The sequence below is a fragment of the Micromonospora sp. DT228 genome (assembly GCF_049841595.1).
In the GTDB taxonomy this organism is placed as follows: Bacteria; Actinomycetota; Actinomycetes; order Mycobacteriales; family Micromonosporaceae; genus Micromonospora.
In genome coordinates, this window is record NZ_JBNCKO010000005.1 from 111,432 (window position 1) to 156,366 (window position 44,935).

General features: G+C 72.4%; 41 protein-coding genes (1 of these 41 running past the window's edge). 24 read left to right on the forward strand and 17 right to left on the reverse strand.

Annotated features, from left to right (window positions below):
* The 4 genes from nth to ACLQ29_RS12315 all read left to right on the forward strand — a co-directional run.
* Nucleotides 1-781, forward strand: the 3' portion of a protein-coding gene (nth, locus tag ACLQ29_RS12300; protein WP_425771740.1) for an endonuclease III. Its footprint begins 8 nt before the window's first position; the window shows 781 of its 789 coding nt (coding positions 9-789); its start codon lies off the left edge, out of view; it ends in the stop codon at nucleotides 779-781.
* Nucleotides 778-1,491 carry a TlpA family protein disulfide reductase gene (locus tag ACLQ29_RS12305; protein ID WP_425771741.1) on the forward strand — a complete coding sequence of 238 codons (714 nt, stop codon included), beginning with the start codon at nucleotides 778-780 and terminating at the stop codon, nucleotides 1,489-1,491. Before nth ends, ACLQ29_RS12305 begins: the two co-directional genes overlap by 4 nt.
* On the forward strand, nucleotides 1,488-2,180 hold the full coding sequence (locus ACLQ29_RS12310) for an NUDIX hydrolase (RefSeq protein ID WP_393369376.1): 693 nt from the start codon (nucleotides 1,488-1,490) through the stop codon (nucleotides 2,178-2,180). Before ACLQ29_RS12305 ends, ACLQ29_RS12310 begins: the two co-directional genes overlap by 4 nt.
* A 63-nt stretch (nucleotides 2,181-2,243) precedes the next feature.
* A complete protein-coding gene (locus ACLQ29_RS12315) occupies nucleotides 2,244-3,422 on the forward strand; it encodes a MarP family serine protease (protein ID WP_425771742.1) in 1,179 nt (392 codons plus the stop codon).
* A 9-nt stretch (nucleotides 3,423-3,431) separates the two neighbouring features.
* Here ACLQ29_RS12315 and ACLQ29_RS12320 read toward each other — a convergent pair whose 3' ends face one another.
* From ACLQ29_RS12320 to eccCa, 4 genes are all read right to left on the reverse strand, one after another.
* On the reverse strand, nucleotides 3,432-4,136 hold the full coding sequence (locus ACLQ29_RS12320; RefSeq protein ID WP_425771743.1) for a phosphatase PAP2 family protein: 705 nt from the start codon (nucleotides 4,134-4,136) through the stop codon (nucleotides 3,432-3,434).
* Between the two features lie 37 nt (nucleotides 4,137-4,173).
* Nucleotides 4,174-4,965, reverse strand: a complete 792-nt coding sequence (locus ACLQ29_RS12325) for a phosphatase PAP2 family protein (RefSeq protein ID WP_425771744.1) — start codon at nucleotides 4,963-4,965, stop codon at nucleotides 4,174-4,176.
* Nucleotides 4,966-5,018: 53 nt separating this feature from the next.
* A complete protein-coding gene (mycP, locus tag ACLQ29_RS12330; protein WP_425771745.1) occupies nucleotides 5,019-6,356 on the reverse strand; it encodes a type VII secretion-associated serine protease mycosin in 1,338 nt (445 codons plus the stop codon).
* A 74-nt stretch (nucleotides 6,357-6,430) separates the two neighbouring features.
* Complete coding sequence (eccCa, locus tag ACLQ29_RS12335) at nucleotides 6,431-10,405, reverse strand: type VII secretion protein EccCa (protein ID WP_425771746.1); 3,975 nt, start codon at nucleotides 10,403-10,405, stop codon at nucleotides 6,431-6,433.
* Between the two features lie 101 nt (nucleotides 10,406-10,506).
* Between eccCa and eccD the strand changes: the two genes are divergently transcribed.
* A complete protein-coding gene (eccD, locus tag ACLQ29_RS12340; protein WP_425771747.1) occupies nucleotides 10,507-11,910 on the forward strand; it encodes a type VII secretion integral membrane protein EccD in 1,404 nt (467 codons plus the stop codon).
* Between the two features lie 31 nt (nucleotides 11,911-11,941).
* Here the strand turns inward: eccD and ACLQ29_RS12345 are convergent, their stop codons facing one another.
* Complete coding sequence (locus tag ACLQ29_RS12345) at nucleotides 11,942-12,448, reverse strand: inorganic diphosphatase (RefSeq protein WP_099849144.1); 507 nt, start codon at nucleotides 12,446-12,448, stop codon at nucleotides 11,942-11,944.
* Between the two features lie 630 nt (nucleotides 12,449-13,078).
* On the opposite strand from ACLQ29_RS12345, the gene dacB reads away from it, so the two are divergent.
* The 3 genes from dacB (at nucleotide 13,079) to tilS (ending at nucleotide 16,724) form a co-directional block, all read left to right on the forward strand.
* The gene (gene dacB / locus ACLQ29_RS12350; RefSeq protein WP_425772034.1) at nucleotides 13,079-14,548 is read left to right on the forward strand and encodes a D-alanyl-D-alanine carboxypeptidase/D-alanyl-D-alanine endopeptidase; all 1,470 of its coding nucleotides are present in this window, start codon (nucleotides 13,079-13,081) and stop codon (nucleotides 14,546-14,548) included.
* A gap of 102 nt (nucleotides 14,549-14,650) precedes the next feature.
* A complete protein-coding gene (locus ACLQ29_RS12355) occupies nucleotides 14,651-15,721 on the forward strand; it encodes a zinc-dependent metalloprotease (protein ID WP_393369392.1) in 1,071 nt (356 codons plus the stop codon).
* A gap of 10 nt (nucleotides 15,722-15,731) precedes the next feature.
* Nucleotides 15,732-16,724 carry a tRNA lysidine(34) synthetase TilS gene (gene tilS / locus ACLQ29_RS12360; protein WP_425771748.1) on the forward strand — a complete coding sequence of 331 codons (993 nt, stop codon included), beginning with the start codon at nucleotides 15,732-15,734 and terminating at the stop codon, nucleotides 16,722-16,724.
* A gap of 29 nt (nucleotides 16,725-16,753) precedes the next feature.
* Here the strand turns inward: tilS and ACLQ29_RS12365 are convergent, their stop codons facing one another.
* Nucleotides 16,754-17,716, reverse strand: coding sequence for a GlxA family transcriptional regulator (locus tag ACLQ29_RS12365; protein WP_425771749.1), 963 nt, complete (start codon nucleotides 17,714-17,716; stop codon nucleotides 16,754-16,756).
* Nucleotides 17,717-17,854: 138 nt separating this feature from the next.
* Between ACLQ29_RS12365 and ACLQ29_RS12370 the strand changes: the two genes are divergently transcribed.
* Together ACLQ29_RS12370 and hpt are read left to right on the forward strand one after the other, a co-directional pair.
* Nucleotides 17,855-18,004 (forward strand): hypothetical protein, encoded by a 150-nt coding sequence (locus tag ACLQ29_RS12370; protein ID WP_355032650.1) that lies wholly within the window; start codon nucleotides 17,855-17,857, stop codon nucleotides 18,002-18,004.
* A gap of 100 nt (nucleotides 18,005-18,104) precedes the next feature.
* Nucleotides 18,105-18,680, forward strand: coding sequence for a hypoxanthine phosphoribosyltransferase (gene hpt / locus ACLQ29_RS12375; protein WP_357252898.1), 576 nt, complete (start codon nucleotides 18,105-18,107; stop codon nucleotides 18,678-18,680).
* 419 nt (nucleotides 18,681-19,099) lie between these two features.
* Here the strand turns inward: hpt and ACLQ29_RS12380 are convergent, their stop codons facing one another.
* Nucleotides 19,100-19,297 carry a hypothetical protein gene (locus ACLQ29_RS12380; protein ID WP_393370471.1) on the reverse strand — a complete coding sequence of 66 codons (198 nt, stop codon included), beginning with the start codon at nucleotides 19,295-19,297 and terminating at the stop codon, nucleotides 19,100-19,102.
* On the opposite strand from ACLQ29_RS12380, the gene ftsH reads away from it, so the two are divergent.
* Nucleotides 19,208-21,175: an ATP-dependent zinc metalloprotease FtsH gene (gene ftsH, locus ACLQ29_RS12385; RefSeq protein WP_425772035.1), complete on the forward strand. Its 1,968-nt coding sequence runs from the start codon at nucleotides 19,208-19,210 to the stop codon at nucleotides 21,173-21,175. The genes ACLQ29_RS12380 and ftsH overlap by 90 nt on opposite strands.
* 35 nt (nucleotides 21,176-21,210) lie before the next feature.
* Nucleotides 21,211-21,876, forward strand: a complete 666-nt coding sequence (gene folE, locus ACLQ29_RS12390; RefSeq protein ID WP_030328001.1) for a GTP cyclohydrolase I FolE — start codon at nucleotides 21,211-21,213, stop codon at nucleotides 21,874-21,876.
* 99 nt (nucleotides 21,877-21,975) lie between these two features.
* On the opposite strand, the gene ACLQ29_RS12395 is transcribed toward folE, so the two are convergent.
* Together ACLQ29_RS12395 and ACLQ29_RS12400 are read right to left on the reverse strand one after the other, a co-directional pair.
* A complete protein-coding gene (locus ACLQ29_RS12395; protein ID WP_425771750.1) occupies nucleotides 21,976-22,695 on the reverse strand; it encodes a hypothetical protein in 720 nt (239 codons plus the stop codon).
* Nucleotides 22,696-22,723: 28 nt separating this feature from the next.
* On the reverse strand, nucleotides 22,724-25,285 hold the full coding sequence (locus ACLQ29_RS12400) for an FtsK/SpoIIIE domain-containing protein (RefSeq protein ID WP_425771751.1): 2,562 nt from the start codon (nucleotides 25,283-25,285) through the stop codon (nucleotides 22,724-22,726).
* A gap of 194 nt (nucleotides 25,286-25,479) precedes the next feature.
* On the opposite strand from ACLQ29_RS12400, the gene ACLQ29_RS12405 reads away from it, so the two are divergent.
* Entirely contained in the window at nucleotides 25,480-26,034 is a 555-nt protein-coding gene (locus ACLQ29_RS12405; RefSeq protein ID WP_425772036.1) for a hypothetical protein, read from the forward strand.
* A 5-nt stretch (nucleotides 26,035-26,039) separates the two neighbouring features.
* On the opposite strand, the gene ACLQ29_RS12410 is transcribed toward ACLQ29_RS12405, so the two are convergent.
* From ACLQ29_RS12410 to ACLQ29_RS12440, 7 genes are all read right to left on the reverse strand, one after another.
* Nucleotides 26,040-26,639, reverse strand: coding sequence for a hypothetical protein (locus ACLQ29_RS12410; RefSeq protein ID WP_425771752.1), 600 nt, complete (start codon nucleotides 26,637-26,639; stop codon nucleotides 26,040-26,042).
* Nucleotides 26,640-26,652: 13 nt separating this feature from the next.
* Nucleotides 26,653-27,828, reverse strand: coding sequence for a M23 family metallopeptidase (locus ACLQ29_RS12415; RefSeq protein ID WP_425771753.1), 1,176 nt, complete (start codon nucleotides 27,826-27,828; stop codon nucleotides 26,653-26,655).
* Nucleotides 27,825-28,382: a hypothetical protein gene (locus tag ACLQ29_RS12420; RefSeq protein ID WP_425771754.1), complete on the reverse strand. Its 558-nt coding sequence runs from the start codon at nucleotides 28,380-28,382 to the stop codon at nucleotides 27,825-27,827. The genes ACLQ29_RS12415 and ACLQ29_RS12420 overlap by 4 nt, the downstream gene beginning before the upstream one ends.
* Nucleotides 28,379-30,331, reverse strand: a complete 1,953-nt coding sequence (locus ACLQ29_RS12425; RefSeq protein WP_425771755.1) for an MFS transporter — start codon at nucleotides 30,329-30,331, stop codon at nucleotides 28,379-28,381. The genes ACLQ29_RS12420 and ACLQ29_RS12425 overlap by 4 nt, the downstream gene beginning before the upstream one ends.
* A gap of 1 nt (nucleotide 30,332) precedes the next feature.
* Nucleotides 30,333-33,764, reverse strand: a complete 3,432-nt coding sequence (locus tag ACLQ29_RS12430; protein WP_425771756.1) for an ATP-binding protein — start codon at nucleotides 33,762-33,764, stop codon at nucleotides 30,333-30,335.
* 115 nt (nucleotides 33,765-33,879) lie between these two features.
* On the reverse strand, nucleotides 33,880-34,242 hold the full coding sequence (locus ACLQ29_RS12435) for a hypothetical protein (RefSeq protein ID WP_357252872.1): 363 nt from the start codon (nucleotides 34,240-34,242) through the stop codon (nucleotides 33,880-33,882).
* A gap of 13 nt (nucleotides 34,243-34,255) precedes the next feature.
* On the reverse strand, nucleotides 34,256-34,570 hold the full coding sequence (locus ACLQ29_RS12440) for a hypothetical protein (RefSeq protein ID WP_238682298.1): 315 nt from the start codon (nucleotides 34,568-34,570) through the stop codon (nucleotides 34,256-34,258).
* A 355-nt stretch (nucleotides 34,571-34,925) separates the two neighbouring features.
* Here ACLQ29_RS12440 and folP point away from each other — a divergent pair, with 355 nt between their 5' ends.
* The 7 genes from folP to ACLQ29_RS12475 all read left to right on the forward strand — a co-directional run bounded on the left by folP (nucleotide 34,926) and on the right by ACLQ29_RS12475 (nucleotide 39,539).
* Nucleotides 34,926-35,822 carry a dihydropteroate synthase gene (folP, locus tag ACLQ29_RS12445; RefSeq protein ID WP_425771757.1) on the forward strand — a complete coding sequence of 299 codons (897 nt, stop codon included), beginning with the start codon at nucleotides 34,926-34,928 and terminating at the stop codon, nucleotides 35,820-35,822.
* A complete protein-coding gene (gene folB / locus ACLQ29_RS12450) occupies nucleotides 35,819-36,187 on the forward strand; it encodes a dihydroneopterin aldolase (protein WP_425771758.1) in 369 nt (122 codons plus the stop codon). The genes folP and folB overlap by 4 nt, the downstream gene beginning before the upstream one ends.
* Complete coding sequence (gene folK / locus ACLQ29_RS12455) at nucleotides 36,184-36,711, forward strand: 2-amino-4-hydroxy-6-hydroxymethyldihydropteridine diphosphokinase (RefSeq protein ID WP_425771759.1); 528 nt, start codon at nucleotides 36,184-36,186, stop codon at nucleotides 36,709-36,711. The genes folB and folK overlap by 4 nt, the downstream gene beginning before the upstream one ends.
* Nucleotides 36,712-36,730: 19 nt before the next feature.
* On the forward strand, nucleotides 36,731-37,270 hold the full coding sequence (locus ACLQ29_RS12460) for a DUF3180 domain-containing protein (RefSeq protein ID WP_393369430.1): 540 nt from the start codon (nucleotides 36,731-36,733) through the stop codon (nucleotides 37,268-37,270).
* 118 nt (nucleotides 37,271-37,388) lie between these two features.
* Nucleotides 37,389-38,621, forward strand: coding sequence for an ABC transporter permease (locus ACLQ29_RS12465; protein ID WP_425771760.1), 1,233 nt, complete (start codon nucleotides 37,389-37,391; stop codon nucleotides 38,619-38,621).
* Nucleotides 38,622-38,673: 52 nt separating this feature from the next.
* On the forward strand, nucleotides 38,674-38,982 hold the full coding sequence (locus ACLQ29_RS12470) for a hypothetical protein (protein WP_387191700.1): 309 nt from the start codon (nucleotides 38,674-38,676) through the stop codon (nucleotides 38,980-38,982).
* A 53-nt stretch (nucleotides 38,983-39,035) separates the two neighbouring features.
* Nucleotides 39,036-39,539: a hypothetical protein gene (locus ACLQ29_RS12475; protein ID WP_425771761.1), complete on the forward strand. Its 504-nt coding sequence runs from the start codon at nucleotides 39,036-39,038 to the stop codon at nucleotides 39,537-39,539.
* A 126-nt stretch (nucleotides 39,540-39,665) separates the two neighbouring features.
* Here ACLQ29_RS12475 and ACLQ29_RS12480 read toward each other — a convergent pair whose 3' ends face one another.
* Nucleotides 39,666-40,670: an ABC transporter ATP-binding protein gene (locus ACLQ29_RS12480; protein WP_425771762.1), complete on the reverse strand. Its 1,005-nt coding sequence runs from the start codon at nucleotides 40,668-40,670 to the stop codon at nucleotides 39,666-39,668.
* A gap of 2 nt (nucleotides 40,671-40,672) precedes the next feature.
* On the opposite strand from ACLQ29_RS12480, the gene ACLQ29_RS12485 reads away from it, so the two are divergent.
* The 4 genes from ACLQ29_RS12485 to ACLQ29_RS12500 all read left to right on the forward strand — a co-directional run.
* Nucleotides 40,673-41,359 (forward strand): ABC transporter permease, encoded by a 687-nt coding sequence (locus tag ACLQ29_RS12485; RefSeq protein WP_393369442.1) that lies wholly within the window; start codon nucleotides 40,673-40,675, stop codon nucleotides 41,357-41,359.
* Nucleotides 41,356-42,096, forward strand: a complete 741-nt coding sequence (locus ACLQ29_RS12490) for an ABC transporter permease (protein WP_393369445.1) — start codon at nucleotides 41,356-41,358, stop codon at nucleotides 42,094-42,096. Before ACLQ29_RS12485 ends, ACLQ29_RS12490 begins: the two co-directional genes overlap by 4 nt.
* Nucleotides 42,097-42,297: 201 nt before the next feature.
* Nucleotides 42,298-43,302: a glycine betaine ABC transporter substrate-binding protein gene (locus ACLQ29_RS12495; protein WP_425771763.1), complete on the forward strand. Its 1,005-nt coding sequence runs from the start codon at nucleotides 42,298-42,300 to the stop codon at nucleotides 43,300-43,302.
* 108 nt (nucleotides 43,303-43,410) lie between these two features.
* On the forward strand, nucleotides 43,411-44,935 hold a 1,525-nt coding region (locus tag ACLQ29_RS12500; protein WP_425771764.1), incomplete at its 3' end, for a hypothetical protein.

Genomic DNA, 44,935 nt, shown 5'->3' on the forward strand with positions numbered 1-44,935 from the left:
TAGTCCCCCCAGCGCCGCCGAGACCGACCTCGGGCGCACACGCCGTGCCCGCAAGATCGGCCGGGTGCTGGCCGAGACGCATCCCGACGCGCACTGCGAACTGGACCACTCCAGCGCCCTGGAGTTGTCCGTCGCCACGATCCTCTCCGCGCAGTGCACGGACAAGAAGGTCAACGAGGTCACCCCGAAGCTCTTCGCCCGCTACCCGAGTGCCGCCGCGTACGCAGGGGCCGACCGTGGCGAGATGGAGGAGCTGATCCGGCCCACCGGCTTCTACCGGAACAAGACCGACTCGCTGATCAAGCTCGGCCAGGCTCTCCTCGACCGGTACGACGGCACCGTCCCCGGCCGGCTCGCCGACCTGGTGACGCTGCCCGGGATCGGCCGCAAGACCGCCAACGTGATCCTCGGCAACGCCTTCGACGTCCCCGGCATCACCGTCGACACGCACTTCCAGCGGCTGGTCCATCGGTGGGGGCTGACCGGCGAGACCGACCCGGTCAAGATCGAGCATGCCGTCGGCGCGTTGTACCCGAAGCGCGACTGGACCATGCTGTCGCACCGGATCATCTTCCACGGGCGGCGGGTCTGCCACGCCCGCAAACCGGCCTGTGGCGCGTGCACGCTCGCGAAGCTCTGCCCCTCGTACGGCACCGGCCCGACCGAGCCAGCCGCCGCCGCGAAGCTGCTCAAGGGCCCTCGGGCGCGCGATCTCGCGGTGGCCGCCGGGGTCGACCCGGAGCTGGTGCCCGCCCAGGCGGTCGCCGCGGAGGTGCCGTGAACCGCGGTCACGCTGCGGGTGCGACGAGTCGGCGCCTCGCGCTGGTCATCCTGCCGCTGCTGCTGACCGTCACCGGGTGCACAAGCGGCGCGGCCGACGATCCGGCCCCCCGCCGGGCCGGGGCTGAGCGCCCATCGCCGTTCCGGGACTGCTCCACCCTGAGCACCCCGGCCGCGGCTGCGTCGCCCGGCTCCGCCACGACTACCACCGGGTCGCCGCGCGCCACGGCTCCCGCCACACCCGGCGCGACGGCTCCCGCCGGCACGACGGCCCCCGCCGCCGACGGTAAGGCGCTGCCGGAGCTGACGCTTGCCTGCTTCACCGGCGGCGCGCCCGTCGCCCTGCGGGACGTGGCCGGGCCGGTGGTGATCAACGTGTGGGCCTCCTGGTGCCCGCCGTGCCAGAAGGAGCTGCCCGCCTTCCAACGCCTCAGCGAGCGGGCCGCCGGTCAGCTCCAGGTGCTCGGCGTCAACAGCCGGGACACCCGCAGCGCCGCCCAGTCCACCGGTGAGGACATCGGCATCCGGTTCCCGATCCTGGTCGACCAGGGTGAGGCGCTGCAACGCGAGCTGAAGCGCAATTTCTTCCCCATGACCATCTTCGTCGGCGCCGACGGTCGGATCCGGCACATCGACGCCAGCGGTGCGCTCGACGACGCCCAGCTCGCCACGCTGGTCCGCCAGCACCTCGGCCTGACGGTGCCGGCGTGACCCGTCGACCGCCCGAATGGATCGAGCCGTTGCTGACCCGGCTCGGCACCGCCCGCGCCGAGGACTTCACCCGGCTGACCACCCCGGCGGAGGGCGGTCGAGAGAGCGCCGTGCTGGTGCTGCTCGGCGAACAGCCCGGCGTCGGCCCCGACGTGCTGGTCCTGCAACGCGCCGCCACCCTGCGTACCCACGCCGGCCAGCCGGCCTTTCCCGGGGGTGCGGCCGACCCGGAGGACGCCGACGTCCGGGCCACCGCCCTGCGCGAGGCGAACGAGGAGGTCGGCCTCGACCCGAGCAGCGTGACAGTGCTGGCCGAGCTGCCGAAACTGTGGATCCCGGTCAGCGACTTCGTGGTCACGCCGGTGCTGGCCTGGTGGCACGACCCGCACCCGGTGCACCCCCGGGAGCCGGCCGAGGTGGCGCACGTGGCCCGCCTGCCGGTGAGCGAGCTGGTCGACCCCGCCAATCGCCTGCGGGTCCGTCACCCGAGTGGTTGGATCGGTCCGGCGTTCTCGGCACGCGGGATGCTCGTCTGGGGCTTCACCGCCGGGGTGCTGGCCACCCTGTTGGAGATGGGCGGCTGGGCCCGTCCCTGGCCACGTGGTCGGGTGGTGGAGCTTCCGCCGAGCGGAGCGACCCCAGCGCCGTCGGCGGGCACCGACGAAGCCGACGAGACAGCCCTGCGCTGACCGCACCCTCACTTTCCGCAGGCGATGGTCATCTGGTGGGCGCACTGCCCGTACGCTTGACCCGTGTCCGTCGTGGATCTGCTGCTGCTGCTGCTCATGCTCCTGTTCGCGATCAGCGGATACCGCCAGGGCTTCGCCATCGGCATCCTGTCGCTCGCCGGCTTCTTCCTGGGCCTCCTGCTCGGCCTTCAGCTCGGGCCGCTGCTCGCCCGGCAGTTCGTGGATCCCATCGCCCGGGTGCTGATCTCGCTGGTGGCGATCTTCGGGCTGGCCGTGGTCGGGCAGGCGCTCGCCGGCTGGCTCGGTTCCCGGCTGCGCAAGACGATCACCAGTGAGGTGGGTAAGCGGGCCGACGACATCGGTGGGGCCGTCGTCTCACTGCTCGCGGTGCTCCTGTTCGCCTGGTTGATCGCCGTGCCGTTCGGTTCGTCCGCGGTGCCCTGGATCGCCGCCGCGGTACGCAACAGCGCGCTGATCACGGTGGTGAACCGGGCCCTGCCGAACCAGGCCCACGAACTCACCACGGCGTTGCAGGACACGCTCGACACCGACGGGTTTCCGGACGTCTTCGGTGACCTCGCGCCCACGCGGGCCCGGCAGGTCGAGCCGCCCGATCCGGCGCTGGCCGGCTCGCAGGTGGTGGTCAACGGTCAGCGGTCGGTCGTCAAGGTGCTCGGCTCCGCGCCCAGCTGCTCACGCCGCATCGAGGGGTCCGGCTTCGTGTACGCCGACGATCGGGTGATGACGAACGCGCACGTCGTCGCCGGGACCCGGTCGGTCGCGGTGGAGTTGGGCGGCGAGCGGTACGACGGCAAGGTGGTCGTCTACGACCCGGACCGGGACCTGGCCGTGCTGCTCGTGCCGGGGTTGCCCGGTCCGTCCCTGCGGTTTGCCGCCGGCAACGCGGGCAGCGGCTCGGACGCCATCGTGCTCGGGTTCCCCCTCGACGGCCCCTACAACGCGCAGTCGGCGCGGGTCCGCGACGTCGATCGGATCAACGGGCCGGACATCTACTCCGCCAAGAAGGTGAACCGGGAGGTCTACACGATCCGGGCGCTGGTGCGCAGCGGCAACTCCGGCGGTCCGTTGCTCTCCGCCAACGGCCTGGTGCTCGGGGTGATCTTCGCGGCGGCGTCCGACAACCCGAACATCGGCTTCGCGGTGACCGCGGCCGAGGCCCGCCCGGTGGCGTTGGCCGGCGCCGAACGCAACCGGCAGGTCGGCACCGGCGAGTGCACCTGACCGCCGCGGTCAGCGGGTGGCCGGCGCGGCTCGCCGCGCCGTCGGCAGCTTCGCCCGCCCCCACCGCAGCTCGCGGTCCAGCACGGCACGGGCCATGATCGCGACGCAGGTGCCGCCGTTGAGGAAGGACGCCACCACGTCGCTCGGGTGATGCATCCCCCGGTACATCCGGGTCAACGCCACCCCGAGCGGCACCATCAGCAGCAGCGTCCACCAGGCGACCTTCGCGCCCGTGCTGCGTACCCGCAGTGCCATCAGCACGGCAATGCCGACGTAGAGCGCCACCGCGGCGGAGGTGTGCCCGGAGGGGAAGCTCGACGTGGGCGGCGAGACGTCCATGTGCTCCACCGCCGGCCGCTGCCTGTCGATCACCAGCGTGGTCAGCAGGAACACCAGCGCCTGGGCGGTCACGGCTGCGCACAGGAACAGCGGCTCCCGCCAGCGGTTCAGCCAGAGCCGCAGCGCCAACGCCACCAGGACGGTGACCACGACGATCATCTGGGTGCTGGCCAGGGTGCTGAACACCAGCGAGACGCTGTTCCAGCCGCCGGTACGGTCGCCGGCCAGTTCCCGGTTCACCGCGTCCTCGACGGTGAACGGCCAGGTCCGCTCGAAGACCCGGGTGACCAGCACCCCGAGCAGCACCATGACGCCGAACAGGAGGGACACCGGCAGCAGCACCCGCCGGATGATCTGGACCACGGTGTCGGACATGGCTGGGCCAGTACCCGGTGGGGCTCGTCGGCACGCCTCAGGCCGCTCCGGGGTGCCGCTCGACCTCGGGAGCGACACCGTCGCGGGCCGGCTGGACGGGCCGGAGACCGGCGTGCGCACGCCAACTGGTGAACGCGGCGGTGGTCGCGGCGACCACCGCCACGCCGAGCAGCCAGCCGCCCAGCACGTCGCTCGTGAAGTGCACGCCGAGGGCCACCCGGCTCAACCCGGTCACCACGGTGAGCAGCAGCGCGGCGACCCAGAGCGCGACCCGTGCCACTCCCCGGCCGACGTACGGCAGAAACACCAGCAGCAGCACCCCGGCGGTCAGGGTGGCGTTCAGCGCGTGACCGGAGGGGAACGAATAGCCGGCGGCCCGCGCCACCGGGTCGAGCAGCTCCGGCCGGTCCCGGCCGACGAGCAGCTTCAGCAACGGGCCGAACAGCCCACCCACCACCATTGTGGTGGTCGCCCAGAGGGCCAGCCGGCGGGCTTCCCGGCGCAGCAACCAGATCACCACGAGCAGGGCGGCGGCCCGCAACGGCATCGGCGCGAACACCTCGCTCCAGGCCCGCATCAGCACGACCCAGGCCGGGTGGTGGACGGCGTAACCGTGCAGGGACTCGGTGACCGACGAGTCCAGTCGGTGCAGCGGCGCCCAGGCGCCGAGCACCAGCAGCGCGAGCAGCGTGAACGGCACCAGCACCAGGAACGCCGCCGTCGCGGCGAGTGTCAGCCGGAGGCCCAGCGAGTGGTCCGGGTCGAGTCGGCGGTGCCGCCAGGACGGGTGCCGGGCGGTGCCGAGGGTACGTGGGCCGGGCGCGCTCATGCGAACGGTTCTACCCCACCGGCCTACCCGTCAGGCCTGCCGATGGACCTCGATCATCGGGATCGTTGGCGGAACCGGCGCACCAGCAGAGTGGCGCCGCCGGTCAGGGCGACGAGAAACATGAACCCGGTCCACAGTTGCTCCGGTGCCGACGTGTCCTGGCCACCTGCCGCCCGGGCCGTCCACCGGCTCTGCTGACGGGGAGCGGCGAGACCGAGCGGATTACTTCCGGCGCCGGCCACCGAGTCGTCAGCCGAGCCGGGCGCCGGGCCGAAACCAGTCACCCCCGGGGACGTCTGATCGTCGAGCGGGTTGGCGGTCACCGGTGGCACCTCGGCTGTCAACGCGGCCACCGGGTCGACCATCCCGTACCCGAAGCGGTCGTCCCGCCCGGTCGGCCCGATGTCCCGGGCGGTCACCAGCAAGCGGTTGACCACCTCACCCGCCGACATCTGTGGATAGCGGGACCGGACCAGCGCGGCGGTGGCCGCCACCAGTGGCGCGGCGAAGCTCGTGCCCTGCACCCGCCAGTACCCGTTCGGGGGTTTGGCGCCGACCAGCCCGGTGGCGGGAGCGCTGAGCACCGTCGCCCGGCCGGTGATCGACCCGGACCACAGGTCCTCGCTGTTGCGCTCCAGGCCGGCGACCGCGATCACCCCCGGCTCACGGGCCGGGTACCACACCTTTGTGCTGCTGGAAGTGGCCAGGTTGCCGGTGCAGGCGACCACGACCACGTCCCGGACGAACGCGTAGTCCAGGGCCGCCGCCAGGGCGGGGCTGTCGCCGCTGCCGCCCAACGACAGATTGATCACACGGGCGCCGTGGTCGACAGCCCAGCGGACCCCCTGGGCCACGATCAGCGCGTCGTCGTAGCGGTTGTCCTCGTCGAGCACCCGGACCGGCAGGATCCGCGCATCCGGCGCGAGGCCGACAACGCCCCGCTTGTCATCCTTGCGTCCGGCGATCAGGCCGGCGACGGTCGTGCCGTGCCCCACCGGATCCGGGCCCGCACCCCCGCTGACGCCGACCAGATCCTGACCGGGCAGCACCTGGCCGACCAGGTCCGGATGGCTGCCGTCCACTCCGGAGTCGACCACCGCGACGGTCACGCCCCGGCCGGTCGAGCTGCGCCAGGCCGTCTCGGCCCGCAACTCGTCGAGCTGCCACTGCTCGTCGCGCACCTGATCGGTGCGAGCGACCGTGTCGCCGGGAGCGAACACCGTCGGCCCGCCGGCCAACTGCCCGCCCCGGCTGGGCGTGGCGACGGGCACGGCCGCCGCGGTCGGCGCGACGACGGCGAGCGCCGCGGCCACACCGAGCAGCGCCCGGACGGTCGCCCGTCGGGCCGCCGACGGACCGCTGTGCCGCACCCCTGTCACATCCCCAGCCATTCATCCCGACGGAACCATGACGATCGGAGATTACCGGTTTCCCCACCCGTCACGGGAAGAACCGGCGAGTCACGTCATTGCGGCGGCAGTTGTGCGAGCTGAACGAGCCGTACGCCCTCCCTCCGGGTGACCAACCGGCCACGCCCCGGCGGCAACGGTCCCGGCCGCACCGGCCCGACGAGCGCACCCTCCTCCGGACTGCCCGCCATCACCAGACCGGCGGTGGACAGCTCCCGCAGCCGCTGCACGATCGGCTCGTACTGGGCCCGGCCCGCACCACCGGACCGGCGGGCCAGCACCAGGTGGAACCCGACGTCGCGGGCGTGCGGCAGGTGCTCCTCCAGCGCCCGCAGCGGGTTGGCCGGCCCGGCCGCCACCAGGTCGTAGTCGTCCACCAGCACGAACAGCTCGGGCCCGGACCACCACGAGCGGTCCCGCAGTTGTTGCGGGGTGACCTCCGGCCCGGGGGCCCGCCGCTCCAGGTAACCGGCCGCGGACTCGACCAGGTCGGCGGTGTGCGCCGCGGCGGTGCCGTACCCGATCAGGTGCGGCGTCTCGATGGCGCCGAGCAGGCTGCGCCGGTAGTCGACGAGGATCACCCGGGCCTGCTCGGGGGTGAACCGGGTGATGATCGACGTGGCCAGCGCGCGCAGGAACGACGACTTGCCGCACTCCGAGTCCCCGAAGACCACGAAGTGTGGCTCGGTGGCGAAGTCGAGCAGCACCGGGCGCAGGTCCGCCTCCGCGATCCCGATCGGCAGCCGCAGCCCGGTCGTCGCGGCCAGGTCCAGATCGGCGTACGGCAGCACCGGCGGGAGCAATCGCACCCGAGGCGCCGACGGGCCACCCCAACTGCCGGCGACCCGTTTGACCAGATCGGCGGTGTCCATGTTGTCGGCGAGTTGGGGCAGCGCGGTGAGGAAGTGCAGGCCCTCCGCGGTCACGCCCCGACCGGAGCGCTCCGGCACGTTGGCGGCGGCACGCCGAGCCACAAGCGAGTCGGACGGATCACCGAGGCGCAGCTCCAGCCGGGAGCCGAACAGGTCCCGGATCGCCGGCCGGAAGTCCAGCCAGCGCAGCGCGGTGGCGACCACGTGCAGCCCGTACGACAGGCCCCGGGTGGCCAGGTCGGTGACCAGCGGTTCCAGATCGTCGTACTCGCCCCGGACCGTGCTCCACCCGTCGATCACCAGGAACACGTCACCGAACGGATCGGTGCCCGGCTGACTGCTCGTTCCCGCAGCGGCCCGGCGCTGCCGGTACGCGGCCATCGACTCCACGCCCAGCTCCGCGAAGCGGCGTTCCCGGTCGGCCAGCAGGGTGCTCATCTCGCCCACGGTGCGTCGGACGGCGGTCGGATCGGCCCGGCCGGTCACCCCGCCCACGTGCGGAAGGTCGCGCAGCGCGGCCAGCCCGCCGCCACCGAAGTCCAGGCAGTAGACCTGCACCTCGACCGGGGTGTGGGTGAGCGCCAGCGCGCAGATCAGCGTGCGTAGCGCGGTGGACTTGCCGCTCTGGGGCGCGCCGACCACCGCGACGTGCCCGGCGGCCCCGTCCAGCGCCAGCCAGAGCAGGTCCCGGCGCTGCTCCAACGGCTTGTCCACGACGGCCAGTGGCACTCCGAGCGCGCCGTGCAGCTCCGGGTTGCCCACGGTGAGCCCGCGCCTCGGGTCCACCTCGACCGGACCGAGCAGCTCGTCCAGGGCCGGTGGCGGACCGAGCGGCGGGAGCCAGACCTGGTGTGCCGGCGGGCCCTGCCCGACGAGCCGGTCCACAAGCAGGTCGAGCAGTGTCTCCCGGCCCTCCTCCTCCGCCACGACGGGCACGACCGGGGTCGCCGGCTCGGGCACCGGCACGACGTGCGTGGTGAAGGTGAGCAGCCGGGCGCCGCCCTCGGCGGGCGCGCCGGCCGGCACGGTCCGACGCCGGCCGGCACCGGAGACGTACGCGGCCTTGAACCGGGCCAGGGGGTCGGTGCCGGAGCGCAGGTAGCCGTGACCCGGCGAGCGGGGCAGCTCGTGGGCGTCGGCCACCCCGAGCACGGTGCGGGATTCCAGCGCGGAGAAGGTACGCAACCCGATCCGGTAGGACAGATGGGTGTCCAGCCCGCGGAGCCGGCCCTCCTCCAGTCGCTGGCTGGCGAGCAGCAGGTGGACGCCGAGCGACCGACCCAACCGGCCGATCTGCACGAACAGGTCGATGAAGTCGGGTTTGGCGGAGAGCAGTTCGGAGAACTCGTCGCAGATCAGCAGCAGCGACGGCAGCGGGGCCAGTGGGCTGCCGGCCGCCCGCGCCCGCTCGTAGTCGCGCACGCTCGCGAAGTTGCCGGCGCGACGCAGCAGCTCCTGGCGGCGGACGAGTTCCCCGTTGATCGCGTCGACCATCCGGTCGACCAGGGGCAACGCGTCGGCCAGGTTCGTGATCACCGCCGCGGTGTGGGGCAGCCGGTCGAACGACGCGAAGGTGGCACCACCCTTGAAGTCGACGAGCACGAAGTTGAGCTGCTCCGAGCTGTGCGTGGCGGCGAGCCCCAGCACCAGCGTGCGGAGCAGCTCGGACTTGCCGGAACCGGTCGCTCCGATGAGTAGGCCGTGCGGGCCCATCCCGTCCTGGGCGGACTCCTTGAGGTCCAGCTCGATGGCACCGCCGTCCACGCCGACCCCGATCGGCACCCGCAGCCGGTCGCGTGCCGAGCGCGGCAACCAGCCCTGCTCGGCCGTGAAGCTCTCCGGGTCGCCGAGCCCGAGCAACTCGGGAAGGCCCAGGTCGGCCTGGAGCGGGGCGTCCGGCCCGCGGGCCGTGCCGGCGAGCCGCAGCGGCGCCAACCGTCGGGCGATCGCCTCGGCGTCGGCGAGGTCGAGCTGGTCGGCGGTGCCCACCTCGGCGTGCCCGTCGGACGACCACGAGTGCAGCCGTCGGCCGTGCAGCTCCAGCAGCAGCGCGTACCTGTCGAGCAGCCGGGGCGGCGGAGTGTCCAGGTCCAACACGGTGACCGCGTCGATGCCGCCGTCACCGGTCAGGTCACTGGCGCCGGTCAGGTCGCCGCCGTCGAGGACCACCACCACGTGTGGCCCGTCGGTGGCCGGGCCGGCCGGGCTGAACCGCGACCGGCTGGCCAGCACGTCGGCGAGCAGCCGTTCCAGGTCGGCGGCGGAGCTGGTGACCAGCCGTACCGGGCCGAGCGCGTCGGTGCGGCTGGGGTGGTGGGCGTGCGGGAGCCATTTCACCCACTCCCAGCAGGTCCGGCGTTCCGGACCCGCGCAGACCGCGACGAGCAGCTCGTCGGGGGCGTGGAAGACCGCGAGTTGGGTCAGCACCGCCCGGACCAGCGCCTGCGCCCCCGGGTCACCGGTGGGCGACCCACCTGTGGTCGGGGTGCCGCCGCGGCCGGCGGGCCGGACGTGCACCCGGGCGAAGCTGCGCAACGACAACGCCACCGGCAGGTCCGGCACCACGGAGTACGCGTCCAGAAAGCGCCGCAGCGCTCCAGCGGTCATCGGCTCCAGCTCCTCCAGCGGCCGGGTGACAGGTGGGACGAGCGGGGTGGCCAGGGTCTGCGGCCCGACGGCGACCCGCACCACCGCGAAGTCCGGGTCGGCGGGGCGTCGTTCCCAGACCCGGTGGCTGTCCACCGTCGACCAGAGCCCGCCCGGGTCCGGGTGCCGGTAGTAGAGCCCGGCCCGCTGCTGTCCCGCGGTCCGTCGGACCCGCCGCCGCAGCGTGGCCAGGTGCCGCAGGTACTCGCGTCGGGCGGCCATCATCTCGGACTTCTTCGGCGTGCCGGAGGCGCTGCCCCAGGAGGTCACCAGCATCGCCAACGAGGAGAGCCCGAACATCCCACCCACCACGTACGAGTAGGTGCCACCGCCCCGGCCGAACATCATCGCCATCGCCACGGTGCCGCCGAGCATGGGCAGCAGCATGAGCATCTGCTGCCACCGCCCGCCGGCCACCACGGGGATCTCCGGCGGCGCCTCGACCGGCAGTTCGCCGGCGGGGATCTCCGGCGCCGGTCTACGTGGCGGGCGCTTGATGACGACTGTCGACACTCGGCCTCCTGTTAGCGGTAAGTAACCCGAGCCGGACTCATGGTAGGTAAAGTCCTGTCGTCCGCGCAGCCTCCGATCCCCCTCGATATGGAGTCCAGTCGATGACTACCGGTCTGGCCCGCGTCACGATCAGCGCGCCGCAACGACGGGTGGACGTCGCCCTGCCGGAGCAGGTGCCCCTGGCCGAGCTGCTGCCCGACGTACTCCGGCACGCCGGCGTCGGGCTGGCCGATGACGGCGAGCAACACGGCGGCTGGGTTCTGCGCCGCACCGACGGCGCGCTGTTGGCGACCGCCCAGGCGCTGCTGCCACAGGGGGTTCGCGACGGTGAGGTGCTGCACCTCGTGCCGGCCCGCGCGCACTGGCCCGAGCTGGAGTACGACGACGTGGTCGAGGCGATCGCCGACGGTGCCCGCCGCCGCGGCGGCGCCTGGTCGCCCACCGCCACCCGGGCCGCCGGTCTGGCCGGCGCGGCCGTGCCACTCAGCGTCGGGCTGCTCGCCCTGCTCGTCGGCGGCCCGACGTACCAGGCCGGCTGGCTGGCCGCCGCCGTGGTGGCGCTGCTGCTCACCGTGGCCGGCGCGGTCGCCTCCCGCGCCAACGGCGACGGCACCGCCGGGGCGACACTCGGTGGCTACGCGCTGCCGTACGCCTTCACGGCCGGCGCCCTCGCGGTCGGCTCCGGCGACCCGGTCGGGCTGTTCGGGCCGGTCCGCTGGGTGGGCGCGCCCGAGCTGCTGGCCGGTTCCGTGGCGCTGTTGTTTGTGGCGCTGCTCGGCCTGCTGGGCGTGGCCAGCCGGCTACGGGTCTTCGTGGCCGGTGTCACGGTCGGCCTGATCGGCGCCGCTGCGGCGCTCGGTGGACTGCTGCTGACCCCGGCCGGCACGGCGGCGGTGCTGCTCAGCGCACTGGTGTTCGCCGTCGGCGTGATCCCGCTGTTGGCCATCCGGCTGGGCAAACTGCCCCTGCCACCGATCACCCTGCCGACGTCGACCCCCACCGAAGGGCCGGAGCGGGCCCGGGACCTGCCGGACCGGAGCCGGGTACACGCCGCGGTGACCCGCACCGAGGAGGTGCTCACCGGGATGTTGATCGGGCACGCCCTGCTGGCGGTGGCCGCCGCGGTCGTACTCGGGGTTGCCGGGGCGACGGCCGGTCGGGTGCTGCTGGCGGTCACCTCGGCGGTGCTGCTGCTGCGGTCGCGGCTGTTCGTGGCGTTGCGACACCGGGTCCCGACGGTGCTGGCCGGGCTGGCCGGCTACACCGTGCTGGGCGCGGTGCTCGTCGGCCGGGCCGACGACGTCGGGCGGCTGGCGCTGGTCCTGGGCGGTGCGGCGCTGGCTCTGGTGGCCGCCGCCAGTGGCACCGGATACGCCCGGCGGCCGGTCTCGCCGTACCTCGGTAGGGTCGCGGACCTCACCGACACGGCCTTGGCGGTCGCGGTGGTGCCGATCGCCTGCGCGGTGCTCGACCTGTACGACCGGGCCCGGGGGCTGCTCGGTTGAGCGGCCACCGGGCCCGTTGCGTCAGCAGTCGTCAGTGCATGGATTCGCCGCGCGCCTCGGCGTCCCTGGCCCGCTTGTAGGAGGCGTGGATCTCGGCCTCGGCCTCGGTGCGGCCGACCCAGGTCGCGCCCTCCACCGACTTGCCGGGCTCCAGGTCCTTGTACACCTCGAAGAAGTGCTGGATCTCCAGCCGGTCGAACTCGCCGAGGTGGTGGATGTCGCGCAGGTGCTCCTGGCGAGGATCCTCGTAGGGCACGCAGAGGACCTTGTCGTCCCCGCCCTTCTCGTCGGTCATCCGGAACATGCCGATGGTGCGGCAGCGGATCAGGCAGCCCGGGAAGGTCGGCTCGGGGACCAGCACCAGCGCGTCCAGCGGGTCGCCGTCCTCGCCCAGAGTGCCCTCGATGAACCCGTAGTCGGCCGGGTACTGGGTGGAGGTGAAGAGGGTGCGGTCCAGCCTGATGCGGCCGGTCTTGTGGTCCACCTCGTACTTGTTCCGGTGACCTTTGGGGATCTCAACCGTCACGTCGAAATCCATCTGCACGCTCCCTCGTCTGCCCACGCTGGCTAACGGAACCACTGGCGGCCCCTCCGGACAGGTGAATGCCCACCCGCCGACTCCGGCCGCCGCATAGTCTTCGGACCGAAGTAGTGTCACCCAAGCCGATTTTCGCTGGGGGAGGAGGGGGTCGTGGGGAGGGAAGATTCACACTACCGCCCGGACGAGGGCTCCGCGCACGGTACCGGACGATCCGGCCCCGGCGGCGCCACGGGTCGGGTCCCCGTGCCCGAGGCCCACCTGCCCCGGGCTCCCGAGCCCGGGACGCCGGCACCCGCGACACCGCCGCCACTGCCGTGGCGTCCACCGGCCGGCCCACCCCCGAACAACCGTCGCTTCCCGGCGGTCGGCACTGACCGACCGACGAGCGGCCCGTCGCGTGGTAGTGCGTCGGTTCCGGTGAGTCCGGCTCCCTCCCGCCCGACCTCGGGTGGCCCGTCGCGTGGTAGTGCGTCGGTTCCGGTGAGTCCGGCTCCCTCCCGCCCGACCTCGGGTGGCCCGTCGCGCGGTAGTGCGTCGGTCCCGGTGAGCCCGGCTCCGCCCGGCCCGTGGCCTGGCCCGAACGCCGCCCCCGGTCGAGTCCCGCCGCTGGGTCCGCCGATCTCCGCGCTGCCGTCGTCCGCCGGTGCCGCGCCGGCGCCCACGCCCGACGCGCCACCTCGTCGGCGGCGGTTGCCGCTGGTGCTGGCCGTCGTGCTGCTGCTGGTGCTCGCCGGCGTCGGAGTCGTCGTCGCCCGACCTGGCCCGGTCGCCGGATGGCTGGGCGACGATTCCGGGTCCGCCCCGAACGCCGCTGGCGTGAGCCCGGAGCCGGACCCGTCGGACGTGCTGCCCGGGCCGGACCCGAACGCTCCGACACCTACCCCGGACGGGGTTCGTGCCGCTCTCGCCCCGCTTGTCGGAGTCGCCGCCCTGGGCGATCGGGTGAACGTCTCGGTGGCCGATGTCATCTCCGGCCAGACGCTGTTCGGCAAGGGGGCGGACGACGGCACCGTGCCCGCCTCGGTGACCAAACTGGCGACCGCGGTGACGGCACTGGCAGCCCGAGGACCCGGCTACCGGATCCCCACCCGCGCGGTGGCCGGCACGAAGGCCGGCGAGGTGGTGATCATCGGCGGTGGCGATCCCACCCTCGCGATCGGCAAGAAGGGCTACTACCCGGGCGCGGCGCGGCTCGACGAGCTGGCCGCCCAGGTGCGTACGGCGCTCGGCGGCACCACCCCGACGAGTGTCACCGTCGACGGTTCGGTCTACTCCGGCCCGGTCTACGGCCCGGGCTGGGACGACGACATCCCCACCGGTGGGTCTGGTGGCGCGGTGACGGCGTTGATGACCGACGGCGCTCGCCGGGACCCGAGTGTCCCGCACGGGGCCGCGGAGCGGTTCGCCGAGCCGGATCTGGCCGCCGGCAGGTCGTTCGCCCGGCTGCTCGGCGTGCCGGGCGACGCCGTGAAGCGTGGCACGGCACCGGCGCCCGCCGCAGCCGGTGGCACGTCGGCGCCGGGCACCGAGCTGGGTGTGGTGCAGTCTCCGCCGATGATCCGCCTGGTCGACATCATGATCAGCGAGAGTGACAACCTGGTGGCCGAGGCGCTGGCTCGGCAGGTCGCGCTGGCCCGCAACCAGCCGGCCTCGTTCGACGGCGGCGCTGCCGCGATGGACGCGGAGGTGGCCGAGCTGGGTCTGCCCGCCGACGAGATCACCCTCTCCGACGGCAGCGGGCTGTCCCGCAACAATCGGATCAGCCCGTCGTTGCTGACCGACCTGCTCCGACTGGCGGCCAGCCCGGACCATCCGGAACTGGCCGGTGTCTTCGGAGGTCTGCCGGTGGGGGGCTGGTCCGGGACCCTAAACGAGCGCTACCGCACGGCTGCCGGCACCGTCGCCGGGGCGGGCAGCGTCCGGGCGAAGACCGGCACACTGACCGCCGTGCACTCCATTGCGGGCCTGGTCACCACCGCCGACGGTCGGCTACTCACCTTCGCGGTGCTCACGGATCGGGTGCCTGGCGGAAAGGAAACCGCCCAACCGGCGCTGGATCGGATCACCGCCGCGCTGGCCGGCTGCGGCTGCCGCTGACCGTCGCCGCCCGAGGTCTGCGGCCCCTGTCGGGGCGGCCATCGCCGTCGATCGCGGACGCGAGCCTGGGCCGGGGTGTCGCGGCGCGGGTACGGTGGGTCCATGGCGCAGTTCGTGGACTGGGATCTGGCCGCCGCCACCGCGGGGGCGTTGAGCAAGTCGGGCCCCCGGGTGTCGTACGCCGAGGCTACCGACGTGGTCGGCGACCTGCGCCGGCTGACCGAAGAGGCGGCCGGGCACGTGGCCGACTACACGGGGCTGCGGGCGCAGGTGGCGCATCCGCCGGTCCGGGTGGTCGACCGGCGCGACTGGGCCGCGACGAACATCGCCGGTCTCCGCGAGGTGATCACTCCGCTGGTGAGCCGGCTGTCCGGCGACAAGCAGCCGAGCGCGTTGACCGAGGCGGTCGGCTCCCGGCTGACCGGGGTGCAGGCCGGCACCGTGCTGGCGTACCTCTCCGGTCGGGTGCTCGGGCAGTACGAGGTCTTCTCGGCCGACCCCGGCCAACTGCTGCTCGTCGCACCGAACATCGTCGAGGTGGAGCGCAAGCTCGGTGCGGACCCGCGGGACTTCCGGCTCTGGGTGTGCCTGCACGAGGTCACCCACCGGACCCAGTTCACCGCCGTCCCGTGGATGCGGGCCTACTTCCTCGGCGAGGTGCAGGCGTTCGTCGACGCCTCGTCCAGCGGCAGCGAGCACCTCGTCGAGCGGTTGCGGCGCGGGGTGGCCACCCTGTCCGAGGCGGTCCGTGACCCGGAGAGCCGCACAAGCGTGCTGGACATCGTGCAGACCCCCGCGCAGCGGGCGGTGCTCGACCGGCTCACCGCGTTGATGACCCTGCTGGAGGGGCACGCCGAGTTCGTGATGGACGGCGTCGGTCCGCAGGTGATCCCGAGCGTGGAGCGGATCCGGGCATCGTTCAACAGGCGTCGGGAGGCCGGCAACCCGCTGGAGAAGGCGATCCGCCGGCTGCTCGGGGTGGACGTCAAGATGCGCCAGTACGCCGAGGGGCGCAAGTTCGTGCACGGCGTGGTGGAGCGGGTCGGCATGGAGGGGTTCAACTCGATCTTCAACTCGCCGCTCACGCTGCCCCGACTGTCCGAGTTGGGTGACCCGGATGCCTGGGTGGCCCGGGTGCACGGCCCGGCCGGCACCATCCCGGCCGCTGGCTGACCGCCCGCCGGTGGCCGCGCTCGCCCCACCACTGGCCGCGATCCGGGTCGCGGTGCGTCGCGCCCTGACCGCTCTGCCGTCCGGTGGGCCGGTGCTCGTGGCCTGCTCCGGCGGCGCCGACTCGCTCGCCCTCGCGGCGGCCACCGCGTTCGTGGCGCCTCGACTGGGCCGCGCCGCCGTGCTGGTCACGGTGGACCACGGATTGCAGGACGGCTCCGCGGAGCGTGCCGAGGCGGTGGCCACCTGGGCCGCCGGGTTCGGTTTCGCGTCGGCGACAGTCGTGCGGGTGGAGGTGGCGGGGCGTCCGGGCGGGCCGGAGGCGGCCGCCCGGGAGGCCCGTTACCAGGCGTTGACCGAGGTGGCCCGGCAGCAGGACGCGGTCGCGGTGTTGACCGGGCACACCCGCGACGACCAGGCGGAGACGGTGCTGCTCGCGCTCGCCCGGGGCGCCGGCCCGCGCGGGTTGGCCGGGATGCCCGCCCGGCGGGACTTGAACGGCGTGCCGCTGCTGCGTCCGCTGCTGGAGATCGGTCGGGAGCAGACGCGCGCCGCCTGTGCCGTGCTCGGGTTGAGCCCGTGGCAGGACCCGCACAACAGCGACCCGTCGTACGCCCGCTCCCGGGTTCGGGTCGACCTGCTGCCGGCGCTGGTGCGGGCGCTCGGACCCGGCGTGGTGGACAACCTCGCGCGTACCGCCGGGCTGGTGGCGGCGGACAACGCCGCGCTCGACGAGTTGGCGGCGGCGGCGCTGGCCGGGGCACGCTGCCCCGATGGAGGGCTGTCCGTGCCCGCGCTTGCCGGTCTGGTTCCCGCGGTGCGCGGCCGGGTGTTGCACTCCTGGGTGCGTGAGGTGGGCGCCCGGCCGGGAGCGCTGTCGCACCGGCACGTCAACGCCCTGGACGCGCTTGTCACCGCCTGGCATGGTCAGGGCCCCACCGATCTGCCCGGTGGCGTCCGGGTGTTCCGCCGCGCCGACCGGCTGGCGGCGGTCACCCCCACCTGACGCCGGTCCCACCGGCACCGGCCCGGATCTCAGCCGCTGTGCGCCCGGTCCCGGAAGGTGGTCCGGTAGCTGTGCGGGGTGGCGCCGACCCGGCGGGTGAAGTGGTGGCGGAGCGCCGCGGCGTCGCCGAAGCCGGACTGGTCGGCGACGGCCTCCACGCTCAACGGGGTCTCTTCGAGCAGTCGCCGGGCGAGCAGCACCCGTTGGTTGGTGAGCCAGTCGTGCGGGGTGGTGCCGGTCTCGGCGCGGAACCGGCGGGCGAACGTGCGGGGTGCCATGCCGGCGCGGGCGGCCAACTCCTCCACGGTGGTCGTCCGGTCCAGGTGACCCATCAGCCACTCCAGCACCGGTTCCAGCGTCGGTGCCTCGGGCGCCTTCGGGATGGGTGCCTCGACGTACTGTGACTGGCCGCCGTCGCGGTGCGGCGGGACCACCATCCGCCGCGCCAGCCGGGTCGCGGTGGCCGAGCCGTGCTCCTGGCGGATCAGGTGCAGGCAGGCGTCGATGCCGGCCGCCGTGCCAGCGCTCGTGAGCAGCCGGCCGTCCTGGACGTAGAGCGAGTTGCAGCGCACCCGGGCGCGTGGGTGCCGGCGTTGCAGCTCGTCCACGTACCGCCAGTGGGTCGTGCACTCCCGGTCGTCGAGCAGCCCGGCCTCGCCGAGCAGGAAGGCGCCGGAGCAGACGCTGAACAGGTGCGCTCCGCGGGCGTCGGCCCGGCGCAGCGCGTCGAGCACCGGCCCGGGGACGGCGGTGCCCTGGCTGTGCGCGGGGATGGCCACCAGGTCGGCCTCCTCCAGGGGGCCGAGGTCGGCGTGCGGGGTGAGGTGGAAGCCGGACGACGTACGCACGGCCTCGCCGTCCGGGCTGCACAGCTGGAAGCGGTAGCCGGGAAAGCCGTCGGCGGTGCGGTCGGTGCCGAACACCTCGGCGAGTACGCCGAGCTCGAAGGGGGCGACCTGGTCGAGGGTGAGGACGGCGATGGACCGGAGCATGTGACGAGGGTAACCCGAGAGGTGGCAGTAAATCGATGACCAATGGCATTGCTGCCACTGTCCGGTCGGCGCGAGAGGTCGCAGACTTGTCTCAGTCCGGTGCGCACCGGCGGCGAAACCGACAGCAATCATGCGAAAGTGAGCGCCGCCATGGAGTTCCTGCTCTTCCTCCTCTTCCTCGTCCTGCTCGTCGCCGCCTCGGCGGCCGGCCTGACCGTCGACAGTCACGATTCGGCGGACTGGAAGCCCAGTGACGACGGCCGCCGCTGGCGGTCACGTACCAACTGATGTCATTAGCGCTGTTTGCGCAGAAAATCCCGGGCGGGACCGCGCCAAAAGGTGCGGCCCCGCCGACGGAGGCCATCCGACGTACGGCAGGCTAGGAGTCATGGCTGACGGCTCCTGGTACGACGCCGACATCGACCACGTGATCATTTCCGAGGCGCAGATTCGCGAGAAGACGGCGGAGCTCGCCAAGCAGGTCTCCGCCGACTACTCCCACGTGAACGACGGGCTACTGCTCGTGTGCGTGCTCAAGGGTGCGGTGATGTTCATGGCGGACTTCGCCCGGGCGCTGGGCCGCAACGGCCCCCCGGCCGAGCTCGACTTCATGGCCATCTCCTCCTACGGCCAGGGCACCACCTCGTCCGGGGTGGTCCGCATCCTCAAGGACCTGGACCGGGACATCGCCGGTCGGCACGTGGTGGTCGTCGAGGACATCGTCGACTCCGGGCTCACTCTCTCGTGGCTGCTGCGCTACCTGGAGTCCCGCTCGGCCGCGAGCGTCGAGGTCGTCGCGCTGTTCCGCAAGCCGGACGCGGTAAAGGTGCCGGTCCCGGTCAAGTACGTCGGCTTCGACATCCCCACCGAGTTCGTGGTCGGCTACGGCCTGGACTTCGGTGAGCGTTACCGGGAGCTGCCGTACGTCGGGGTGCTCAAGCCCGAGGTCTACGCCCGCTCCTGACGCCTGTCGCGAGCCCACCGGGGTGACCCCGTTGGGGCGTGAGGTCGACTCGCATCGGCATTCATCGAGCCGACGTTCAGCGCGCTCTCAGCTCTTGCGGCTACCGTGGACCCGGTGGCCCGGAGGTTACTCCGCGCCCGACCCCCTCGGCCGCGTGATCGGGCCCGTCGGGTGGCCGGGCCGGACTCCCCGCCACGCCGGTTTCCACCCGGACCCGCCGTACGCGGGTCGCGGGGCTGGTGGGCCTGCCCACGGTGCGTGCCATCGATATGAAAGGTGCGCCCAGTGCGGGGCTCGCGAGCTCGCTCCTCGCGTACACGGTGTACCGTCGAATGACCGCGGCGCGGCAGTTTTAGCGCCTCGGGGTCGAGGCCGCCCCGCATGGCAGCTCCGACCGCCGCTCACCGCGGCGACACCAATCAGATGGTCAGGACGTCGATCAGGAGGATGCGGGCGCTCCGGCGCTCGACAACAGTATGGAACGTACGCGTTTCTTCCGCCGACCGGTGGTCTGGATCATCCTGGTCATCCTCGGCGCAGTTGTGCTCAGTCAACTGTTCACCGCTGGTCCCAGCTACCACCGCGTGGACACTTCCGTTGCGCTCGATCAGCTCCACACCGCCAAGATCAATAAGGTGGTCTTCCAGGACAAGGAGCAGACGCTCCAACTGGACCTGGCCCAGAAGACCAAGTTCGGCAAGACCGAGACCAACAAGATCGAGGCGCAGTTCCCGTACCAGGTCGGTGACGAGGTCTGGAACGAGGTGCTGGACGCCAAGGCGAACAACCGGGTCACCGGCCCGGCCGACGCCAAGGTCTCGTCGGACAGCATCTGGGTGAGCCTGCTGGTCAACCTGCTGCCGATCGCGCTGCTCGTCCTCCTGCTGCTGTTCTTCATGTCGCAGATGCAGGGTGGCGGCTCCCGGGTGCTCAACTTCGGCAAGTCCAAGGCGAAGATGATCACCAAGGACACTCCGAAGACGACCTTCGCGGACGTCGCGGGTGCCGAGGAGGCCGTCGAAGAGCTGTACGAGATCAAGGACTTCCTGCAGAATCCGGCGAAGTACCAGGCCCTGGGTGCCAAGATCCCGAAGGGCGTGCTGCTCTTCGGCCCGCCCGGCACGGGTAAGACGCTGCTGGCCCGCGCGGTCGCGGGTGAGGCCGGGGTGCCCTTCTACTCGATCTCCGGCTCGGACTTCGTGGAGATGTTCGTCGGTGTCGGCGCCAGCCGCGTCCGTGACCTGTTCGAACAGGCCAAGACGAACGCCCCGGCGATCGTCTTCGTCGACGAGATCGACGCCGTCGGCCGGCACCGTGGCGCCGGCATGGGTGGCGGTCACGACGAGCGCGAGCAGACGCTCAACCAGCTCCTCGTCGAGATGGACGGCTTCGACACCAAGGGCGGCGTGATCCTGATCGCCGCGACCAACCGGCCGGACATCCTCGACCCGGCGCTGCTGCGCCCGGGCCGGTTCGACCGGCAGATCCCGGTGGACGCCCCCGACATGGAGGGCCGCAAGGCCATCCTGCGGGTGCACGCCAAGGGCAAGCCGTTCACCCCCGACGTCGACCTTGACGCGGTGGCCCGTCGCACGCCGGGCTTCAGCGGCGCCGACCTCGCCAACGTGATCAACGAGTCGGCCCTGCTCACCGCTCGCAAGGAGCAGCGGGCGATCTCCAACGACTCGCTCGAAGAGTCGATCGACCGGGTGGTCGCCGGTCCGCAGCGACGGACCCGCGTGATGAGCGACAACGAAAAGAAGATCACCGCGTACCACGAGGGTGGGCACGCGCTTGTCGCCTGGGCGCTGCCGCACGCCGCGCCGGTGCACAAGGTGACGATCCTGTCCCGTGGTCGCTCGCTGGGCCACACCCTGGTGCTCCCGACCGAAGACAAGTACACCCAGACCCGCGCCGAAATGATCGACACCCTGGCGTACGCGCTGGGCGGCCGGGCCGCCGAGGAGCTGGTCTTCCACGAGCCCACCACGGGTGCCGGCAACGATATCGAGAAGGCCACCCAACTGGCCCGCGCGATGATCACCCAGTACGGCATGAGCTCCAAGCTCGGCGCGATCAAGTACGGCACCAGCGGAGACGAGCCGTTCCTCGGCCGCAACATGGGCCACGAGCGGGACTACTCGGACTCGGTGGCCGCCGAGATCGACGGCGAGATGCGGGCACTTGTCGAGCTGGCGCACGACGAGGCCTGGGAGATCCTGGTGGAATACCGGGACGTCCTGGACAACATCGTGCTTGAGCTGATGGAGAAGGAAACCCTCTCCACGGCCGACATGGCGCGGATCTGCTCCCGGGTGGTCAAGCGCCCGCCGCTGGCACCGTACAACGGCTTCGGCAAGCGGATGCCCTCCACCGAGCCGCCCGTGCTCACCCCTGCGGAGAAGGACAAGCTCAAGGCGCAGGCCCAGGCCGACGGCGCGCAGGCGTCCGTCGGTGGCGGGGCGCCGTCCAACAACTCGGACGGCACCCACTGAGCAACGACCCGACGGCCAGCTCCCCCCACCGGGAGCTGGCCGTCTCCGCGACCGAACCCGACGGCGACGACGAGCTGGACTACGTCGCCGCCCGGCTGATCAGCGGCAAGCTGACCGGCCGCCCGGTCGAGGACGCCGTCGACCTGGGTCGGATCGAGAAGGCCGTCCGCGAGATCCTGATCGCGGTCGGCGAGGACCCGGACCGCGACGGGCTCCAGCAGACGCCGGCCCGGGTCGCCCGCGCGTACGCCGAACTCTTCGCCGGCCTGCGGGTCGACCCGGCCCAGGTGCTCAGCACCACCTTCGAGGCCAACCACGAAGAGCTGGTGATCGTTCGGGACATCGACGTGATGAGCCTCTGCGAGCACCACCTGCTGCCGTTCCGCGGCAGCGCGCACATCGGCTACATCCCCGGCCCCGACGGGCGGATCACCGGCCTGTCCAAGCTGGCCCGACTGGTCGAGGTCTTCGCCCGCCGGCCCCAGGTGCAGGAGCGGCTCACCTCGCAGGTCGCCGACCTGCTGATGAGCAAACTCGCACCCCGCGGCGTCGTCGTCGTGCTCGAGTGCGAGCACATGTGCATGGCGATGCGCGGCATCCAGAAATCCGGTGCCAAGACCATCACGTCGGCGGTGCGCGGCATCCTGCAGACGGACTCCAAGTCCCGTGCCGAGGCAATGGCCCTGATCATCCCCCGCTGACAGCCCGACGTGCCCCGGCCGGCCGACCCCTGCGGGGGCCGGCCGGCCGTTGCCTTCCCGCCGTCCGCTCTCCTGCCCGGCGCCGACCAGCCGGGCAGGTCAGCCGGCGAGCAGGACCAGCAGCAGGCCCGCCGTCACCAGCACCGCCGGCACCAGGCACACAAGCGCGCCGAAGCGCACCGTGCGGTCCAGCCGCTCGGCGGGGCTCACCCGAAACAACCGCCCGATGCCCACCCAACCGGCGACGAACGCGACCGCCGGCATCGGCAACCCACAGATCAACGCGGCCACACTTGCCGCTCCCACTCCCGTCGCCGCGTACACCGCCACCTGGATCAGCGGCACCACAAGCGCCAGCGGCCCGTACACCAGAAGGTTGCGCAGCCGCGCCGGCCAGGATCCGGGCCGCAACCGTCGCCGCGCCGCCAGGGCCGCGTCCGCCGCCTCGGCCCGACCCCGCGCGGCCCGCAGCGCCGCCAGCACGGCCGCCGGACCGCCCGCCATCGACCGGGACGCCTCGGTCAGCTCCGGCGGTGACGGCACCAAAGAAATCGCTGGTACGCCCAACTCGCGCAGCCGTTCCTGCTGGCTCGCCAGCCCGGTACGGACCACCGTCAGCTCCTCCCGGGCGGTCTCCGCCGACCGGGCCTGCTCACCGGCGGCAGCGGCCGCACTGCGGCGTACCGCGTCCAGCTGGCGGGCCGCGGCCAGGTACTCCGCCCAAGCGGTGCTGGGCTCGGCCGCAGCCTGGGTGACGTCCCCGCTCGGCGCGGCGACCCGCTGCCGCCCCGGCCCGGTCACCGTCGCCTCCGGACTCATCTCGACACCCCCTGCCCGCGCCACCGGATCACCCGGCCTCGTCGGCGAACGGCACCAGGACCGTGCCCCGCTCGTCCGGACCGTCCCAGAGCACCGCCCGGTCCGGGCGGGCCCGCCACTCCACCGCCCGGCCGAAGACGGGGGTGAGCTGCGCGACCGGCACGTCCAGCACGACCACGGCGGCCAACTTGTCGACCTCGCCCGCCGGCTCGAACAGCGCGGCGAACGGGGGCACCGCACGCCACCAACCCAACAGGTGTCGCCCGGTCGGCGGTCCGTTACGCAGCAGCGCACGCAACCGGTCCACCGGCAACTCCCGGGGGCCCGGCCGGTCCAGCCCGAAGGCCACCAGATACGTCGGCAGTTCGTCGGCGGGGGCCGCTAGCAGCGTCGGCAGATCCACCAGCTCGGCCGGATGCCGGGCGGCCAGCTCCGCAGTCAACGCCTCCGCCAGCGCCCGAGCGCCCGGGTCCGGCACCGCCACCAGGAAACGTGCGGTGCCCGGCGCGTGATGGTCCGCGGTGCTCCGTGCGGCCGTCGCCAGCAACCCGCCCGCCGCGGCACCCGAGCCGAGCACCGCGAGGTTGCGGCCCGCGGCCGGACCCAACGGTACGGCGACAGTCGAACGGGCCACGTCCACCGCGCGACCCAGCAGGGCCGCCGGCCCGTGCGACTGCCCCGCCAACGCCGCCCGGTACCGCGGATCGTTGCCGAGCAGCGGGCGAGCATATCCGGCGAAGACGACCGGCGGCACCGACCCGGCCGGCCGTGCCGCCCACAGCTCTCGCCGCAGCCCCTCCACCACCGCCGGGTGGTCCTGCGGATCAGGGTGCCGGATCAGCCGTTCATGACCTCGGATCGCACCCCGGGGGCCCCCGAGCCCGCCGGCGGTGTTCACCACCGCGCTGCCCACCGGCAGCCCGGCGGCCGAGTCGTTCGTCGGCTCCAGCACCGGACTGCCACCCGGCAGCGCCACCCGCACCGGAAACTGCCCGAGCACCGAATCCCGGTGACCCCCGTCGGTACGGGCGCTCAACCCCAACTCGCCCGCACCGGCCAACACCAGGTGCACGCCGTACGCCCGACCGGCCCGCGCCAACCCGTCCAACTGGGCGGACAGCTCGGCGGCCAGCCGGTCCCGCTCGGCGAAGAGCAACGGCACGTTGTCCAACACGCAGACGATCCGGGGCAGCGACCGGTGCTGACGCAGCTCGGCGAAGCGTTGACCGCCGGCCCGCGCCCCAGCCTCCGTCCTCCGCTGCACCTCGGCCGTCAACTCGTCGAGCACGTCCCGGACGTACTCCCGATCGGCGGCCATCGCGGCAGCGCGCACCTGCGGAATCCACGACCGGTCCCGCTCGGTCTGCAGAAACTCCACGAACGACTCACCGTCGCCGAGATCCACCAGGTAGAGCGCCAACTCGTCCGGACCGTAGCGAGCCGCCAACCCCAGCAACGCGGTGGTCAGGAACGCCGCGCGACCCGCCGCGGACCGTCCACTGACCAGCCAGTGCGGGGTCAGCTCGGTGAAACCCAACGGCACCGACCGGCCCCCGGCATCACCGACCGTGGTGGTCAGCCCGTCCGCGGAATCCGACTCCCACAGATGCTCACCCGTCGCCGGCAGCAGAGCCGCCAACCCCAACCGCGAGCCCGCCTCCACCTGCTCGGCCAGCCGTCGACACACCGCGTCGACCAGCTCGACCGGCGGGTCCGCCTCGACGAAGACCGGCGAGTTCAGTCCGCCCGGCGGATCCGCGCCCGGACCCGCGAAGGACGCGCTCGGCGGGTCACCGAGCAACGCGTACGCGTTGCGCAGCGCCAGCGATGTGGTGTGCGGCAGCGCGGCCCGAGTCGCGTACGGGCCGGCCGGAGGCCAGCCGGCCACCACCAGGTGCAGACCGGCGGCGGGCCCCTGCTCGGCGAGCGCCTCGATGCGCGCCAGATCGGCCGGGCCAGTCGACTCCGGCAGAGCGGCGAACACGAGCAACAGCGTGCGGTCGTGCCGACGTCGTCCGCTGGCCCCCGGAGTCACCCACTGCTCCGCCTCCGTCAGCACCGCGCGCAGCCCCGCCACGTCCACCGCCGCCGGCGGCAGCAGGCCAGCATCAGCGAGCGCTCCGAACGGGGTCAGCGCCGCACCCGTGGCATCGACCGCGCGAATCAACAGCGCACCCGCAGGCGTCGCCGCCAACAACCGCAGGAGTACGGCCCGGAGTAACCCGGCCACCCGTGGCTCCCGAGCGTCGGCGTCCACGCTGAGGTGACCGGTGCCCACCAGTGGCACCAACGCGGGAAAGCGGGCATCGTCCAACGGCGCCGCCGTGCCGACCCGGACGAACGGCGGCGGACCGTCACCCGCCGGAGAGTCCACGCTGAGCGAGTCCAACGCGGCGCCCGCCCACCCCGGGGCCAACCGCGCGGCGGCCGCCCGAAGACGATCGGCCAGCTCGTACTGCCGGCGCTGGTCGGCAGGAGCTGGTCGCGTCTCGTCCAGAATGCCGGCGGCAGCGGTCGCGACGGCCGCCGCCCGGCGATGCAGGGCAGCGGCGCGGTTCGTGCGTGCCTTCGGACCGGCCACCGCATCCACCCCCTCTGCCCGAGGTTGGCAACCCCTCCCGAGCAGAGACGGTATCCCAGCCGAGGCCGCTCCTCCGGGAGGTGCCACGGCGCTGCGCCGGTGATGTCGTGGATCTCACCGATGGGTAGGGGTCCGTCACGATCCGCTGGATCTGGGGCATTGGCTCCGGGCCGTCCAGCCGATAGCGTCAGGAGGTGGAATCAGTGCAGCCCCCCGCCGGTTCCCAGGTCTCCCACGTACCGGCCCAACGGGCACCATCCGAGCAGCTGCCACCTGCCCCGGCACCGCCGGCGCCGCAGCCGCCGCGCCGCCGAACGCGGACGGTGCTCACGGTGGTCGCCGGTGTGCTTGCGCTGCTCTGCGTCGGCGGGCTCGCCATGGGCCTTGTGCTGTACCACCGCGCGTCCACCCCGGACCGCAGCACTCCTGATGTAGTGGTAGCGAACTACATCCAGTCCTTCCTTGCGGACCGCAACGACGCGAGAGCGAACGAGTTCGCGTGTGAGAGCGGTACAGACCTTAACGATCTGCGGCTTCTTAGGAACGACCTGGTAGCGCGGGAAAAGGGCTTCAACACGACGATCTCAACCAGTTGGGAGAGCTTCGATATCGACCGGCAGGGCGACTTCGCCATCGTCGAGGTTGACATAATCCTATCGGCCTTCGTGGACGGGATATCACAAAGCGATCGCCAGCGTTGGCGATTTGAGACGCGGCAGCAAGACGGCTGGCGAGTGTGTAAGGCCGATAGATCTTGAGGGATTTACTCAATCCACAGCAAATGTACCGGAACCTCCAGTGTGGTGGGCGACTGGCCGCGCCAGGCCCAGCGGTACCACTCCACCTCCGGCGTGATCCGGACGCAGATGTCCCCCTCGGCACCTGAGTAGGTCTCGGTGACCGCCCGCAGATCCCGGCGCTCCAGACCGCCCTCGACGTGCACCACGCGGCGGCCGGTGACGGCGTCGGCCTCGAAGACGGGCGTGGGGGCCCGGTGCGCTGGGCCGTCCAGCGAGACCAACCGGATGCCGGTCTCGCGAGGGCTCTCCGACTCCGGCCGGCTGCCAACGGTCTCCACCCAGACCCGTTCCACCGGCACCAGTGGCGCGAACACCTCGACCTGGTCGGCCTCGGCCCGGTACCACTCGTGCTCGGGAATCACCGGGACATAGGTCCGGGCGCTCTGCACCACCCGGTCGTCCGCGCGTAGGTCTCCTCGCCAACCCAACCCCGGCAGACCGACCAGCACCCGTCGCCCGCGTAGCTCCACCCGCTCGGTGGCGGGAACCATTGCCATCGGGCGGGGTGGCCGGGGCGCCCAGTCGGGCTGGTCGGCGAAGGGGTCCGGCATCGGTCCGGTCATGCCCGTGGTGGCCTCACTCGGCGGCGCGCAGCGGGGCACCCCGCTCGCGCATGAACGGGATCGGATTCACGGCGCCGGAGGAGTCGCGGTTGTTGCGTAGGTGCACCTCGAAATGCAGGTGTGGGCCGGACGAGTTGCCGCTGCTGCCCACCTGGCCTATCACCTCACCGGCAGCAACCATCTGCCCTTCTCTGACGCGGGGCCGGACCACCATGTGGCAGTACCGCGTGATGTAGCCGCCGGCATGCAGGAGGTCAACGAACCAGCCGCAGCCACCCTTGTCGGGGAACCCGTCTACGTCGCAGTCCTCCCGCAGGCGGTGGTCCGGGTCGCATTTGGCGACCAGCACCCGGCCGGCCGCTGCGGCGCGGATCTCCGTCCCCTTGGCCGCGCCAATGTCGACCCCGTCGTGGCCGGGTCGGCTGGCGGTGCGGAAGCCGGAGCCGACGTCGCCAGGGATCGGCGCGGTCCAGCCGGAGGCAGCGATCTCGCCACGCTCAGCCGCGTTGCACACTGCCTTGCCGTTGATCTCGACGGTGCGCGCCGCGCCGCCCGCAAGGGCGTCAACGATCTTGCTGGCCACCTCCTCGTGCTTGGCGTACGCGTCTGGATAGGCGCTTACCTGCACCTGCTGTGCCACCACGGTCAGTGGCCGGCGTTGCCAGCTCCGCACCTTGACGAGCTTCTCGTAGAACTTGCGAGCGGTGTACGCGGGTGTCATCCGCTCGGCGACCGACCCCCAGCCGGGCCGCTGCTGGAAAAGGCCCAGCGAGTCGTGGTCGGCTCCGACTCCCTCGTGTGGCAGGGCCAAGGACGCGGGAACGCCGCTGTTCGCCAGGTTGCGCAGGGCGGACTCCTGCATCGCGGTGGCCAGGGCGATCACCCAGCCCCGCGAGGGCACCTTAAGATCCTGGCCGACCTTGATGATGATCGCGGCGTTGCGGACCTGTGCGTCGCCGTACTCGGTGAACCTCGGCAACTCGCCGGCGATGTCCACCGGACGAATCGGGCCGCAGCCCCAACCGGCCAGGGTGTCCCCGTTCTCCGCGTCGCCACCGAGCCCGCTGAGGAAGAACGCGGCGGTGCCGCCGGTGCAACAGAGCAGGAGCAGCACGCCGGTGAGGATCGTGGCGATCAAACCGATCCGCAGGGACCGGCGCGGAGTGGCCGCGCCACCGCCGACGGTCATTGCCGTTCCCAATCGACCACGTCGACCAGCCAGCCGTTGTCGTCGACGACCAACTCCAGCCGGAGCCGCCCGCTGTCGAGGGGCAGCAGCACCTCGACGAACGTCTGGGTGCGTGCCCGCACCTCCGGTGGCCCGGTTATCCTCTCGGCCGGAACCCCGCCGGGGTCGACGCCGGACAGCTTCTCGGTCAACGCCGATGTCGACAGCGGGCGCAGGCCGGCCTGCCACTGTTCGGCGGCCATCCCGGGTTGGCCTAGCCAGGCCTTGGCGAACCGGTCGGCGGTCTGCTCGGGCGTGCGGGCACCCGCCGGAGTGACCGGCGACGGCGGAGCCTCGGTGGCCTTCACGCCATCATCGCCGGCCGTCGGGTCCACTGTGGTGATCGGCCGCTCCGGTCGGTTGCTCAGCCCGTCCGCCGGACCGGGCGGACCGGAGACCAGGCGGGCGGCCCCGATCACACCGAAGATGAGCACCGCGATCACCAGCGCCACCCCCAGTCGGGACCGCAGCGCTCGGGTGAAGAGGAACTCCAGGGCCCGTCGCATCGCCGTCACCGGGCCTCTGAGCGCACCCGCGGTCCGGTACGGTCCGGCGCGCGCTCAGAGGAGCCCGGTCGGTAAACCACGAACGACGGATTCTCGGCTGGCACGTCGGGTTCGGTCCAGGTCGCCGGCTGCCGCCGCCGAGGCTGGGGCGGAACCTTACGGCCCCGGCCACCGGTCTCCTCCGTTGCCTCATCGGCGCGTTCCTGACCGTCCGGGCGCGCGTTGCCGGTCCGTTGGGCCGCCACCGGAGGGGTCGGCGTCGGCACCGGGTCCTCCCTGCGCGCCTCCGGGCGCAGCCGGGTCTGCTCGGCGTCCGGCGACCGACGACGTCCGCCCACCGGCTCTGCCGTGCCACCGGGCTCCACCACGTCGAGCCGCGCGGCGACCCGCATGTCCCGGAAGAACCGACGGTGCCAGGAGCCGGCCGAACTGACCGCTTCGCTGCTGTCCTTACCGCCGAGCTGGGTTATCCGCCGGTACGGACGCAGCAACAGCCAGCCGACCACCCCGCAGAGCCAGACCAGCACCACCTGAAGCCAACCGGGCAGGGTGGGCGTGCTCATGATCAGATCGACAGCGAACAGGTAGATGGCGGCCCCGGTGCCGAAGATGGCGATGTTGAAGATTGCGGCAACGACCGCATTGGCCAGCCGGCGCAGCCCGGCGCTCGCCGGACGGAGCAGACCGATCGTGCCGAGGATCGGCGCGGCGATCACTGCCCACCGGAAGATTAGGAAACCAAGCAGCACCAGCACCGACGCGGTGAGATCGAACATGGCGAAGAGCACTGCCGCAAGCACCGCTATGAAACCAGAGCCGATTCTGTCCATGTCGCGGGTGCCCATCAGGTATTCATACGCCTCTGGGTCCTCAATCTTAATCTGCTCCGCGATTGTCATCCATTGTTGCTGCTTGGCTTTGATGACCACATCACGAGTAGCGGGATTCGAACGGATTGATTCAACTTCACCCCAGCTAAGCGACTTAGCGTCGTAAAGGGCCCGGCCGTACTTCGTGGCGGTCTCGCTTTCGGCTGAGCCGAGCACACCACGCAGCCAGTTGCGGTAGAGCATCGACTCGGTTGCGGTGTCGCTGGCCCGGACGGCTGGGGGCCGCTTGTCAACACAAGCCTCCGGGTTTGGTAGTACGCACTTGTCGGCCGGGATGTCCCTGGACGCCGGGCCGATAGCGTCATGCACGACGCCGAGGGAGGTGATCAGGGTGCCGTCGGCGATGTTCGCCGACTTGACCGGCCAGGCCGCCAACGCGGTGACGGCTACCATCACCAGCAACGCCCAGCCAGCCGTCGTCATCGCATTGCTCATATCAGACTGGCGGGAGCGCCAAAGTAAGTAAAGGCCTACCACGCAAAGCGTGATAATCCCGAATACGCTGAATACCTTCTGATACACGGCTTTGGTTGCCTCCTCAACCAACGGGTCGGCCCAACTCCACATAGAGCGGGGATCCCAAGCCCGCTCCCGCATCGCGTTGGAGGCACCTACCACCGCCGTGGCGACCATAAGCTCGCCGTTGGCGACCGTGGTGGTGAACTTGTAATCCGGGTGGAGGACAGTAGAGGCGCAACCACCCTCCACGTCGTACGTGTTGAAGCTGTATCCGCCGTAGCCGTAGTCGCTGTAGATGCCTTTTGGCCCTGGCAACTTTGATGATTCCGGGCGGGAGGCGAACCAACCAGCTAGGCCGGAATCCGGAGCGGATGGCACGGGTGGCTTCCTGCAATCAATCTCAGCCTCGCTGACCTTCTTGAGTTTCCCCACGCAGGCACGGAAGTCGGCCTGCCACTCCTTGGTCGTGCAGAGGTCGGCGCGGGCCTGGGCGACGGGCGGTGCGGCGGCTGCGGCCTCCGCGCCGATCAGCGGCCAGGAGAGGGTGGCCCCGGCCAGTACGCCGAGGGCGAGCAGGAACGACGCGATCCGTGCCCAAGCCCTCGCCATGTCACGCCTCCAGATCCGGCAGGGAGATGCTCGGTAGCACGCCGGCCGCCGCGGCGATCGCGGCGGGCGTGGTGTCGAGGTGGTCCAAGAGCCCTTCGACGTACGAGACGTCGACGCGGACCTTCTGCACGCGGCCGTCGACGTCGCGCATCACGAACTCGCGGAAGCCGAGGCGGGTGGCTGAGCTGGTGTCGGCGGCGGAGAGCGAGGCGAGGGTGGCTTCGTACCCGTCGTTTACCGGCACCCGTAGCAGCCGTAGCGCTTCGGAGGCGATCTCGGCGTCTTCGGCGATCCGGCCGACGAAGACCGTGGAGACCAGGTTTTGCACGTCGAGGCCGAGGATGTCGCGCGGGTTCTGCGAGGCGACCAGGGCTGCGAGGTTCCATTTGCGGGAGTCCCGGGCGAGCCGGACGAGGAACGAACGCCCGGACCGCCAGCCCTCCATGAAGTGCGCCTCGTCGAGACCGACGAGCTTGCGTGACGACATCGACCCGCCGTAGCAGCGGCGGACGGCGAGGCGGTGCGCGGTGTGCAGCATCGGCAGGGCCAGCGCCTCCTCGGCGGACCAGTACTCGCGTTCGATCTTGAGGTCGGGCAACCGCAGCCCAGCCATGGTGATCACGGTGAGTGCGGCGTCGGCACCGAGCAGCCCCTCGGGTGGCCGTCCGAAGAACAGCATGGCCAGTGGCATCTCGGCGGTGTCCAGCAGGAGGTTGGCCAGCTCCTTGCCGGCGTCGTCGTCGAGACGACCGAGGCAGCTCACCACGTCGTCCAGGGTGGACGTCTCTTCGGCGGGGACCTGCCGGACCGCGTGCCGGAACAGGGTGGCGGTCGACGCCTCGCGGGCCACCTGCGGCGGTACGAGCATCATGCAGATGTCCTGGACCAGCATCCGCCGCTCGGCGCGGGCGTTGGAGACCGCGATCTCGAACTCCCGGTCGCCGGCCGCGCCGGCAGCGAACTCGGTACGCAGTGGTGTGGGAATGAGTGAGTAGGGCGCCAGGGTGCCGTGCTCCGAACCGGTCAGGTTCAACACCCGGGAGTACGGTCGCAGCTCGGGCATCGCGCAGAGTCGGGCCAGCGGACCGGACGGGTCGAGCAGGGTTACCTGGACACCTCTGCGGGCTGCCAGGTAGCCCAGCGCGCCGAGCAGGGTCGACTTGCCGCCGCCTGGTTCGGCGACGAAGACCGCCAGCCCGGAGCGTTCGCGGACCTCCATGGGGAAGTGCAGGTCGAGGAAGACCGGCCGGCGGCAGGTGCCGGCGGTCCGGCCGATCAGGTCGCCCCGCCGGTCGCCCACGTTCGAGGCGGCCTGGGGGAGCGCGGCGGCGAGCAACGGCACCGGCATGCGGCGGACGTAGCCGGTGTTGGCGATCGGTTCGCCGGGGATGAACTCGCGGGCCAGCCAGTCCTGGTTCTTGGGGTGTTGCAGGGAGATGCGCAACTCCCGGGAGTAGAGCTGGATGAGCCGGCGGGCACGTTCCAGGCATTCCTCCCTGGTCCGGCCGCCGACGGCGATCCGGTGCCAGCCGTGCGCACGGGCCGAGTCGACCGGCAGGCCGGTGGTCATCTCGTCGCCGATCACCAGCGCGCGCTTGGCCAGTCGCTCCAGCTCCGGGGGTGCGTCGATGCCGTGCTCGGCGTAGTCGAGCTGCTGCGAGCGGATCATGCGCAGCCGGTGTTCGAGATTGCGGAAGGAGTCACCGGAGCCGAGGATGTCGACGCGGGTGGAGATTTCCATCGGCCACGGCAGCCGCTCGTGGAAGTGCAGCCAGGGCTCGTGCCGCTCGGGGATCTCCAGCGGCTCCATCCGGCCGACGGCGAGCACAGCCACGTGCCGTTCCTCGCCGGTCATCCGGTTGACGAGTTTCACTGTCGAGCCGTACGGGGTGCGGTAGCGCTCCACCTGTTCGGTCAGGGCGAGCAGGTCACCGCGTTCCCAGTGCCCGTCGGTGACGGGGGAGAGGGTGCCGGGCGGGGACATGCACAGTGCCACCGAGCGATAGAGCAGCCACTCCAACTCCTGGGCGGTGACCCGCCGGCCGCGCATGCCGAACGCGCCGAGCACCTCGTCGAACTGTTCCACGGTGCGGCCCAGCTTGCGGCGTTCGCCATCGGCGGTGCCCCGACCGAAGGTGCGCAGCAGCCGCTCGGTGAGCGAGTCGCCGAGGGACCGGCGGGCGAAGGTGACGCCCAGGTAGGTCTGGCCCTCGGCGTGGTTGACAGCCATCAGGTGCCGCTGGGCGGCGACCAGGTGGTCGGCCCAACCGGTGGTGCCGGCGACGTCGGCGAGCGGCGCGGGGGTGTGTGCGTCGATGGTGCGCGCCCACTCGTCTGCGGGGAACGGCCGGGTGGTGCGGCGCAGGTGCAGCCGGAAGCCCGCCAGGCCGGCGTACTGCTCGGAGATGGCTGACAGCAGCGCTTCGCGTTCGGCGTCCGGCCGGAATGCCCAGCGGACCTCGGGCAGCCAGTACCAGGCGGTCACGGTGTTGGGGGTGAAGGTCAGGTGACCGGCGATCTCGGTGATGGCCAGCTCGACCGACGGGTCCCGATCGCCAAATTTGATCTTCGGAGCGCGGACCCGGGTCGGTTTGGTCGGCCGGCTCGCGGCCCGCTGTCGGGACGGGGCGATCTCCCGGCCGGGCGGCTCGGTGTCAGGGCCCTCGGGCCGACCCGAGTCCGCGGCGCGCCGCGGCGTGCGCTCCAGCGCCGGCCGATCGGTGGGCCCGGTGCTGGGCGGCTGCTCAGCCGGGGCTGTCGGCCGGGCCGGTTGAGGTGCCGGCCGGCCCGTCTGCGTCGTTGACCGACCCTCCGGAGTGGCCGTCGGACGGCGGCTCGGTGTGGTGCCCGCTGGCCTGCTGACGGGACCGGTGCTTGCCGGTGGTGTGGTGGGGGTCCGGTCGGGCTCAGCTGGTGGATGGAGCATCGGCAGCCGATCGCCGGCCTGGTGCGGCACCCGGGACTCGCTGGCCGCAAGGCCACCGCCGTGGCGTGGCTCGACGGACCGGCGGCCGCCGCGGGGCTGGTCGTCGGGCGTCCATGGTGGTTCCAGCTCGGGAACCGGACGGGCCGGCGCCGCGCCGACCTGCGGCGGTGCCTGCGGTGGGGGCGCCGGCTGCTCCTGGGTGCTCGGGCCGGCCGTGACGGCTCGCGCGGCGCCGGGCCGTGCCCCACCGAAGAGGTCGAGGAAGGGGGAGTCGATGTCGGCGTTCTCGCCGGCCGACACCGCGCTGGGCTCTGCGGGTGGCGTCCGGCGGGGGATCGGCCGGGGCGCCTGGAACACGCCCACCGCCCCGTGACCGGGCGACGTCACAAGCGCGGGATCGAGCGCCACCTCGTCCTCGTCGTCGGCGTAGTCGAATGATTGCGCACGGTGACCGGCTGGCACGGCCGGGTGGCCGGCCGGGGAGCCCGGCGTGGACGAGCGACTCATGCGACCGCCTTAAGGCCTGTTTCATCAGAACTGGCCGGCCTTGTGAAGCAGGCCCTGGCGAAGGGCGGCAGGCTCTCACCCGCGTCGTGTGACGAACCGATCGACGTACGCCCGGTCATGCCAGCTCCTCCCGGATCCTGATCCGGCTGCCGACCAGGCGCGGGTCGCGCTGCTCGATCGCCGGCTCCCGGGTGCGCCGCCAGTCGGTCAGCGCGGTGCGGATGACCACCCGCGCCGGCCGATCGGGGTCGACGTGCCGGAAGATGAACGACGTGGTCACGATGGCGAGCGCGATCTCCCAGGCCGGGAAGAGCTCGACCGTAAACGTGAACAGCCAGTGGATGAACATGTAGAGGGGGACCAGCAGCATGAAGAGCCCGTACTGGGCGTAGGGCAGGTGGACCGGAAGGGTGTAACCGGGCGGCCCGAGGTAGACCAGGCGGGCCCGGTAGATGTCGTCGTCGGTGCGCAGCCGCATCTGGTGAACGCGCCTATTCGAAGATCAGGTCGATCAGGTAATCACCGACGAAGAAGAGTGTTGCCGCGCCGGCGATGAAGGCGAGCCCGACGATCGCGATCGCCGAGCTGGTCAGCACCTTGGAGATCTCGCCCCGGCTGGCCCGACCGATGAAGATGACGCCCAGGACGGCGAGCAGGATCGGCGCGATCTTGCCGGCGAAGAATTTGACCACACCGTCGGTGTCGATCCCCTTCGGTGCCGGCTCGGCGAGCGGAGCCGACGCCAGGGTGGAGAGCGCGTGGGCGACGCCTGACGACGCCGTCTCCATGAGCTCGAAGGCGATCACTGGAACCTCCCCTTAGCGCGGCCGGCGGTGCCGCGGCGGTGCAATAGGCGAGCCTGGCGAGGAATCTGCTCCGCAGGGCGCAGCGTTCTTGACCCTGCGTTCGTTACTCACCACGGAGGGTGGCGAGGTTTGGGCGGATTTTCCCCGCTTCGGCCCTCCCTTCAAGCTTCGCCATCTCGATGCTGGCCAATTCCAAAGCGTACGGGCCGCCCCGGATTGCGACAAGCCGCGAAGGGACGGCCCGATCCTGCCTGAATGACCGATCGTACACCTGTTCTAATGAGCACGTCAGGGGTGGTCGGTTGAGTCGACCCGGGCCGGTTGGCGCCGCTGCCGCGACCGGTACCGTCTAGTCGTGACCGATCTGGTGCGGGCCTCGGGCCCGGTGGTGATGGGCGTCCTCAACGTCACACCGGACTCCTTCTCCGACGGCGGACGGTACGCCGACCTCGACTCGGCCGTCGGACACGGCGTCCGTCTACGCGACGCCGGCGCACACCTGATCGACATCGGCGGTGAGTCCACACGTCCCGGCGCCGAACGAATCGACGCCGCGACCGAGGTCGCCCGGGTGTTGCCGGTCATCCGCGAGCTGACGGCCGCAGGCGTGGCGGTCAGCATCGACACCAGTCGCGCCCGGGTGGCGGAGGCCGCGCTGTCGGCCGGGGCGGCGGTGGTCAACGACGTCTCCGGCGGGCTGGCCGACCCCGACATGGCCCTCGTGGTTCGCGACGCGCACTGCCCCTGGGTGTTGATGCACTGGCGGGGCCACTCCCGCGCGATGCGCGAGCTGGCCAGCTACGGCGACGTGGTGGCCGACGTCCGGGCCGAGCTGGCCCAACGGATCGACGCGGCGCTGGCCGCCGGGGTGGCCGCCGACCGCCTCATCGTCGACCCGGGGCTCGGTTTCGCCAAGACGGCCGCGCACAACTGGGAACTCAGCGCCCGCCTGCCGGAGCTGCTGGACCTCGGCTGTCCGCTGCTCTTCGGAGCCAGCCGCAAGTCGTACCTCGGTGGGTTGCTCGCCGCCCCGGACGGCACCCCACGACCGACCGCCCAGCGGGAGGCGGCCACGGTGGCCACCAGCCTGCTGGCGGTCGCCGCGGGAGCCTGGGGCGTACGCGTGCACGACGTGCGGGCCACAGTCGACGCGTTGGCCGTCTGGGCCGCGACCGGCAGTCCGCGCCTGGCCCGGCCGTCGCGGGACACGGAGGGCACGCACCACGATCACGAGCAGGGGGTACGGCGATGACGACGGACCGGATCCAGCTGACCGGCCTGCGGGCGCACGGCCGGCACGGGGTGTACGACTTCGAACGCGAACAGGGGCAGGACTTCGTGGTCGACGCCGTCCTGGAGTTGGACCTCGGCCCGGCGGCCGCCAGCGACGACGTCGCCGACACCGTCCACTACGGCGAGCTGGCCGAACGTCTGGTCGCGGTGGTGACCGGCGAGCCGGTGAACCTGATCGAGGCGCTCGCCGATCGACTCCTCGTGATCTGCCTGGCCGACGAGCGGGTGCGCACCGCCACCATCACCGTGCACAAACCGGAGGCCCCGGTGCCGCACACCTTCACCGACGTGGCCGTCACCATGACCCGGACGCGGGCCCGTTGACCAGGGCCGTGCTGTCGCTCGGCAGCAACCTGGGCGACCGGCTGGGCCACCTACGCACGGCCGTCGCCACGTTCGGCGACGCCGTACTCGTGCTCTCCGGGGTGTACGAGACTCCACCGTGGGGCGACGCCGACCAGCCCGCGTACCTGAACGCGGTGTTTCTCGCCCAGGACGCGACCGCGACCCCGCGCGACTGGCTGGAGCGGGCCCGCGACGCGGAGCGGGCAGCCGGCCGGGGCCGTGACCCGCAGCGCCGGTTCGGGCCGCGCACCCTCGACGTGGACGTGATCGCGGTCTGGGGCGACGACGACGAGCCGGTGATCAGCGAGGACGAGGAGCTGACCCTGCCGCATCCCCGGGCGCACCTGCGGGCCTTCGTGCTGCGGCCGTGGATCGACATCCAGCCGTACGGTCGGCTGCCCGGCCACGGCTGGCTGACCGACCTGCTCACCACCGGCCCCGCGGCCGACGACGCGCTGGAACTGCGTCCCCGGCCGGAGTTGGCGTTAGAGTCGACGGCATGACCGAGCGGAGTCGGCCGGCATGACGCAGGCGAAGTCCCCACCACCGGGCGGGTCGGGCCCGGACCGGTCCCGGATGGGCCCCACCCGGATTTCGACACTCGTCGTGGCCGCCCTGGCCGCGGCGGCGGTGGCCTGGCTGCTGATCAGCGGCCTCTACTACAGCGGCGTCCCCCGGCTGCCCTGGCTGCCGGTGGTGACGCTGGCCGGGCTCGCCGTGCTCGAGGGGTACGCCGCGATCAACACCCGGGGCCGGATCGAACGCAAGCCCGGCCGGGACGCGGTCGATCCACTGCTGGTGGCCCGCCTCGTGGTGCTGGCCAAGGCGTCGGCGCTGGCCGGGGCCATCTTCGCGGGCTTCTACGCGGGGCTCACCGGCTGGCTCTTCCTGGAGACCACACGCGCGGCCCTGGATGATCGACCGGCCGCGGGTGGGGGTCTGCTCGCCTCGCTGGCCCTGGTGGGCGCCGCGCTGTGGCTGGAGCGCTCCTGTCGGGTGCCGGAGCGTCCGGACGACGACCACGAGCAGGACCCACGGGAGAGCCGCCCCGGCCAGCGCTGAGCAGGGGGTTACGCCCGGCTCCGAGCGCGGGTACGGTGCCTGCGATCGGAGAGCAAGGGCTGCCCACGGTCCGTCCGCGCGCCGGACCGGGACGGCCGGCCACTGGGGAGGCGGCGTGATGGGGTACGAAGAAGCGGGCCGGGACCGCTCGGTCGAGCCCTCGTCCGGGGTGCCGGTCGCCGTTCTGGAGAACGTCTTCGACGACCCCACCCACGGTGAGCCCGGCCGGGATCGGATCGGCGTGCAGCTGGGCTGGGAGCTTGTGCTGCTGGCCGCGCTGGCGACGGTGGGCTGGCTGCTCTGGCAGGAGGATCAGAACGCCGTGCGCGCCGACAACCTGCGCGCGCTGCTCGTCGACGCGGTCGGGTTGGGGCTGCTCGCCCTGGCCGCCGGGTTGAGCCTGCGGACGTCGGCGCCGAACCTGGCCGTCGGGCCGGTCGCGGTCGCCACCGCCCTGCACTACGCCGAGCAGGGTGATCGGGGCCTGCCGGCGTCGGTCGGCCCGGCCGTGGCGGTGGCCGCGCTGGGCGGGCTCGTGCTGGCGCTGACCGTGGTGGTGCTGCACGTGCCGGGCTGGGCTGCCAGCCTGGCCGGCGCGGCCGGTGTGGTGGTGTTCATCGAACGCCGTTCGGCGCCCGTGCTGGTGCAGGGCGACTACGACCCGGGGCGCAGCGCCGGATACCTGTTCGCCGGCTTCGCGGCAGTGGCCGTCCTCGGCGGGTTGTTCGGCGCGATCCGGGCGATCCGCCGGCTGGTCGGCAGGTACCGGCCGATCGCCGACCCGGCTCGCCGGCGGGGCGCGGTGGCCGCCGTGGTCACCGGGGCGGCGCTTGTCTTCTCCACCGTGCTGGCCGCCCTCGCCGGTGTTCTCGTCGCCGCCAACCACCCCGGCTCGGCCACGGACCCCGGGTCGGTCGCGCCCACCTCGGGGCTGGACTGGACGGTCCTCGCGATCGGGGTGGCCCTGCTGGCCGGCACCAGCGCGTACGGGCGTCGCGGCGGCGTGTTCGGCACGCTGCTGGCGGTCAGCCTGGTCACCGTCTTCCAGGCGTACGCGCCGGAGCGTGGTTGGACGCTGAGCACCTGGGCGGTGGGTGGCGCCGCGCTCGGCGTCGGGTTGCTTGTCACCCGGCTGGTCGAGACGTTCGGCCGACCCCGACCGGGCAGCACCGACCGACCCGAACCGGTCACCGACGGCACGATCAGCGCGGGTTGGACCATGCCGCAGTCGCAGTCGGTGGAGAACTGGCCGCCGACGTTGCCGACGCCGGCCGCGCCGCAGCCGGTGGACCCGTGGCGGGATCCGCGTTGGGAGGACAGCCCGCGTCGGTGGGACGCCGACGAGCGGTGATCAGGGCGGCGTCCGCCGAGCCGGAGCGGATCTCGACCGTTAGGCTCGGCGCATGACCGACACACCTGCCGCCACCCCCGGCGGAACCTCGTTCGCCGAGCTCGACGCGCTGTCCACCGAGGAGCTGCGGGAGCGGGCGTTCGCCCTGGCCCGGGAGCGTCGCGACGTCAGGTTCTACTGGTCGGTGCTGCGGCGCCTGCCGAACGCGGACGAGGCCACGGTGCTGGACGGCGCACCGAACTCGATCGGCCCCACCATCGACGAGGCGAACGCGCTGTGGCGGGAGCTGACCGGTCACGGTTACGAGGAGTCCGCGCCGCTGCTGCGGGCCGCCTTCATCGACTACCTGCTGAAGCACTGAACCGCTCGGGGCAGCCCAGGTCCGCCCGGACGACGGGTTCGGGGCCTGGGCGGATGGCGTCGCTCTTCCACCGCTCCGGTCCGGTCAGCCGCTACGGCACGGCCGCCGGCACCGGCGCCCTCGCCGTGTTGTTGCTGGTCGGGATCTGTGGCAGCCCGGCGTACGCCGGTTGGGCCGCCACCCAGACCGACCCGGAGTCGGCCGGCGCCTTCTATCTGCGCCTGCTGGCGTGGCCGGCCTGGCGGCTCGACGCGGACGGGCAGGCCGGCGGCCTGTTCGCCGCCGACCTGCGAGCCGTGCTGCTCGTGGTGTTCGCGGTCGCCCTGCTCTACCTGTTGCCAGCCGCGCAGGTGGCCCGGGTGCCCGGCTCGGTCAGCCAGTTCCTCTCCGGCTGGGCCGCCTACGTGCTCGCCGGCGGGCTCGCCGCCGTGCTGGCGGCGCTGCTCGGCCCGGATCCGTCGCTGCTGAAAGCCATGCAGGACGCCAGCACCGGCGCCGGCTACGGCTTCCTCACCGGGTGGATCATCGGCACCGCCAGCCTCGGCGGTCGCGCCTGAGCTGGCCCGGCGCGGGTCGCGCCTGAGCTGGCCCGGCGCGGGTCGCGCCTGAGCTGGCCCGGCGCGGGTCGCGCCTGTGGCGGTCGGGACCGGGCCGCCGACGGCGGCAGCCCGGTCGCCGTCAGGTCAGTTCGCCGGTCGGCCCAGGTCGAGCAGGCGGTGTCGGCTGAGCGTACCCACCGGTCGGCCGGCGTCGGTCACCACGAGCTGGTCCCGTCCCGAGGTGAGCAGCACCGCCAGCGCGTCGTAGGCGGTGCCGTCAAGTGCCACGGTGGGCAGGTCCGCGGCGGCGTCGCCGGGTACGGGCTCCAGCGACTCCCGGTCGAGTGGGGTCACCGCCAGCCGGCGGATGCCCCGGTCGGCGCCGACGAACTCGCGTACGAACGGCGTGGCGGGTGCGCCGAGCAGTGCGGCAGGCGTGTCGTACTGCTCCAGGTGCCCGCCCTCGGAGAGGACCGCGATCCGGTCGCCGAGCCGGACCGCCTCGTCGAGGTCGTGGGTGACCAGGACCGTCGTCTTGCGGACCTCGGCCTGAAGGCGGAGGAACTCCTCCTGTAGGCGGGTCCGGACGATCGGGTCGACGGCCGAGAACGGCTCGTCCATCAGCAGCACCACCGGGTCGGCGGCGAGCGCTCGGGCCACCCCGACCCGTTGCCGCTGGCCACCGGAGAGCTCGTGCGGATAGCGCCCGCCGAACTGGGCCGGGTCCAGGCCGACCAGGTCGAGCAACTCGTCGACCCGGTCGCGGGTCTGGCGCTTGGGCCACCGGAGCAGACCCGGCACGGTGGCCACGTTGGCCCGGACCGTCTGGTGTGGAAATAAGCCGACGTTCTGGATCACGTATCCGATGCGGCGGCGCAGCCGCACCGGGTCGACGTCGGTGACGTCCTCGTCGCCGAGCGTGATCCGGCCGGCGGTCGGCTCGATCAGGCGATTGATCATGCGCAGCACCGTCGACTTGCCGCAGCCGGACGGGCCGATCAGCACCACCAACTCGCCGGCCCGGACGTCCAGGCTGAGTTCCCGGACGGCCTCGGTGCCGTTCGGGTAGCGCTTCTGGATGCCCTGTAGGGAGATCGACGCCGCGTGAGGGGATCGGGCCGCGTCGGCAGCCTTCGGGGTAACGTCCACGTATGTCCTTCCGCCTGAGCTACCGGGCCGACCCGGGTAACCCCTGGTTCTCCTGGCAGTACGTGCGGGACAACTCTGACACGATCCTCGCCGCCGTGCGCGAACACGCCTCCCTCACCGGGCGGGCGGTGCTGCTCGCGGTGTTGATCGCGCTGCCGTTGTCCGTGCTGGCGTACTGGTTCCGGCCGCTCGCCGGTCCGATCCTGGCCGTCAGTGGGGTCGTCTACACCATCCCGTCGTTGGCGCTCTTCGCGTTCATCGCCCCCTACCTGGGCACCGGGACCACCACAGTGCTTGTCGGGCTGGTCCTCTACGCGCTGCTGCTGATCGTGCGCAACGTGGTGGCCGGCCTCAACCAGGTGCCCCCGGAGGTCGGCGAGGCCGCCGAGGGCATGGGTTACGGCCGGTGGGGGCGGCTGTTCCGGATCGATCTGCCGCTGGCGCTCCCGGGCATCGTGACCGGCGTACGGCTGGCGACCGTCTCGACCGTGGCGTTGGTCACAGTCGGTGTGCTCGTCGGGCATGGCGGCCTCGGGCAGTTGATCTTCGCGGGCTTCCAGAACAACCTCTACAAGGCCGAGATCATGACCGCCGCGCTGCTCTGCGTGGCGCTCGCGCTCGTGCTCGACCTCCTGCTCGTCCTGGTCGCCCGGCTGGTGACCCCCTGGTCCGCCCGGAGGGCGCGGTGACCGTCGCGGAAAATCCGATCGGCCAGGGGATCACCTGGATCAACGACCCACTCAACTGGACCAACCCCGGCGGCATGCTGGACCGGCTCGGTGAGCACCTGACCATCTCGGCCCTGGCGGTGGCGCTCGGCTGCCTGGTGGCCTGGCCACTCGGGCTCTGGCTGGGGCACCTCGGCCGGGGCGGTGGCCTGGTGGTGCTGGTGTCCAACGCCACCCTGGCCATTCCCACCCTGGCCCTGCTCACCATCCTGCCGGTGGCCTTCGCCAGCGGCTTCGGGCGGACGCCGGTCGTGGTGGCGCTTGCCGTCTTCGCCGTGCCGCCGCTGCTGGCCAACGCGTACACCGGGGTGCGGCAGGTGGACCCGGAGGCCCGCGACGCGGCCCGGGGGATGGGCCTGTCCGGCGGGCAGTTGCTGCGCCGCGTCGAGTTGCCGCTCGCGGTGCCGTACCTGGCGGCCGGCTTCCGGACCGCCGCGGTGCAGGTGATCGCGACCGCCGCACTTGCCTCGTTCGTCAACGGCGGAGGCCTCGGCCAGATCATCCGGACCGGCTTCGGCATCGGTATCGCGGCCGGTGGCGGGCAGATCGTCGCCGGCGGTGTGCTGGTGGCTGGCCTGGCGCTGCTGGCCGAGGTGGTCCTCGGCGGGGTCGAACGCCTGGTCACTCCCCGCCCGCTGCGGCGCGGGCGACAGCGGCTGGGTCGGCCCCGGGCCGCGGACGCCACCGGGCGCGCCTGACCCGTCCGGGTGAGCCCCGCGTCAAGCCGGCCTCCGACGTCGGTCCGATCGGTGACGATGAGGTGACGAAGTCCATCCCAGGTTGTCGGTCGGTTGCGGAGCATGTTGGGTGGATATTCGCGGGCGACCGACAGTCAGGATCGCCCGTCGGACACGCGGCCGGCCCGGGACGGGCCGCGCCGGGACACGGAAGGCGGGCACATGCGCGCACGTACACGTCTGGCGATCGGCGCGATCAGCGCCGTCGCCGGGGCAGCACTTCTCACCGGTTGCGGTGACGCCGGCTCGTCCGGCACCGACGCGCCCCAGCAGAGCGCCTCCGGCGCCGGGTGCGCCCCGGTCGCCGGCAAGCAGCTCATCGCTCTGCAGGACGACAAGAAGCTCCAGAACTCCGACAACGTCATTCCCGCGGTCAACAGCAAGGCGGCCAACCCGCAGTTGCTCGCCGCGCTGGACAAGGTCTCCGCCGTGCTGGACACCCCGAAGCTGGTCCAGCTCAACAAGGCCGTCAACGAGGACCGCAAGACCGCCAAGGTGGCGGCCGAGGAGTTCGCCAGCGCCAACAACGTCACCGCGGGCATCGCCAAGGGACCGGGCGGCGACATCGTGGTGGGCGCCGCCAACTTCGCCGAGAGTCAGATCCTTGGCGAGCTGTACCGGATCGCCCTCACGGCCGCCGGCTACCAGGTCAAGGTGCAGCAGATCGGCAACCGCGAGCTGTACGAGCCGGCGCTGGTGAAGGGCGAGATCCAGGTCGTCCCGGAGTACGCGGCGACGATGGCCGAGTTCCTCAACACCAAGGACAAGGGCGGCACTCCTCCGCCGATCTCCTCGCCCGACATCAACACCACGGTGACCGCGCTCAAGGCCGAGGGCGACAAGGTGGGCCTCACCTTCGGCACCCCGGCCGCCGCCCAGGACCAGAACGCCTTCGCCGTCACCAAGGAGTTCGCCGACAAGTACGGCGTACGGACCCTGTCCGAGTTCGCCGCCAAGTGCTCCGGCAGCGCGACGAAGCTGGGTGGCCCCCCGGAGTGCGAGCAGCGGGCCTTCTGCAAGCCGGGCCTGGAGAAGACGTACGGGCTGAAGGTCGGCTCGTTCTCCTCCCTGGACCAGGGTGGACCGCTCACCAAGAGCGGTCTGCGGGACGGCTCGATCAGCGTGGGCCTGATCTTCTCCTCGGACGGCGCGTTCGCCACCAGCTGAGCCCTTCCCGGGCGTGCCGCGGACGCCCCCGCCCTGACCGGGTGGGGGCGTCCGCGCATCCCGGGACCCCGTTCCCTCCGGTGAAGCTCGTCGGTAGGCTGCACATCCATGCCAGCCCAGGCCACCGCAGACGCCCGACGTCGACCATCGCTGCTGACCGTGCTCTTCTGGGCGGGGGTCGCTCTCGCCCCGGTGGCGGCGCTGATCCTGCTGGTCGCCGACGGTAACGGCCCGCTGCGCTTCGCCGCGGTGCTCGCCATCGTCGCGGTGGTGCTGATCGGCCTCTCCATCGCGCTGCGGCCCGACGATGAGGGCGCGCGAGCCGACGAGCTGCTGGATGAGATCGAGGAGCTTCGCCGGGAGCTGCGGACCGAGATCGCCACCGCCACGCAGCGCGGTAGCCAGGCGCTCGACCAGGCGCACCGGGCACAGGAGGGGATCGCCGCGGTCCGTCGCCGGCTGGACGCCAGCGGTGCCGCTCTCGCCGGTGCCGCTCCCGTCGGCGCTGCCGCCGCTCCCGTCGCTCCCGTTGGGGAGCCGCCGGGCCCCGGCCGGGCGCGCGTGCCGAGTGTCGCGCCGCAGGTGGACAACGCGCCGGTGGCCCGTAGCCGCGTCCAGGTGCCGGGTGACGCGCCGCCGGTCCGCGCCCGAGCCGCCGGCCCGGACGACGCGTCCCGGTGGGGCCGCGCCGCGCACCCGGACGACGACGAGCCGGCCTACCCACGGGACGCCGCCGAGCCGCGGGCGACCGCGAGGACGTACGGCGCGGCGCGCCCAGCCGACAACGCGCACGGCTCAGCGCGTCCCCGGGAGCACGACCGCCCCGAGCCGGCGCACCGGCCGGGCGGCGTGGTCCGGCACACCGAGACCGTGCACGTCACCACCCGGCACACGGTGGTGGACGGCGGGCCGGCCGAACCGACCGGGCGTTACGAGGGCGAGTACCCGGGCCGGTGGACGCCACCGGCGCAGGAGTGGACCCGGGGCGGCGGCGCGGATGAGCGTGGCCGCTCGGCCGGCCGGTCACGTGGCGAGCCGGTGGAGCACCCCCGAGCCGGGTACGACGCCGACCGGCGCCCCGGCGACGACCGGACCCGCTCCGGCGACGACCGCGCGTGGGAGGCGACGGGTCGCCGTGACGAGCCGGAGTGGACCGATCCACACGACACGTACGCCGAGCCCGACGAGCCCGGCCCGGCGGCCAGGTCGCACCACGCGCCGGAGCGGCCGGCCTCGGGCTCCTGGGACAGCCCGGACGATCGCGGTTGGTCGGAACAGCGTGATCGGGCGGGTGCGGCCGCTCCCCAGCCCGGTCCGGCCCTGCGGGCCGACGACACGGGCGAGTACTGGTCGCAGCTGCGGGCCGGTGACCGGTGGGCCGCCGTCCGCGACGACGAGAACGGCCGTGAGCTGCGCGTCGGCGAGCGCCGGGCCGAGGTGCGCGCCGACGCCACCGGCACCGAGTACCGGGTGGCCGACCGTTGGGCCGAGGTCCGCCATGAGGAACCCCGCCAGCACGAGCAACCGCGCCGCTACGAGGAGCCGCGCCAGCACGCGGAGCCGCGCCAGCACGCGGAGCCGCGCCAGCACGCGGAGCCGCGCCAGCACGCGGAGCCGCGCCAGCACGCGGAGC

Excerpts from the sequence above, each read along its gene's own strand:
- ACLQ29_RS12320 (WP_425771743.1), bottom strand. The coding sequence starts at position 4,136 with ATGTCCGACACCGTGGTCCAGATCATCCGGCGGGTGCTGCTGCCGGTG.
- ACLQ29_RS12325 (WP_425771744.1), bottom strand. The coding sequence starts at position 4,965 with ATGAGCGCGCCCGGCCCACGTACCCTCGGCACCGCCCGGCACCCGTCC.
- mycP (WP_425771745.1), bottom strand. The coding sequence starts at position 6,356 with ATGGCTGGGGATGTGACAGGGGTGCGGCACAGCGGTCCGTCGGCGGCC.
- eccD (WP_425771747.1), top strand. The coding sequence starts at position 10,507 with ATGACTACCGGTCTGGCCCGCGTCACGATCAGCGCGCCGCAACGACGG.
- ACLQ29_RS12345 (WP_099849144.1), bottom strand. The coding sequence starts at position 12,448 with ATGGATTTCGACGTGACGGTTGAGATCCCCAAAGGTCACCGGAACAAG.
- ACLQ29_RS12355 (WP_393369392.1), top strand. The coding sequence starts at position 14,651 with ATGGCGCAGTTCGTGGACTGGGATCTGGCCGCCGCCACCGCGGGGGCG.
- ACLQ29_RS12365 (WP_425771749.1), bottom strand. The coding sequence starts at position 17,716 with ATGCTCCGGTCCATCGCCGTCCTCACCCTCGACCAGGTCGCCCCCTTC.
- hpt (WP_357252898.1), top strand. The coding sequence starts at position 18,105 with ATGGCTGACGGCTCCTGGTACGACGCCGACATCGACCACGTGATCATT.
- ACLQ29_RS12395 (WP_425771750.1), bottom strand. The coding sequence starts at position 22,695 with ATGAGTCCGGAGGCGACGGTGACCGGGCCGGGGCGGCAGCGGGTCGCC.
- ACLQ29_RS12410 (WP_425771752.1), bottom strand. The coding sequence starts at position 26,639 with ATGACCGGACCGATGCCGGACCCCTTCGCCGACCAGCCCGACTGGGCG.
- ACLQ29_RS12415 (WP_425771753.1), bottom strand. The coding sequence starts at position 27,828 with ATGACCGTCGGCGGTGGCGCGGCCACTCCGCGCCGGTCCCTGCGGATC.
- ACLQ29_RS12425 (WP_425771755.1), bottom strand. The coding sequence starts at position 30,331 with ATGGCGAGGGCTTGGGCACGGATCGCGTCGTTCCTGCTCGCCCTCGGC.
- ACLQ29_RS12430 (WP_425771756.1), bottom strand. The coding sequence starts at position 33,764 with ATGAGTCGCTCGTCCACGCCGGGCTCCCCGGCCGGCCACCCGGCCGTG.
- ACLQ29_RS12435 (WP_357252872.1), bottom strand. The coding sequence starts at position 34,242 with ATGCGGCTGCGCACCGACGACGACATCTACCGGGCCCGCCTGGTCTAC.
- folB (WP_425771758.1), top strand. The coding sequence starts at position 35,819 with ATGACGACGGACCGGATCCAGCTGACCGGCCTGCGGGCGCACGGCCGG.
- ACLQ29_RS12460 (WP_393369430.1), top strand. The coding sequence starts at position 36,731 with ATGACGCAGGCGAAGTCCCCACCACCGGGCGGGTCGGGCCCGGACCGG.
- ACLQ29_RS12465 (WP_425771760.1), top strand. The coding sequence starts at position 37,389 with ATGGGGTACGAAGAAGCGGGCCGGGACCGCTCGGTCGAGCCCTCGTCC.
- ACLQ29_RS12470 (WP_387191700.1), top strand. The coding sequence starts at position 38,674 with ATGACCGACACACCTGCCGCCACCCCCGGCGGAACCTCGTTCGCCGAG.
- ACLQ29_RS12475 (WP_425771761.1), top strand. The coding sequence starts at position 39,036 with ATGGCGTCGCTCTTCCACCGCTCCGGTCCGGTCAGCCGCTACGGCACG.
- ACLQ29_RS12485 (WP_393369442.1), top strand. The coding sequence starts at position 40,673 with ATGTCCTTCCGCCTGAGCTACCGGGCCGACCCGGGTAACCCCTGGTTC.
- ACLQ29_RS12495 (WP_425771763.1), top strand. The coding sequence starts at position 42,298 with ATGCGCGCACGTACACGTCTGGCGATCGGCGCGATCAGCGCCGTCGCC.